The 55517-nt window shown below is 59.1% G+C and carries 56 protein-coding genes, 2 tRNA genes and 1 other RNA gene (2 of these 59 running past the window's edge); 26 read left to right on the forward strand and 33 right to left on the reverse strand.

The window, feature by feature from the left end:
• The 4 genes from GAL_RS05605 to GAL_RS05620 form a co-directional block, all read left to right on the forward strand.
• Window positions 1–332 carry the final stretch of an amino acid ABC transporter permease gene (locus tag GAL_RS05605; RefSeq protein ID WP_254659043.1) on the forward strand. 400 nt of this gene lie to the left of the window's left edge, so only the last 332 of its 732 coding nucleotides appear in the window; its start codon lies beyond the left edge, outside the window; it ends in the stop codon at window positions 330–332.
• A complete protein-coding gene (locus GAL_RS05610) occupies window positions 322–1209 on the forward strand; it encodes an amino acid ABC transporter permease (RefSeq protein WP_024096618.1) in 888 nt (295 codons plus the stop codon). The genes GAL_RS05605 and GAL_RS05610 overlap by 11 nt, the downstream gene beginning before the upstream one ends.
• A 12-nt stretch (window positions 1210–1221) precedes the next feature.
• Window positions 1222–1971, forward strand: a complete 750-nt coding sequence (locus GAL_RS05615) for an amino acid ABC transporter ATP-binding protein (protein ID WP_024096619.1) — start codon at window positions 1222–1224, stop codon at window positions 1969–1971.
• A 118-nt stretch (window positions 1972–2089) separates the two neighbouring features.
• Window positions 2090–3094 (forward strand): LysR family transcriptional regulator, encoded by a 1005-nt coding sequence (locus tag GAL_RS05620; RefSeq protein ID WP_024096620.1) that lies wholly within the window; start codon window positions 2090–2092, stop codon window positions 3092–3094.
• A gap of 4 nt (window positions 3095–3098) precedes the next feature.
• Here GAL_RS05620 and GAL_RS21905 read toward each other — a convergent pair whose 3' ends face one another.
• From GAL_RS21905 to GAL_RS05650, 6 genes are all read right to left on the reverse strand, one after another.
• Window positions 3099–3902: a type 1 glutamine amidotransferase gene (locus GAL_RS21905; RefSeq protein ID WP_024096621.1), complete on the reverse strand. Its 804-nt coding sequence runs from the start codon at window positions 3900–3902 to the stop codon at window positions 3099–3101.
• A gap of 56 nt (window positions 3903–3958) precedes the next feature.
• Window positions 3959–6049, reverse strand: coding sequence for a dipeptide ABC transporter ATP-binding protein (locus tag GAL_RS05630; RefSeq protein WP_024096622.1), 2091 nt, complete (start codon window positions 6047–6049; stop codon window positions 3959–3961).
• Between the two features lie 94 nt (window positions 6050–6143).
• On the reverse strand, window positions 6144–7349 hold the full coding sequence (locus GAL_RS05635) for an ABC transporter permease (RefSeq protein ID WP_024096623.1): 1206 nt from the start codon (window positions 7347–7349) through the stop codon (window positions 6144–6146).
• A 12-nt stretch (window positions 7350–7361) separates the two neighbouring features.
• Complete coding sequence (locus tag GAL_RS05640) at window positions 7362–8447, reverse strand: ABC transporter permease (protein WP_024096624.1); 1086 nt, start codon at window positions 8445–8447, stop codon at window positions 7362–7364.
• A 73-nt stretch (window positions 8448–8520) separates the two neighbouring features.
• A complete protein-coding gene (locus tag GAL_RS05645; RefSeq protein WP_024096625.1) occupies window positions 8521–10191 on the reverse strand; it encodes an ABC transporter substrate-binding protein in 1671 nt (556 codons plus the stop codon).
• Window positions 10192–10747: 556 nt separating this feature from the next.
• A complete protein-coding gene (locus GAL_RS05650) occupies window positions 10748–11692 on the reverse strand; it encodes a hydrogen peroxide-inducible genes activator (RefSeq protein ID WP_024096626.1) in 945 nt (314 codons plus the stop codon).
• A gap of 97 nt (window positions 11693–11789) precedes the next feature.
• On the opposite strand from GAL_RS05650, the gene GAL_RS05655 reads away from it, so the two are divergent.
• A complete protein-coding gene (locus tag GAL_RS05655) occupies window positions 11790–13250 on the forward strand; it encodes a catalase (protein WP_024096627.1) in 1461 nt (486 codons plus the stop codon).
• 232 nt (window positions 13251–13482) lie between these two features.
• Here the strand turns inward: GAL_RS05655 and GAL_RS05660 are convergent, their stop codons facing one another.
• Window positions 13483–14007, reverse strand: a complete 525-nt coding sequence (locus GAL_RS05660; protein ID WP_024096628.1) for a redoxin domain-containing protein — start codon at window positions 14005–14007, stop codon at window positions 13483–13485.
• Window positions 14008–14064: 57 nt separating this feature from the next.
• Complete coding sequence (locus tag GAL_RS05665) at window positions 14065–14814, reverse strand: hypothetical protein (protein ID WP_024096629.1); 750 nt, start codon at window positions 14812–14814, stop codon at window positions 14065–14067.
• A gap of 104 nt (window positions 14815–14918) precedes the next feature.
• On the opposite strand from GAL_RS05665, the gene GAL_RS05670 reads away from it, so the two are divergent.
• The 4 genes from GAL_RS05670 (at window position 14919) to GAL_RS05685 (ending at window position 17579) form a co-directional block, all read left to right on the forward strand.
• The gene (locus GAL_RS05670) at window positions 14919–15461 is read left to right on the forward strand and encodes a MarR family winged helix-turn-helix transcriptional regulator (protein WP_024096630.1); all 543 of its coding nucleotides are present in this window, start codon (window positions 14919–14921) and stop codon (window positions 15459–15461) included.
• On the forward strand, window positions 15462–16160 hold the full coding sequence (locus tag GAL_RS05675) for an MOSC domain-containing protein (protein ID WP_024096631.1): 699 nt from the start codon (window positions 15462–15464) through the stop codon (window positions 16158–16160). It abuts the gene before it with no gap.
• A gap of 406 nt (window positions 16161–16566) precedes the next feature.
• Window positions 16567–16863 carry a transposase gene (locus tag GAL_RS05680; RefSeq protein WP_024096632.1) on the forward strand — a complete coding sequence of 99 codons (297 nt, stop codon included), beginning with the start codon at window positions 16567–16569 and terminating at the stop codon, window positions 16861–16863.
• Entirely contained in the window at window positions 16860–17579 is a 720-nt protein-coding gene (locus GAL_RS05685; protein WP_024096633.1) for an IS3 family transposase, read from the forward strand. The genes GAL_RS05680 and GAL_RS05685 overlap by 4 nt, the downstream gene beginning before the upstream one ends.
• A gap of 141 nt (window positions 17580–17720) precedes the next feature.
• Here GAL_RS05685 and GAL_RS05690 read toward each other — a convergent pair whose 3' ends face one another.
• Window positions 17721–17933, reverse strand: coding sequence for a helix-turn-helix domain-containing protein (locus GAL_RS05690; protein WP_040103945.1), 213 nt, complete (start codon window positions 17931–17933; stop codon window positions 17721–17723).
• A 158-nt stretch (window positions 17934–18091) separates the two neighbouring features.
• Between GAL_RS05690 and GAL_RS05695 the strand changes: the two genes are divergently transcribed.
• Complete coding sequence (locus GAL_RS05695) at window positions 18092–18733, forward strand: hypothetical protein (protein ID WP_024096634.1); 642 nt, start codon at window positions 18092–18094, stop codon at window positions 18731–18733.
• 2 nt (window positions 18734–18735) lie between these two features.
• Here GAL_RS05695 and GAL_RS05700 read toward each other — a convergent pair whose 3' ends face one another.
• A complete protein-coding gene (locus GAL_RS05700; protein WP_040103946.1) occupies window positions 18736–19050 on the reverse strand; it encodes an Arc family DNA-binding protein in 315 nt (104 codons plus the stop codon).
• A gap of 84 nt (window positions 19051–19134) precedes the next feature.
• On the opposite strand from GAL_RS05700, the gene GAL_RS22155 reads away from it, so the two are divergent.
• Genes GAL_RS22155 through GAL_RS05710 form a run of 3 tightly spaced genes read left to right on the forward strand, consistent with a single transcriptional unit; the run spans window position 19135 to window position 20573 of the window.
• Window positions 19135–19329 (forward strand): Arc family DNA-binding protein, encoded by a 195-nt coding sequence (locus tag GAL_RS22155; RefSeq protein WP_024096636.1) that lies wholly within the window; start codon window positions 19135–19137, stop codon window positions 19327–19329.
• Window positions 19330–19353: 24 nt separating this feature from the next.
• A complete protein-coding gene (locus GAL_RS05705) occupies window positions 19354–19545 on the forward strand; it encodes a hypothetical protein (protein WP_024096637.1) in 192 nt (63 codons plus the stop codon).
• Complete coding sequence (locus GAL_RS05710) at window positions 19542–20573, forward strand: site-specific integrase (RefSeq protein WP_024096638.1); 1032 nt, start codon at window positions 19542–19544, stop codon at window positions 20571–20573. Before GAL_RS05705 ends, GAL_RS05710 begins: the two co-directional genes overlap by 4 nt.
• Window positions 20574–20641: 68 nt before the next feature.
• On the opposite strand, the gene GAL_RS05715 is transcribed toward GAL_RS05710, so the two are convergent.
• The 5 genes from GAL_RS05715 to GAL_RS05735 all read right to left on the reverse strand — a co-directional run bounded on the left by GAL_RS05715 (window position 20642) and on the right by GAL_RS05735 (window position 26152).
• Window positions 20642–20715 (reverse strand) — tRNA-Cys (locus tag GAL_RS05715).
• 257 nt (window positions 20716–20972) lie between these two features.
• Window positions 20973–21722 carry a sirohydrochlorin chelatase gene (locus GAL_RS05720; RefSeq protein WP_024096639.1) on the reverse strand — a complete coding sequence of 250 codons (750 nt, stop codon included), beginning with the start codon at window positions 21720–21722 and terminating at the stop codon, window positions 20973–20975.
• Window positions 21723–21897: 175 nt separating this feature from the next.
• Complete coding sequence (locus GAL_RS05725) at window positions 21898–24168, reverse strand: hybrid sensor histidine kinase/response regulator (protein ID WP_024096640.1); 2271 nt, start codon at window positions 24166–24168, stop codon at window positions 21898–21900.
• Complete coding sequence (locus GAL_RS05730) at window positions 24165–25418, reverse strand: FIST N-terminal domain-containing protein (RefSeq protein WP_040103947.1); 1254 nt, start codon at window positions 25416–25418, stop codon at window positions 24165–24167. Before GAL_RS05730 ends, GAL_RS05725 begins: the two co-directional genes overlap by 4 nt.
• A gap of 17 nt (window positions 25419–25435) precedes the next feature.
• Window positions 25436–26152 (reverse strand): LuxR C-terminal-related transcriptional regulator, encoded by a 717-nt coding sequence (locus GAL_RS05735; protein ID WP_024096642.1) that lies wholly within the window; start codon window positions 26150–26152, stop codon window positions 25436–25438.
• 370 nt (window positions 26153–26522) lie between these two features.
• On the opposite strand from GAL_RS05735, the gene GAL_RS05740 reads away from it, so the two are divergent.
• From GAL_RS05740 to GAL_RS05760, 5 genes are all read left to right on the forward strand, one after another.
• Window positions 26523–27071 (forward strand): CoxG family protein, encoded by a 549-nt coding sequence (locus tag GAL_RS05740; protein ID WP_024096643.1) that lies wholly within the window; start codon window positions 26523–26525, stop codon window positions 27069–27071.
• Window positions 27072–27192: 121 nt separating this feature from the next.
• Window positions 27193–27266, forward strand: a tRNA-Gly gene (locus GAL_RS05745).
• A gap of 199 nt (window positions 27267–27465) precedes the next feature.
• Window positions 27466–29265 carry an ABC transporter transmembrane domain-containing protein gene (locus GAL_RS05750; RefSeq protein WP_024096644.1) on the forward strand — a complete coding sequence of 600 codons (1800 nt, stop codon included), beginning with the start codon at window positions 27466–27468 and terminating at the stop codon, window positions 29263–29265.
• Between the two features lie 181 nt (window positions 29266–29446).
• A complete protein-coding gene (locus GAL_RS05755; RefSeq protein ID WP_024096645.1) occupies window positions 29447–31342 on the forward strand; it encodes an acyl-CoA synthetase in 1896 nt (631 codons plus the stop codon).
• A gap of 139 nt (window positions 31343–31481) precedes the next feature.
• A complete protein-coding gene (locus tag GAL_RS05760; RefSeq protein WP_024096646.1) occupies window positions 31482–32408 on the forward strand; it encodes an alpha/beta hydrolase in 927 nt (308 codons plus the stop codon).
• A 2-nt stretch (window positions 32409–32410) separates the two neighbouring features.
• Here GAL_RS05760 and GAL_RS05765 read toward each other — a convergent pair whose 3' ends face one another.
• The 15 genes from GAL_RS05765 to GAL_RS05835 form a co-directional block, all read right to left on the reverse strand.
• The gene (locus GAL_RS05765; RefSeq protein ID WP_024096647.1) at window positions 32411–32974 is read right to left on the reverse strand and encodes a DUF4453 domain-containing protein; all 564 of its coding nucleotides are present in this window, start codon (window positions 32972–32974) and stop codon (window positions 32411–32413) included.
• Between the two features lie 56 nt (window positions 32975–33030).
• Complete coding sequence (locus tag GAL_RS05770; protein WP_024096648.1) at window positions 33031–33867, reverse strand: alkaline phosphatase family protein; 837 nt, start codon at window positions 33865–33867, stop codon at window positions 33031–33033.
• A 125-nt stretch (window positions 33868–33992) separates the two neighbouring features.
• Window positions 33993–35630 carry an ABC transporter ATP-binding protein gene (locus GAL_RS05775; protein WP_024096649.1) on the reverse strand — a complete coding sequence of 546 codons (1638 nt, stop codon included), beginning with the start codon at window positions 35628–35630 and terminating at the stop codon, window positions 33993–33995.
• On the reverse strand, window positions 35627–36442 hold the full coding sequence (locus GAL_RS05780) for an ABC transporter permease (RefSeq protein WP_024096650.1): 816 nt from the start codon (window positions 36440–36442) through the stop codon (window positions 35627–35629). The genes GAL_RS05775 and GAL_RS05780 overlap by 4 nt, the downstream gene beginning before the upstream one ends.
• Window positions 36439–37395, reverse strand: a complete 957-nt coding sequence (locus GAL_RS05785) for an ABC transporter permease (RefSeq protein WP_024096651.1) — start codon at window positions 37393–37395, stop codon at window positions 36439–36441. Before GAL_RS05785 ends, GAL_RS05780 begins: the two co-directional genes overlap by 4 nt.
• 14 nt (window positions 37396–37409) lie before the next feature.
• A complete protein-coding gene (locus GAL_RS05790; protein ID WP_024096652.1) occupies window positions 37410–38996 on the reverse strand; it encodes an ABC transporter substrate-binding protein in 1587 nt (528 codons plus the stop codon).
• A 456-nt stretch (window positions 38997–39452) separates the two neighbouring features.
• Window positions 39453–39899, reverse strand: coding sequence for a D-aminoacyl-tRNA deacylase (gene dtd, locus GAL_RS05795; protein ID WP_024096654.1), 447 nt, complete (start codon window positions 39897–39899; stop codon window positions 39453–39455).
• Window positions 39900–39927: 28 nt separating this feature from the next.
• On the reverse strand, window positions 39928–40599 hold the full coding sequence (locus GAL_RS05800) for a nitroreductase (protein ID WP_024096655.1): 672 nt from the start codon (window positions 40597–40599) through the stop codon (window positions 39928–39930).
• 55 nt (window positions 40600–40654) lie between these two features.
• A complete protein-coding gene (locus tag GAL_RS05805) occupies window positions 40655–41806 on the reverse strand; it encodes a TFIIB-type zinc finger domain-containing protein (protein ID WP_024096656.1) in 1152 nt (383 codons plus the stop codon).
• Window positions 41807–41815: 9 nt separating this feature from the next.
• Entirely contained in the window at window positions 41816–42016 is a 201-nt protein-coding gene (locus tag GAL_RS05810; protein ID WP_024096657.1) for a hypothetical protein, read from the reverse strand.
• Window positions 42017–42110: 94 nt separating this feature from the next.
• On the reverse strand, window positions 42111–43298 hold the full coding sequence (locus GAL_RS05815; protein ID WP_024096658.1) for an SPFH domain-containing protein: 1188 nt from the start codon (window positions 43296–43298) through the stop codon (window positions 42111–42113).
• A 98-nt stretch (window positions 43299–43396) separates the two neighbouring features.
• On the reverse strand, window positions 43397–44281 hold the full coding sequence (locus tag GAL_RS05820) for a DUF2927 domain-containing protein (protein WP_040103961.1): 885 nt from the start codon (window positions 44279–44281) through the stop codon (window positions 43397–43399).
• An 86-nt stretch (window positions 44282–44367) separates the two neighbouring features.
• Window positions 44368–45564: a toxic anion resistance protein gene (locus tag GAL_RS05825; protein ID WP_024096660.1), complete on the reverse strand. Its 1197-nt coding sequence runs from the start codon at window positions 45562–45564 to the stop codon at window positions 44368–44370.
• 22 nt (window positions 45565–45586) lie between these two features.
• Window positions 45587–46504 carry a 5-bromo-4-chloroindolyl phosphate hydrolysis family protein gene (locus GAL_RS05830; RefSeq protein WP_024096661.1) on the reverse strand — a complete coding sequence of 306 codons (918 nt, stop codon included), beginning with the start codon at window positions 46502–46504 and terminating at the stop codon, window positions 45587–45589.
• Window positions 46505–46694: 190 nt separating this feature from the next.
• On the reverse strand, window positions 46695–47957 hold the full coding sequence (locus GAL_RS05835) for a pseudouridine synthase (RefSeq protein ID WP_040103962.1): 1263 nt from the start codon (window positions 47955–47957) through the stop codon (window positions 46695–46697).
• A 62-nt stretch (window positions 47958–48019) separates the two neighbouring features.
• Between GAL_RS05835 and GAL_RS05840 the strand changes: the two genes are divergently transcribed.
• Entirely contained in the window at window positions 48020–48481 is a 462-nt protein-coding gene (locus GAL_RS05840) for a nucleoside deaminase (protein ID WP_024096663.1), read from the forward strand.
• A 60-nt stretch (window positions 48482–48541) separates the two neighbouring features.
• Window positions 48542–49165, forward strand: a complete 624-nt coding sequence (locus GAL_RS05845) for a DNA-3-methyladenine glycosylase I (protein WP_024096664.1) — start codon at window positions 48542–48544, stop codon at window positions 49163–49165.
• Between the two features lie 136 nt (window positions 49166–49301).
• On the opposite strand, the gene GAL_RS05850 is transcribed toward GAL_RS05845, so the two are convergent.
• A complete protein-coding gene (locus GAL_RS05850) occupies window positions 49302–49994 on the reverse strand; it encodes a metal-dependent hydrolase (protein WP_024096665.1) in 693 nt (230 codons plus the stop codon).
• A gap of 195 nt (window positions 49995–50189) precedes the next feature.
• Between GAL_RS05850 and gatC the strand changes: the two genes are divergently transcribed.
• From gatC to rpmG, 6 genes are all read left to right on the forward strand, one after another.
• Window positions 50190–50477, forward strand: coding sequence for an Asp-tRNA(Asn)/Glu-tRNA(Gln) amidotransferase subunit GatC (gene gatC, locus GAL_RS05855; protein ID WP_008561736.1), 288 nt, complete (start codon window positions 50190–50192; stop codon window positions 50475–50477).
• Window positions 50478–50480: 3 nt separating this feature from the next.
• Entirely contained in the window at window positions 50481–51968 is a 1488-nt protein-coding gene (gatA, locus tag GAL_RS05860; protein WP_024096666.1) for an Asp-tRNA(Asn)/Glu-tRNA(Gln) amidotransferase subunit GatA, read from the forward strand.
• Window positions 51969–52007: 39 nt separating this feature from the next.
• Window positions 52008–52781, forward strand: coding sequence for a hypothetical protein (locus GAL_RS05865; RefSeq protein WP_024096667.1), 774 nt, complete (start codon window positions 52008–52010; stop codon window positions 52779–52781).
• A 34-nt stretch (window positions 52782–52815) separates the two neighbouring features.
• Window positions 52816–53511, forward strand: coding sequence for an N-acetylmuramoyl-L-alanine amidase (locus GAL_RS05870; RefSeq protein ID WP_040103948.1), 696 nt, complete (start codon window positions 52816–52818; stop codon window positions 53509–53511).
• Window positions 53512–53667: 156 nt separating this feature from the next.
• Window positions 53668–54088: RNase P RNA component class A (rnpB, locus tag GAL_RS21985), an RNA gene on the forward strand.
• Between the two features lie 107 nt (window positions 54089–54195).
• Window positions 54196–54363, forward strand: a complete 168-nt coding sequence (rpmG, locus tag GAL_RS05875; protein WP_007814563.1) for a 50S ribosomal protein L33 — start codon at window positions 54196–54198, stop codon at window positions 54361–54363.
• 404 nt (window positions 54364–54767) lie between these two features.
• On the opposite strand, the gene GAL_RS05880 is transcribed toward rpmG, so the two are convergent.
• Complete coding sequence (locus GAL_RS05880) at window positions 54768–55241, reverse strand: GNAT family N-acetyltransferase (protein WP_024096669.1); 474 nt, start codon at window positions 55239–55241, stop codon at window positions 54768–54770.
• Between the two features lie 122 nt (window positions 55242–55363).
• Window positions 55364–55517, reverse strand: partial view of a Bax inhibitor-1/YccA family protein gene (locus tag GAL_RS05885; protein ID WP_024096670.1) — the end only. 623 nt of this gene lie beyond the right edge of the window; the window shows 154 of its 777 coding nt (coding positions 624–777); its start codon lies beyond the right edge, outside the window; its stop codon occupies window positions 55364–55366.

The following is a 55517-nucleotide window of genomic DNA, read 5'->3' on the forward strand; positions in this document are numbered from 1 at the left end:
CTGTGCCGTATTCAACCCGCGAAGCTGCGGAAGCGCTGGGGATGAGCCGGACACAAACCTTCACCAATGTGGTCTTCCCCCTGGCATTACGGGTTTCGATTCCTGCACTGAACAACAACCTTGTGAACTTAGTGAAGACCACCACCCAGGCTTTTGCCATCGCCGTGCCGGAGCTGCTGTATGAAAGCGTTTCTGTCTGGAACGATTTTCCATCAGCGCAGAACCCGACAATGCTGCTTCTTTTCGTTGTCTATCTGGGCCTCGTCGGGGTTCTGGTCTTCGGCATGAACTCCTGGGAACGCAAAATGAGGATACCGGGCTATGGCCACTAACAACCTTCCGGGCATCAGTAGCCCAGCCCGCACCGACCTGCCGGTCCTGAAACCCTATGTCCTTTCCGGTGGAACCTATGACGAGATGTTTCTGGTCCGTTGGCTGGCTGGCATCCCACCGCAGCTCATCCTGCTGATGTTGCTGGCCTGGCCGACTTTGGCCCTTGCCCAGACGCCCAGTTATGGCATGGGAGATGCCTTTGCGGCTCTTTGGCGTTGGATACCGTTTCTAACCTTTCAGGGCTTTGTTTTCAATGTCGTGATTTCGGTCTTTTCAATGCTGATCGGCACCTTCGCCGGAGCGGCTCTGGGGCTTGGGCAGATTTCTCAGAACAATTGGCTGCGACGCCTGAGCTGGGGGGTTACCCAGTTGTTCCGCAATGCGCCCTGGCTGGTAATCCTGTTTATCGTGTTGCTCGCCTTTCCATTTGAGATTGAGATCTTCGGCCTGGTGATCCCCATCCCAGCCTGGATGAAGGCCGTCATCGGATTGTCCCTTCCGATCATGGCGAATATCTCCGAAATTGTGCGCGGAGCTGTGATGTCTGTACCTTCGGCGCAATGGGAAGCAGCCGAAGCGCTGTCCTTCTCCAGGACGCAGACACTGTGGCAGATCATTCTGCCGCAATGCTTCAAACGCATGATCCCGCCGTGGATGAACTGGTATGCCATCCTGACAATGGCGACCCCGTTGTGCTCGCTGCTGGGTGTCGGTGAAATCATTACCTTTTCGCGCCAGGCAATGGAGGCGGAAAACAACCGGCCTGAGCTTCTGGTGCCATTCTTCGGGTATGCGTTGGTTCTGTTCTTTGCCTATTGCTACCCGATCGCCCGCATCACAATCGCGCTGGAAAAGCGCTTTGCAGTCAAACTCTGAAAGGTCCGGACGATGAATACTTGGACATCTGATCAACCGATTGTTTCCATCCGGGACGTGCACAAGTCCTTCGGGCAAATTGAAGTTCTGAAAGGCGTTAGCCTGGACATCATGAAGGGCGAGGTCATTTGCATCATCGGCCCGTCAGGATCAGGTAAATCGACTCTGATACGCTGCATCAATGCGCTCAACGACATTCAGGGCGGCTCGATTACGGTCGAAGGCCAAGAGGTGCATGATGCACAGCTTGACCGGCTGCAGTTGCGCAAAAAGGTCGGCATGGTTTTCCAGCAATACAACCTTTTCCCGCACAAGACCGCGCTGGAAAACGTGATGATGGCACCAGTAAAAGTGCTGAAGGAAGAAAAGATTGAAGTTGAGGAACGCGCACGTGCATTGCTGAAAAAGGTTCGGCTGGAAGGCAAAGAACACAGTTATCCCGGCGAGCTGTCGGGGGGCCAGCAGCAGCGGGTTGCCATTGCGCGCAGTCTGGCGATGCGTCCGGATGTCATGCTGTTTGATGAGGTGACCGCAGCCCTTGACCCGGAAACTGTGAAGGAGGTTTTGGTTACCATTAAGGATCTGGCGGCGGATGGGATGACCTGCATCCTTGTAACGCATGAAATGGGGTTTGCTCGCGAAGTGGCGGACCACATCTATTTCACCGACAAGGGGGTGATTGTCGAACATGGTTCGCCTGACACGTTCTTTGACAACGCCCAGGATCCGCGTACAAAAGAGTTTCTGAGCCAGATTCTATAACTGCTGCAGGGCACAGAATGGCCGGGCTGGTCTGCTCTGTTCTGAGGTCCTTTGAGGAGCATGTTTCAGAAACCGTTGCGGGTGCTTCAGCAAGGATGATCATTCACGGGATAGACAGATGAGCCGCAGCAAGCCCTCGGATCAGCTTCCGGATTTTTCGCTCCTGCGGAATTTCTGTGTCATTGCCGGTTCGGCCAGTCTCACCGAGGCGGCCGCAAAATGCGACTTATCTCAACCTGCGCTTTCCCAGCAGTTGCAGCGGCTCGAAGCAGCTCTGGGTGTTTTGCTGATAGAGCGGAACACCCGGCCTATCCGTCTGACGCGGGCAGGAAAGAGACTTGCAGAAGGGCTGCCCAGCCAATTGCAGGATCTGGTGAGACTGGTCGAACACGTACGCTCGACACCGAATGTCAGCCGCAAGAAGCTGAGGATTGCTATGCCGGACAGCATGTCCTGCACAATGGGGGCTGAATTCCTGTCAGTAGCGACATCTCTTGCAGATTCGGTGGAGTTGAGCGCGGGGATCTCTCCGTGGGCGGATGACGCGCTATTGGGGCGCAGCTTCGATCTTATGGTCGACAGCCTGCCCTATGACACACTTGGCTATGTGAACCCGGCCAAAATCTTCATAGATCCTTATGTCCTGGTCTACCCCGCCTCGCTGCCCCGCAAGCGACCGGAAGACTTTGTCGTCACCGATCCTCAGATCGCCTATGCGCCTACCACAAAGTTCGGAGTGCGCGCGGCCAGGATTGCACGGCAATTGGGAGCGGATACCGAGCCTGCCTTCAGCTTTGATTCAAGCCAGAGCCTGCTGCGCTTTGTTCAGGTCGGTTATGGCTGGGCCGTAACTTCTGTCCTGTGTCTTTATCAGACACCTGCAGCTTTACGTGATCTCTCGATTTTCCTTGCGCCGCCTGAAGCATGCCGCACGCTAATGCTTCTCAGCCGCACTGAAGAAATGCAGGAGCTGTCCCAAGACGTGAACCAACGGCTGGTCAAGGTGTTCAAAGAGCTGGTGGACGGCCCCTGGCAAAAAATGTCGCCAGAGGCCGCGAGTTACTTGAGACTAGCGAACCCGGATATCTTTTCTGACCCGGATACGCCGCTGTCAAACGGCTAAGTGGTCAAGCCGTTAGCGCTGCCTGGCCTGCAACATACTGAACCCAATTTGTCAGTTCCCGGGTCCGGGTGTTGATTTCGAAGTCATCGACCGAACAGCCCAGCCGATTTGCGGTTTCCGGATCGCTTTCAACCGTCAGCAAATCCTTGACAGCAACACCGGTGTTGAAAAACAGACTGCCGTTCTCACGGATCGCATTGGCCACGATCGAGGGTGATATTTCAGGATGGTATTGAAGGCCCCAGAAATCTGCGCCGCTTTGGCGCACAGCCATAGCTTGGACAGCGCTATGCGCGTTGAAGGCCAGACAATCGCCGCCATCGGGCATGCGGGTGACTTCGTCACGGTGAGCACAAGCGACACTGAAACCTGACCGGCGGCCCTTCATCATCGGATGTATTGCGCCCTTTCTTGTAAGCTCTACATTCAGCGCAAGCCCGGTTTCCTTGCCCTTTCGGCAAGCGGCAATTTCTCCCCCCAGACAGATGGTGCCGATCTGCAAGCCGTAGCAGACACCCAGAACCGGGCGTCCGGTTTCGAAAGCAAGATCGCAAGCCGCCCGGATGGGGCGGGCCAAGTCGTCATTCGCTGGCCATTCGTCGCCGGCCCCAGTCATAACAATGCCATCCACACCTGCAAAATCTGCGCGTGTCATCTCGGTCTTGTAGGGCTCGGCGACACGGATTTTAATACTTGGTGTGACTGCTGAGAACACTCGGGCAAAGTTTTGCGGCGCGGCCCGTCCTTGCTGACGTCGGCTGCTGGCAAGATTGGGGGAACTAGATTCTACAATCAGAATTTCGGTCATGTTCTTCCTTGGTCAATTGAATCGATTTTCTGCTGAGTGCTTCTTGCGCGATTTGGTTACTCCGCGGCGATCTTGATCACTGGTTTCATGCGCCCCAGCACTTCGTCGCTGAGGTGGCATTTGATCTGATGGCCGCCATCCAAAGTGCGTACGGGCGGTACATCCTTTTCACACAGGCCCCCCGGCACTTCGGACTTCCAACGGCAACGGGTCTGGAATGGGCAGCCCGGAGGCGGGTTCATTGCGGAAGGGATATCGCCATCCAGCACGATGTGCTCTTTCTCGATAGAGGTGTCGGCGATTGGTACCGCTGACAAGAGCGCTTCGGTGTAGGGGTGATAAGGGGGCGAGAACACCTGGTCGGTATCGCCCAGCTCCACCACATGGCCGAGATACATCACCATCACCCGGTCGGAGAGATAGCGTACAATCGACAGGTCATGAGAGATGAACAGCAGCGTGGTTTTCTCGTTCCGCTGGATTTCCATCAGCAGATCCGTCACGGCCGCCTGCACTGACACGTCCAGCGCTGACACGGGCTCATCCGCCACCACGATACGGGCGCCGCCGGCAAAGGCACGGGCGATGCCCACACGCTGCTTCTGGCCACCCGACAGCTGCCGGGGCATCCGGTCGGCAAAGGCGCGGGGCAGCTTCACCAGGTCCAGAAGCTCCAGCATTCTTTTGCGGCGCGCGGCCTCGGAATTGCCGATGCCGAAGATTTCCAGCGCCCGCATGATCTGGCGGCCCACGGTCATTGACGGGTTCAGCGTGTCAAAGGGGTTCTGGAACACCATCTGCACGTCTGAAACGGTTCTGGTGTCGCGTTCCTCAATCGGGGTCTGCTCGATGTTCTGATTATCCAGCAGGATCTGACCCTCGGTCGCGGTTTCCAGGCCCATCAGCACCTTGGCAAAGGTGGATTTGCCGCAGCCGGATTCGCCGACAATGGCCAGAGTTTCGGATTCGCGAGTCTCGAAACTGAGGGTCTCGTTGGCCTTCACGACCTTCTTCTCGCCGCCGCCAAACAGCGCATTGGCCGCGACCTCATAGTATTTCTTGAGGTCTTCCATCTTCAGGATCACTTTGCCGGGCGCTGTCTTTTCCTTCTGCTCGCCAACGGCAATGGGCGCGTTCCAGTCGATTTCCTGGAACTTCAGGCAACGGGTTTCGTGGCGGTCATTGCCATGCACCGGCGACATCGGGATAACCTGATCGACATCGCAGCGGCCTTCTTCGAAATAGTCGCAGCGCGGGCCAAAGTTGCAGCCGTTGGGCCGTTCATGGGGCAGGGGGAAGTTGCCGGGAATGGCCACCAGCGGGCGCGAGTTTTTGTCGGCGCCCGGCAGCGGGATTGAGCGGAACAGCGCCTGGGTATAGGGATGCTGCATTTCATCAAACACATCCGCGATCGAGCCGCGCTCAACCGCTTCGCCAGAATACATCACACACAGGCGGTCACAGGTTTCCAGCACCAGGCCGAGGTTGTGTGAGATGAACAGCATCGAGGTTCCGTATTTCTTACCCAGATCTTTCACCAGCTCAACCACAGCGGCCTCAACCGTTACGTCCAGCGCGGTGGTGGGTTCATCCAGGATCAGCAGCGACGGTTTCGACATCAGCGCCATCGCAATCACGATCCGCTGCTGCTGGCCGCCCGACAGCTGGTGCGGGAAGGAGTTCAGCATCCGCTCCGGGTCGGGCAGGCGCACGTCGGTCACCACTTCCATCGCCCGGTTGTAGGCTTCCTTCTCGCTGACGCCCTCGTGGATCATCGGCACTTCCATCAGCTGCTTGCCGATTTTCATCGCCGGATTGAGCGAGGCCATCGGCTCCTGATAGATCATCGCGATCTCATTGCCGCGGATGTCGCGCAGCTCTTCGGCGCTCATCTCGGCCAGGTCGCGGCCCTTGAACTTGATGGTGCCGCCGACAACGCGGCCGTTCTTGCCCAGGTCCTGCATGACGCCAAGCGCCACGGTGGATTTGCCGCAGCCGGACTCGCCGACCAGCCCGACAGCCTCACCCGGTTGCACGGCTACGGAAAAGTCCATCACCGCAGGAATTTCGCGCAGGCGGGTGAAGAAGGAGATGGACAGCTTGTCAATCTCGAGGATCGGGCCGTCGTAGTCTGCCAGTTTGTTCATTTTCGTGTCTCCCTGTTGGAGCGGGAGGGGAAGAGATCCCCTTCATCTGGCTCCAATTGTCCGGAGGACCGGGCGGCCCGGTCCTCCAGCCGGATCAGTCTTTCAGGCTTTCTTCGCGCAGGGTGTCCCCCAGCAGATTGAGGCCTAGTACGAGGCTCATGAGGGCCAAGGCAGGTGCCAAAGCGGGATGAGCATACAGCGCCAGGAACTTCCGGCCTTCGTTGATGGTGGTGCCCCAGTCCGGACTTTCCGGGGTCAGGCCGAGGCCGAAGAAGCCCAAGGCGCCTAAAAGGATCGCGGTGTAGCCGATGCGCAGGCAGAAATCGACGATCAGCGGCCCGCGGGCGTTTGGCAGGATTTCCCACAGCATGATGTACCAGGGACGCTCACCGCGGGTCTGGGCAGCTGCAACAAAATCACGTGTCTTAATATCCAGAACCTGGCCGCGCACGATGCGGAACTTGGCTGGCGCGCCAACCACCGCGATGATCGCAAAAATGTTCTTGAGACCTGGTTCGATCAGGAAAATTCCTGTCGGGTCATAGTCAAAGGCGGTTCCGAGATAGGCCCATGTTCCGATACCCAAGGTAGTCCCGATCAGCACATTGCGTAGCATCGGACGCACATAGAAGCGGGATTGCCAGAACAGGCAGAAGAAGATCATCGGGAAGAGGAAGATGACTGCCGCAAGAATGTTGGGTACCGATGCCTGCCAAGAATGCCCGGCGGCAAAGCTGATGGCCGGGCCGCCTGCGCGGATTTCCGGAGTCACCAGAAGGTAGAACAGCAGGATGACTGGAAAGGCGATGATTAGGTTCGCTGCGAAGGTCAAAACAGTGTCCATTCGGCCACCGTAGTATCCAGCAGGCAGGCCCAGAGTGATCCCCACCATGAAGGCAAAAACTGTCGCAACAGGAGAGACGGTCAGAACGATCCGACTACCGGAAACCAGCCGCGAGAAGACGTCGCGGGCCAGATTGTCGCCGCCCAGAAGATACCAGGAATAAGTGTCTTCGTCCGCACCGGGAATGGCACTGCCCGGCAAGGCATTCTTCATGCCGGAGAACTGGCCGTAAGGATCATGGGTGATGATCTGATTTGCAAAGATTGCAGTCAGAACCCAGAACAGCACCAGGGAGAAACCCGCGACTCCAATAGGGCTGTCAAAGATCTGGCCATAAAGGCCGGTTTTGCGGCGTGTGGCAATGGATCCGGTCAGGATGACTGCCATGCAGGCCCAGACGGGTAGAAAACGCAGGCCCAGCTGCAAGAGAAGTTCGGGAGTTGTTAGATCAGTCATGGTCCCGGATCCTTAGTTGACGCGGATGCGCGGGTTGAGGAAGACATAGCCGATGTCGGAGATGAGCTGGGTCAGCAGCACCACGATTACCGCAACTACAGAAATGCCCATCAGCAGTTCGATGTCATTGTTGCCCGCGGCCTGAACCAGCGCCCAGCCGAAGCCCTTGTAATTGAAGATCGTCTCCACAATCACAACACCGGTCAGCAGCCAGGGAATTTGCAGCATGATAACAGTAAAAGGGGTAATCATTGCATTCCTGAGCGCGTGTTTCAGCACAATTGAACGGAAGCTCACGCCTTTGAGGCGGGCGGTGCGGATGTACTGCGCGGTCATCACCTCGGTCATCGAGGCGCGGGTCATCCGGGCGATGTAGCCCATGCCGTAGAATGTCAGCGCCAGGACAGGCAGAGTGAAGTTGGCAAAGGTAATGCCCTTCATCGCCGTGGCAGCAGAGGCTTTGAACAGGGTTGGGCCCTCAATCAGCCCCCAGTCTGTCAGCAGCGGTGAAATCCCGGCATTCTTCGATGCGAAAAAGGATATCAGTACAACCGCAGACACATACTCCGGGGTGGAGGTGGTAACAATTGAGAACGTGGAGAGCAGCCGGTCAGCCCAGAAGCCTTCGCGCATGCCGGCCAGAACCCCGATCAGCAGAGACAGCGGCACCATGACACAGAGCACCGCAAGCATCAGATAACCGGTGGTGCCTAGCCGTTTGGCGATGACGGTGCTGACCTCTTCCTTGAATACTGTGGAGAAGCCGAACTCCCCCTGAAACACGCCGCAGTACTGCGGAGCCGCTTCCGCAGGACGCACTGGCCTCGAACAGCGGGTGTGCATATCTCCGTCCGCATCGGTCAGCCGTGCGGATGGGACGACTCCAAGCCATTCGCCGTATTTGGAAAAGATGTCCTGTGTATAACCGCGGTCTGCCAGCCAGGAGAGGACTTCGGCGTCGCTCATACGGGCATTGGCCTCAGTCTTGGCCAGCTTTTCAAGATTGGGCATTAGATTGGTCAGGAAGAAGACCACAAAGGTCAGGCAAGCCGCCGTCAAAAGCATGACGCCGAACCGCCGTAGAATGAAGTGTCGCATGGTAACTCCGAGTGTTCAGGCAGGCCACGGGGGGAGCACAGGTCCGCAGCCTGCCGTGCCTAAACGCTAGGGTTTAGGCCCAGCCCCACTTGTACAGCTGAGGCAGGAAGGAAATATGCGGCTCGGCGTTCAGGACGCCTTCACGCGACTGACGGAACAGGGAGCGCCAGTAGGGCTGGATGATCACGGCCTCATCCACCATGATCTGTTCCATCTTTGCCGTGATCTCACTGCGTTTTGCCGGATCTGCTACTGCGACTGCTTGATCGAGGAGCGCATCGAACTCAGCATTTTCAAAACCGGATTCATTCCATTTCTGACCGCTGCGGTAGCAGATGCCGTAGAGCTGCACCCCCAGCGGGCGGTGGTTCCAGTCAGTGATGCTGAACGGGTATTTCGTCCAGTCGTTCCAGAAGGTGGAACCTGGCATGATGGTGCGCTTCACCTTGATCCCGGCGTCACGGAGCTGAATGGCAACGACATCGGCAGTGTCTCTGCGGAAGCCGCCATCAATCGAGATCAGTTCATGCTCAAATTCAGCCATGCCAGCCTCGTCCATCAAGGCTTTGGCGCCCGCCGGATCATGCACCGGGTCGCCAATGTCGGCGTATTCCGGATGCACCGGGGCAACATGGTGGTTCTGCGCAACCTTTCCGTTGTTGTTGAACCCAAGTTCCAGCACAACGTTATTGTCAACTGCCTTCTGCAGCGCTTTGCGGACCCGGACGTCAGCATAAGGTTTCTGCCCGTTCACCTCGGCCTGCTGGTTGGCGCGGATGACAACCGTTGAACCTGTCGCGATTTCAGATGTTTGCCAACCCAAGGCTTCGATCAGCTCCAGATACTCACCCGACGTGTTGTAAGTTACGTCAATTTCATCCGCCTCAACGGCGGACAGAACCGCCGAGGCATCGGTGCCGTAGTCGAGGAATTCAATCCGGTCGAGCCAGGCGCCGGTGCCCTCGCCCCACCAGGTATGATCCGTGTTGCGCTCCACAGCTGCGCGGACGCCAACCTGAAACTCGACCGGTTTATAAGGGCCGGTCCCAACCGGGTTGGTCAGCATTGTTTCCGGCGTATAGCTTTCATGCACCACCAAGGCGGGGTAATCTGCCAGGCCGGGAATGATCGTGATGTCAGAAGAACGGCATGTCAGTTTGACGGTTTCATCGTCTACAACAATGATTGCTCCGTCTGCCGCTTTCTTGGTATCCGGGTCGACCAGAGAGTTCATGCGCGACGCCATTGAGTTACCCTCAACCTCAGCATCGCACCAGCGCTCGATGTTGCGGGCGACGTCTTGCGCGGTGAACGGATCGCCGTTGTTCCACGTCACGCCTTTGCGGGCCTTCAGCGTGTATTCGGTGGCATCGCTGTTCACTTCCCAGCTTTCCAGCAGCCGGGGCTTGAAAGTTCCGTCGTTGTTGTATTCGACCAGATATTCCAGCCAATTGGAGGCGACCATCGACATCGCAGCGAAATCCATCGTGCGGGTGTCCTTCAACGCGTGCACCCCGACCTCAAGCCGCAAGGTTCCGCCGCGTTTGGGCGTGGCTGCCTGAGCCGGCGCAGCCATGCCAAGCATGCCATAGGCGGTTGCTGCGGTTGCGCCGAACACGCTGGCCAGTACCAGAAACTCCCTCCGGTCCATGGCACCGCCTCGACGTGCATGGCCAGCGGCTTTCAGAACATGTTCTGGCAGTGACATGCCGGTTCGTTCACCAGTTTGATTGTTGGAGCTCATGTCTTCCTCCCGTTGAGCATTCGCTGAAGAAAGGGGAGAGCCCCCAGCTGCCATTTCCTCCAGACCCGGCCTCCCAGCACATGGAAATTTGGCAATTCTTCAGAACTGCCTAACTGTGGCGGCACTCGATCTTCCAAGCCAGCACAGGCAGCTTCATTGTTGCCGCTGATGATTGACATTGAGAATTTGAATGCTGGGAAGTTGAGGTAGAGGCGTCATCCAGAGCCGTACACAGCTGAAGTACGAGGATTTCCGCTCCACTACACTGGGTAGAGAAGAACTGTACCCTGCTGCAAATATTAAGTTTTGGTAGCGCAGCGCAGCGAGATTTTCGTACATGCCTACACCGGACTTTAACTGGATGCCGCGCTTTTCTAGTGCCGCATTCTGAACCAGCTCAAAACTGCCGTTGGTCACAGCCTCTCATCGAAGCAACGCAGTCAGTTTATACCGTCGTTGATGCACCAAGCCTAAACTTCGAGTGCCTGAAATGAAGTAATTTTCAATTGGCTTGGGTAGCAGGGCATTCTGACTGCCCGGCAGCAAATGGCCAAAGTCAATTTCTTCCAGCAGACAGTTTTGCCATGGCCGGAGTGTCCATCTGCGACCTTATGAAATTGGCGAACTGTTTCAGGTGTTCCCCGCGGGGGTCGCTGTTGCGCCAAACCAACCTGATGTGACGTCCGAAATTCCCGTCCTCAATGGGGTGAAGAGTTGCAAGCCCGCCGAAACGGTCTGGGCCGCTGACGGACAATGCCGGGAAAAGAGCAGCCCCCTCGCCCAGGGCAACCATCTGACGCAGCATTTCAAGACTGCTGGCAACACGGTGTCCGGGCCTGTCTATCCGGTCGCAAAGCGCCACTGTCTGATCCCGTAGGCAATGTTCTTCGGATAGCAGGACCAGCTTGGACGCCAGAACGCCGGACCAGCGCACAGGCTGGCCCGGCTTCTTCTTCAGCTCCTTGGGGCAGGCAAGAATGAAGTGCTCGAAGAACAGTGTGAAAGCATCGAGCATTTGCTGCCTGGGCTCGGTAGCAGCCAAGGCCGTGTCCAGTTCGCGCTTCATGAGCATTTCTTCCAGTATATGGGTCGGCTCTTCGAACAGCGAAATCTGCACCTTGGGGTAGGCCGATTTTAGAGACTTCAAAATCAGGGGCAGAAGATACGGCCCCAGTGTCGGGATCACACCGATCCTGAGCTCTCCTTCCAGACTGTTGTTCAGGCCAAGGGACAGCTCCAAAAGCTCTCTTGCCTCGGCCAGAACGACCTCAGCCTTGCGAACAACGATCTGCCCGTTCGGTGTCAGCGACACATGCTTGCCTTGCCGTTCGAAAATCGAAAACCCCAAACGGGCTTCCAGTTTCTGCACCTGCTGGCTGATTGCGGGCTGGGACACCCCGCAGATCGAGGCCGCGCGGCCGAAATGCCCCTCTTCGGCAATGCTTTGAATGTACTCAAGATCCCGGAGAGAAAGACCGGCAACGGATGTGCGTCTAGCCATGGATCACCTCTGCTTATCGGCTGGATAATTTATATAAGTTGGAGTAGTTTGGCGGTTTCCGGTTGAGTGCTCCCGTACGCAAGTTCGGGAGAATGACATGACCAGCAAACCCAAACTGACCACCGCGTTTGGTGCACCTGTGCCTGACAATCAGAACATCCAGACAGCCGGTGCGCGCGGCCCGGCGCTGCTTCAGGATGTCTGGTTTCTGGAGAAGATGGCGCATTTTGACCGCGAAGTGATCCCGGAGCGCCGCATGCATGCCAAGGGCTCCGGCGCCTATGGTACTTTCACCGTTACCCATGACATCACCAAGTACACCCGGGCTAGGCTGTTTTCCGAAGTTGGCAAGAAGACGGACCTGTTCCTGCGGTTTTCGACTGTTGCCGGGGAGCGCGGGGCAGCAGACGCAGAACGGGACATCCGCGGCTTTGCCGTCAAATTCTACACCGAAGAAGGCAACTGGGATCTGGTTGGCAACAACACCCCGGTGTTCTTCCTGCGCGACCCGCTGAAGTTTCCCGACCTCAATCACGCCGTCAAACGCGATCCGCGCACCAATATGCGCAGCGCGGACAACAACTGGGACTTCTGGACCAGCCTGCCCGAAGCCTTGCATCAGGTCACAATCGTCATGTCTGACCGCGGCATCCCCGCCAGCTACCGGCATATGGACGGGTTCGGCAGCCACACCTACAGCTTCATCAATACGGAAAATGAGCGCTTCTGGGTCAAGTTCCACTTTAAGACCCAGCAAGGCATCAAGAATCTGACAGACGAAGAAGCTGCACAGATGATTGCCGGCGACCGGGAAAGCCATCAGCGCGATCTTTATGATGCGATTGAGAACGGGGACTTTCCGAAATGGACACTTTATGTCCAGATCATGCCTGAGAAGGAAGCAGGCGGGTATCACCTCAATCCGTTCGATCTGACCAAGGTGTGGCCGCATGGCGACTACCCTTTGATCGAGGTCGGCGAGCTTGAGCTGAACCGCAATCCGGAGAACTATTTTGCCGAAGTAGAACAGGCCGCCTTTGCGCCGTCCACTGTTGTTCCCGGGATCAGCTTTTCGCCGGATAAAATGCTGCAGGGGCGGCTGTTTTCCTACGGCGACACCCAGCGCTACCGGCTGGGGGTCAACCATTCTTCCATTCCGGTGAACGCACCCCGCTGCCCGTTCCATTCCTACCACCGCGACGGGGCGATGCGGGTTGACGGCAATGCTGGATCGCGGATCGGTTACGAGCCGAACACGCTTGGCGAGTGGAGTGAACAGCCTGACTATTCGGAACCGCCTCTGTCGGTCGAGGGCGCGGCGGATCACTGGAACCACCGGGTGGACGAGGACTATTTCTCGCAGCCAGGAGACCTGTTCCGGCTGATGTCGCCGGACCAGCAGCAAGTGCTGTTTGAAAACACAGCCCGTGCCCTTGGCGGAGCCCGGGAAGATATTCAGCGCCGCCACATCGCGAACTGCCTGCGCGCCGACCCAGCCTACGGGGCCGGAGTTGCCAAGGCCCTTGGGCTGAACGTCAGCGATACGGCTCAGGTGTAAGGATGCAAGGCGGTCTTCCGGCCCTCCAAACCTGAAACAGTACCGCCTTGCAAACCTGGCCTGGCCGGACGCAACTGCATCCGGCCAGCCATTTTGGATCTCCCGGGGCCTTTCGGCAGACGGCCGCACAAAAGCAGTCAGCCTGCTGACGGCACCGGTCATGTCTTTGCGCAACGGCTGGCCCGGCTCCAAAGAAACCTTCGCCTTGGCCTGCAGCCAGGCTGCAGGCATTTCACACGGTGCAGCCATCGCCGCCGCACCGGCCAGAGAAACCGGGCTGCCGGCCTGCGGCAGCAGCAGCAGCTTTGCCGGCAAGCAGGCTGCCAATCTCCGCACCCACCTGCAGCTTCGAGACCTGGCCAAAATGATGTGCCGCAATCCGGCCCGACTGATCCAGCAGAACCAAGCTGGGCGTCCCATGCATCCCGTATGCAGCCATAGTTTCCGGCAGCGGCCCTGCCCCCTGTTTGTCGACTGCCACAGGAAACGTAATACGGTATTCATGCAAAAAGGCCTTCAGCGATACCGGGCTCATGGCCTCGTGGTGTTCAAAGACAGTGTGCAGCCCGATCACTGCCACCTGATCGCCGGGGAAATGCCGATGCACCTCCTGCGCCAGGGGAATGCCATGGACGACACAGCCGGGGCACAGCATCTGGAAGGCCTCAATCAGGACAACTTTTCCGTGGAAATCCGGCAGCTTGAGGTTCCCGTCAGTATTGAACCATTCAGATACCTGCAGTTCAGGCGCTTGCATCTTGCTCCCTCCTGTTGAGCTGCCGGCCGCCTGCTTGAAACGGCCGGCAGAGTCCGCTTACTGAAGTTTGCCCGGCAGGCTCAGATCGCCTGAGGCAATGTCGAATACATCGGTGACGCACAGCAGCGGCGCATGAATGCTTTCGTTCACGCGCAGCGCGGAGGTGACGCCGTCATAGGCAACCCCCTCCAGATCTACGCCGCTGGCAAATCCGGCATTCACCGTGATCTCAGGCCCGTCGAACAGCGGCGTGAACCCGGGGCTGTCCAGGAATATCGGGAATCCGGGCCAGGTCGCAGGCAGTTTTGGCGTCGCGCCTTCGGGGATGTCGCGCACCGCGAGGGCGCCCGGGCCGCAGGCCTCTGCCGGAGTCAGAACAACCCAATGGCTGTGCCATTCGATGCCGTCATTTGCCGGGTCGCCGTCGCCGTTTTCATCAAAAAGCGGGGTGTCGTCAAAATCCGGGTGGCTGGTTGCAGCCATTGCCAGAATGCCGGTGCCGCCTTCAAAGCCAACGGCAGACGGGTCAAGAGATGTGGGCCAAACATAGGACCAGACATCTGACCCGCCCACGGCTCCGGTTGCGGCCGGTACCGATGCCCCGGCGGTGCCGCTGGTGGTCATGTGGAAGGTAACTGTGTTGCCGTTGCGGTGCGCATGCGCCGCAAGGATGTCGAAATCTGCCACCTTGCCGGCATCAGCCGGAGAGATGACAGCCCCTTCCTGATGCAGGGCATGGTTGCCATCCGCTGCTGCAGACGACGCTCCCAGCGCAACGGCGGCAAAGAAAATCAAGGGTCGTTTCATGTCGTATCTCCAGTCTTTTGATGTCGACTCGCTATTAGATATCGACTCGCTACTATATCAAAAAACACATTGCAACTTTAATTTCGACTCGCTACTTGTTGCGCATGAAACCCGACCATGGCATCCGCATCCTCATCAACCGCCTTGCCAGACTAGATTCCGCCGCCGGCTGGACCGGCGACCTGAACCCGACACAAAGGGCGGCGCTGGAATATCTGTCTGAGGCCAATCAGTTTTCCCGTTCGCCCTCGCATGTTGCCGAGTATCTGGGAACAACGCGCGGAACGATGTCGCAGACGCTGAAGGCGCTGGTGCGCAAGGGATACGCCGCCGAGCGCCGGCAAAAGTCCGACCAGCGGTCAATTTCCTTTGAGCTGACTGAGGCGGGCGTGGCCGCGGTGACAGAACCCAATCCAATTGCAGATGCCATAGGCAGCCTGCCCCCCGGCGTTCAAACCGCGCTCAGGGACGGCTTGGTTCAAAGCCTGAGGCAGGCTTTGGCGGCTAACGACGGCCAGTCATTCGGGAAATGCAAGACCTGCGCCTATCACGAGGCGGACTCGGAAAACGGATTCTGCGGCTTGCTGAAGCTCGCGCTGGAACCCGGCGAAAATGACAAAATCTGCATCGAACACAAAGAGGCCTGAATGACCCTTCCTGAACTTTCGGCAGAAATCGGCGACATCTACCTGGGCAGCGTTCAGGACCGCTGGGACGGGAAGCCTCCCTCCGCCATTCAAAAAGACCTGGTGCCCGGTTCGCAGGCCATTACGCTGACAGGTTTTTCAGATGATGCGCAGGCGGACTTGACCGTGCATGGCGGCGAAGAAAAAGCTATTCACCACTACGCGCTGGATCACTATGCGGTCTGGCAGGACGAAGGGCACATGGCCGTCGGCACGGTCCCCGCAGCCTTTGGCGAAAACATCTCAACAACCGGATTGACCGAGGAAAACCTCTGCATCGGCGATATCCTGAAGCTGGGCTCAGCAACTGTTCAGATCAGCCAGGGCCGCCAGCCCTGCTGGAAGCTGGGCCTGCACACTGGACAAGAAAAGTTGCCCTACCTGTTTCAGAAAACGGGCCGCACCGGATGGTACTACCGTGTGCTGGAAACCGGCACGGCTGAAGCAGGCGACCGGGTAACGCTGATAGAACGGCGCAACCCGGACTGGAGCGTCCTGCGTGTGACCCGCGCCCGGCTGACGCGCAGGGTTTCCCGGAACGACGCTGAAACTCTGGCAGGCCTGGCTGATCTCGCCCCCGGCTGGCGGCAGGCATTTGCACGCATGGCTGAAGGCGAAACAAGTGAGGACACAAGCGCAAGGCTTGCTGGTCAGTATTGAAACCGGCGCCATCGCTAAACTTGTTTATGGATGTTGCGCGACAAGTACCGCTTTCCCAACTGTGAATGGCTGTTTCCTCAATTCGGAAAAGTTGTTCTCACAGCTGCAGCGAAAGAGCAGTTTGATTTTATGCCTCAAATTGCCCTTCAATGACCGCTCTGACGACATCGCTTGCACGGCAGCTATGATGGTGCCGCACTTGCGAGCGGATGCTGCGTCAGCAACATGCCAAAACGCAAATGTCGGGTTTGTCCCGCGTCCCTTCCGTTCGATGATGGTTTGTGGCCGCACCTGCGGCGAAGGTCTGCTCCTTCCATTGCTCGTGCAGCATGGGATCGCCGCCTGAACTTCGTTCCTGTTCCCGGACACCGGGGTAAAGTACCCCTGTCCAGGAAGGGAGCATGGAATGGGACAATCGCGACGAACGTTCACAGATGAATTCAAAGCCGCAGCTGTTGGTCGGCTTTATAAGCCTGGTGCCACACAAACCGGCGTGGCCAGGGAGCTGGGTGTGACGAGTTCTCAGCTGAAAACCTGGCGCTTGGAGATCGAAGCGGCAGGATCGATGGCGGCATTGCGCAGGCAACAGGCGGATGCGGCGGAACTGGATCGTCTGCGCAAGGAAAACAAACGCTTGAAGCTGGAAAATGAGATCCTCGAGAAAGCTTCCGCTTTTTTTGCCTCAAGGGCAGCGAAGACATGAACGCGAAACGTGCTTTCGTCGCTGCCCACAAGACTGTTTACCCGATCGTTCAGCTCTGTCGCCTTGTTGGTGTTGCGCGCAGCTGGTTTTACGGCTTTGTCCAGTCACAACTTGCTCGAGATCAGCGGCACAAGCTACGTACCGACCGGGACGCCGAGTTGCTTCCAAAGATTAAAGAGGCGTTTTCTCAAAGCAAAAAACGGTATGGGTCAAAGCGGGTCCACCAGGATCTGAAAGCCGATGGCGAGGACGTTTCGGAGCGGCGCGTGGCCAGAATAATGCGGGAAAACAATGTCACGCCTCGCCCGTGCAAGCGCCGAAAGCCGTGCACCACAGACAGCAATCACAGCCTCAAACCCTCGCCAAACCTACTGGAACAACGGTTCGCTTGCACCGGTCAGAACCGGGTTTGGCTCACTGACATTACCTACGTCGATACGAAAGAAGGATGGCTCTACGTTGCTGCCATCAAGGACATGGCCACGCGCGAAATCGTGGGCTGGGCAATGGACGATCATCTGCGATCCGAACTGTGCTGTGATGCCCTGAACATGGCTCTGGGGCGCCGCGGACCGGTGCCTGGTCTCATTCATCATTCAGATCGCGGCGTGCAATACGCAGGCAGCGAATACCGCAAACTGCTCTTTCCGGGCGTTAGCTGCGTTTTGCACCAAGGTCCGGTTCAGCGGGGTGATCTGAGCGGTGTGGTGTTTTAGGATGGCCGCCATCGTATAACGCTGCCTGCGTCTCGCCGTTATCCCACTGATACAGCAGACCGATTTCTTCGCCAGTCTTGACACACGTAATGCGACCGATGGCTTCGGCCGTCGTGCGAACACTCTCAAGTTCGGGCAAAACTAGCCCCTCTCGTTAAACAGTTCCTTGGGAGCGATGTCGAGAGCATGGGCAATCCGCTCCAGAACATCGATCGATGCTGAGAATTTCGCGAGTTCGATCTCGCTGATGTAGCTACGATCCAGGTCGGCAGCTAATGCTAATTGTTCTTGGCTCAACCCTCTGGAATTTCTTAGATTCCGGATATTTAACCCTACTTGTTCCCGTAATTTCATGGCCTGTATTCGGCCAGATCACAAGAACCGCTCTACGGAGTATATTCCACAAAACGCGCGCGAATATCATAAACCCTATGCTCGCATATGGTGTGAATGTTGAGGTTGGAGCTAGTGTATCAATAATACAGTAATGTAATCAAAAGGTATTTATTGATATGCGGTGCAAACTTATCAGGAATTGGACTGCCGGAGTTGCTTTGGCTTTGCTTTCAACCGTGGCTCCACAAGCGGCAAAAGCCTATCAGGTTGACTGCGCCATTCTGCTTTGCCTGGCTGGTGGGTGGCCCGCGTCAGCAGAATGTGCCCATGCCCGCGCCGTGTTTATCCGTCGGATCACGCCCTGGCCGATTGAGCCGCCGTTGCAAATCTGGCGCTGCCCGATGGGTGTTTCTGAGCGCGCGCCGTTGCAAAGTATGGCCCCTAAAGTCTGGGAGGCCAGCAACCAAAATGGTCAAATGCTCGGCCACATTATTCTGGCACAGGTGGTCGAAGACGGTGCCGATATCGACATCAGTGGTCTGGAATTCGATTTTGTGCGCTCGATCCGTGTTTGGGATGTTCGGCACTACAGCCATCGCGAACGTGGCCGCGACGATGATTGTTCTGAGAGTTATAACATGCGCCTCGGGACCTACGGCACACAAGGCGAATTTGGCTGGCAACGCACGACACCAGCGGCCGCCCCGCAATGGGTTCTGCCGTCACGGCGCTGTTCGTCGTCAAGCTGGCGTCGCGGGGTCGGTGTCGAATGGGAAGATCACGAAGGCAACCATGGATATGAGTGGGGGGCCTACTAAGGCTATTCGCCGATGTCCTTCATACGTTCCGCGATATCGCCCGCAATGCGCTCATACAGGGCGGCTTGCTTATCTCTGGGAGTTCCGGGCTTCGGGTTCCTTCTGCGGATGCGTTTGGCGAGCCAAAACAACAGTCGCGCGGCGGGGTCGTCCAGTTTTTCCGGCACTGGGGCCGGATAGTTTTCTTCGAGTAGGGCAACGACCTCAGCATTCATACTGCGATGGTTGGCCTCGGCTGCGAGGCGTATTCGATCGCGCAGGCCGTCTGGCAGCCGCACGATGAATTTATCCTGATTTTGAGAGCTTTGTTCTGGCATGGTGGCACTGTGCCATAAAAAGCGATTGACGCAATAGTGGCTAAATGCCACTAGTTGATTATGGTTTCAACCTGGAGGCGTTTCATGAACAGTCGTAAACCAATGCAGCTTCGGCTTCCGCAAGAGCTCAAGGAGTGGATCAAAGCGGAGTCCGATCGCAATGGAAACTCCCAAAATTCAGAAGTGATCCGCGCCATTCGCGCGGCGAAAGACAGACGTTCTACGCGCGGAGCAATCGGAAATATCAATATGGATCAGGGTGATAATGCGCGTTGTTAACGAGGTGAGAGAGGTGTCGATAAGATGACCAAAGCTAGTGCACAGACAAAGGCGAAGCAGGCAGCCTCGGCCTTCATCCGTGAGGCGCGGGAGGCAGGCTGGCAGCGCGCGAAGTTCGAGATTAAGCCTGACGGCAGCGTCATCGTCGATGCCAACATGGTCGCGCCAGAGGCAGCCGACGACTTTCTCAATAGTGACTTGAGAATGGGCGAATGACCCGAAAGAGCCTGCCAAAATACGTCTATAATGACAGGGGCTACCTACGGTTCATCCGGCGTTCGCGCGGTATCTCTGTCATGATGCACGAGGAAGCGGGCACGCCGGAATTTTGGGATCACTACAATCGCCTGCTGAAGGGAAAACCAGCGCCAGCGCCGGTGAAACGCAATTTTGAGGCGTTGATTCTTAGCTACTACGAGAGCGACGCCTACAAGAAGCTGAAGCCTCGGACGAGATCCGATTATCGGCGGTATATCAGCCACATTCGTGAGATCTGGGCCGACAAAGACCCGGCCAGGATCGAAACCCATCACATCTATGAATTGCACCGCGCAAATGCGGATCATTGGCGGCAAGCCAACTATCTCGTTCAGGTCATGGTCGTATTGATGAACCACGCACGATTGATTGGCTTCATCAAGAAGGAGCACGGCAATCCGGCGAAAGGCATTCCGCTATTCAAGCAGCAGAGCGACGGCTGGGAGCCGTGGCCAGATGATGTTCGGGCCGAGTTCGAAGCGCTGGCTTCAAAGAGGGCGCGGCTGGTTTACGAGCTTTGCGTTGGTACAGGCCAACGAATTGGCGATGTCGTGAAGATGAAATGGGAGCACTTTTCCGATGAAGGTTTCGATTTTACGCAAGGCAAAACCGACAAGCCGCTTTGGATCCCGCTCACCGACCGACTGAAAGCCCATCTCGACGGGCTCGCACGAACGGACGGCACTGTTGTGGCTGACGTCAAGGGACGACCAGTGAGCTACCGGATCGTTGCGGAAGAAATGCGCACTATCAAAAAGAAGATGAAGCACGAGAAGGCGAGCTACTACAAAACGCACGGGCTCAGAAAAAATGCGACGATCGAGCTGTATCTGGCTGGATGTGATGACGAGATGGTCAAAGCCGTCACCGGTCACTCAGGCGTTGAAATGCTCAAAAAGTACGGCGGCCCGATCCGGCAAAGAGAGCTCGCGAAGCGCGCTCAAGAGGCAAGAAATCAAATGGAACGAAGCAAGACCGAAACGTGAAAGTTTCAACGGTTGTTTCAAAAATGGCAGTGAAGGAGAAGACGGATGACGCAAGTCATTGATTTTATTGGAGGCGAGTACCGGAATCGAACCGGTGTACACGGATTTGCAATCCGCTGCGTCACCACTCCGCCAACTCGCCTTACCGGTGGTGTGAGGTGTGATTAATCACATGCGGGGGGGCGGTGCAAGGGCCGCTGTGCGGAACCGGGCGGAAAAAATGAAAAATTCTGTTGTGGGGCCGCGTTGTACGTAAGGGCGCGCGTTTTCCTGTGTCGGGGAGAGCAAGACAGATTCCTGTCCCGGTGGCATGTGTTCGAAGGACAATCCATCTTCGACTAGCCACGGCGAAAACGCGTAGCTGCAGGCAATGTGCAGGCGAGCCCCGCTGCCATCAGATCAGGTTGGGGTGACACCGGGGCCGGAAAGGGCTTTGTTGAGCGCGTTTGCAATCAGCTGTGGCACCTGCGGGAGTGCTCCGAGAACCGGCAGGGTATCGCCGCCAAAGCCTGCATCGGCCAGAGCATTGGGGATATCGTCGCGCACATGTTCGCCCGCTTGCGCAAAAAACGGCAGGCAGAGGCTGGGCTGCGCTGGAGCGGTGTCCTCAAACACACGGGCGGTCTCTGCGATACGCGGATCTTCCTCAACGTAGCCGGTGGCCAGCGTCGTGCCGGGAAGTCGGTTACGCATTGCCGTTGCAAACGCCTCTGCGGCCTCCGCCGCCTTGGGGCCGCGGGCTGATCCATGTGCCGCGAGCAGAATGCGGGTTGAGGAAAGCGACCAGCCGCGCGCAGCGCAGGCAAGGGTGAGCGCGTCACAGGCCAGGTCGGGCAGGTTTGGGTCCAACCCAAAAGGGGGAAGATGATGAACGTCGTGCCCTTGCAGTCGTCTTGGCAGCACAGAACTGGTAAACCAGCCATTTGCCATGAAAAACGGGTAGATCAGCGCGCCCTGCGGTGTCACCTGCTCTAGTCGGTCAGACATGGCCAGGGTCGCGGAACGAATATCCCACTCCGGTAGCAGCGATGCGACTGCATTTGCAAGCTCGGCCAGTGCACGTTCCTGCGGGGCAGGGTCAGACGGCTGTCCGTGCGCAGTGATGATCGCGGTGGGCCGAAGCGTCGGCATAGCTTGGGGAGAGGTCATCGGCGTCGTCTTCCGGCTGTGTGATGATCTTGCTGAAGGGATTGTTGTCGTAGATAGATCGATACCCATGGATTTACTACGTTTGACCAACGTCGACAGATCACTTTTGCGGTGGCCAAGCGTGTCCCGGTGTGGCTCTAGTTGCGCTTCAGGCAGAGGCACGTAGTTTGAGGTGTTAGAGCTTCGGGGACCGCAGAGCGTTGAGAAAGCTGCGCAGTTGCTCCGTTGGGATGGGTTTTGCAAACAACTGGGCATTCAGTCGCTGGGCCAGCGCGGCGGTGTCCGGAGTGGGGCTGGAGGAAATGAGGCAAGCGGGCAGTGGTCCGAGGTCGCGACGCAAACCCTCAATGACTCTGGCGCCGCTTTGGTTCGCCCCCAATTGCAGGTCTATCAGCAAAACATCCGGTGTGAGCTCAATTTCGGTCAGCAAAATCCGGGCCTCCCCCTCGCTGGCGCAAGTCAGCACGTCGATCCCCCATTGCTCCATGGTAAGGCTTAGCGCCTGGCGAAGGTCGGTATCTGAAACGATCAGTAGCGCGATCAGTTGGGGCAGCTGCGTAGGGACCGGGCGAGGGGCAGCTGCCTTGAGGGGAGGGACCTTCCCGATCTGCGGCCTGGAGACATCGCGTGGCAGTTCAATGGCGAAGACTGTTCCACGTCCCAGCTCAGACCTGAGCGTCAGCGGATGACCGAGCAGCGCGCAGGCCCGCTCTACGATGGCAAGCCCCAGCCCCATACCGTCAGCAGCACTCGCTGTGGCGTTAAGGCGCTGGAACTCCGCAAAAATCCGGCCGCGATCTTCGTCGGGAATACCGGGGCCTGTGTCCCAGACCTCGACCCTGACGGTGGCCCGGCGCGGACGTATGCCAATCAGCACACCACCTTGATCGGTGTAGCGCAGCGCGTTGGAGATCAGGTTTTGCAGGATACGCCTCAGATAGGTCACATCACTTAGCACGCGCGCACGACTGGGCCTAAGTCGCAGGCTTAGCCCTTTGGCATCGGCAGTCGGGCGCATCTCATCCTGCAGCTGGCCCAACAGGTCGTCCAGATCGACGGAGGACTTGTGGACCTCTGCGCGACCGGAATCCAGCCTTGAGATATCGAGGAGAGCGGAGACCAGCGTTTCCACACTGTCCAAGGCATTGGCCGCCTTATGCAGCGTGTCCTTAGGCAGTTCGTCAGGCAGTTCGCTATCCAGAGCTGCGACGAAGAGTTTTGCAGCAGACAAGGGTTGCAGCAGATCATGGGATGCAGCAGCGACAAAGCGGGATTTGGACGCATTGGCCCGTTCAGCGGCTTGCAGCGCGTCTTCCAGCTCCAGCGTGCGTTCCAGAACGCGTTGCTCCAATGTGTCGCGCGCCTCGCTCATGGCGCGGGCCGTCTGCCGTTCGGCCGTGACATCGGTGAAGCTGATCACAAAGCCCCCATCGGGCATATCCTGCATAAATACGGTCAAAACCCGCGTCGTGCCCTGCTGAATATCGAAGGAGAGCGGAGCTCGCGCGCTCTGATCAGTGGTGGTCTGTGCGGAAGCTGAACCAACCGTCAATCCTGTGCGCGGGCGGGCCCAGTTCGCGACCTGATCAGCGATCTCCGCCTGCGCAAAGGTGAAGGTGTCGCGCAGCTGCTCAAAAATACTCTCAAACCGGCTACCGATGCGGAACCTCCCGATTGGGATCGATAGTAGATTCCCCATAAGCCGGTTCCATCCGACCAGCCGGGCCTGCTGATCGAAGATGCAGACCCCCTGGTTCAGATGTTCCAATGTGGCGCGAATGAGACGCGCCTGGTCGTCCAGAATGCGTTCACGTTCCTGGTGCTGGAGCCGCATGATGTCTGTGACGTCAGTCTGCAGGATGACCGTGCCACCATCCGGCGTTCGGTGCTCACTCACCTGCACCCAGCGATTGCCGGTCATGCGCACGTTGAACATGACGCTGCGGTCCTGATGACGGGCCAGTCGGCGGGCAGCCCAACTGGCGGCTGACGTGCCCGCCGGGAGCGACAGGGCCGTGCTCGAACTGATCAGTTGCACATAGCTTTCAAACCTCAGCCCCGGTCGCAGATCAGCGCAGATATCAGGCATGTGCATGCCAAAGCGACTGTTGCACATCACCAGCACATCCTCCGCATTGAAAAGTGCGAAGCCTTCTTGAACGGTTTCAATGGCATTGGCGAGATTGGCGCGCGCGGCTTCGGTCTCGCGGTTGGCCTCGGCGAGCTTGGCGTTCGAGAGATTGAGCAGATCCAGCGTGCGCTCCAGATCGCGGGTGCGGCTGCGGATTTCCTCTTCCAGCAAAACAGCGCGTTCAAACTGCGCATACGCAAGGCCGGAGGCATCTGTATCTTGCTCCACACGGCGCATCAGGGTCGCGGTGATCTTCAGCAGTTTTTCATTCTGCCGTTCCAGAGAATCATGCGGATCAATCAGGCCTTCGGTCATGATCTGGCCGCAGTCTCGTCTGTTGCGGGCGGGTAGATGGCGACTCCGGTCAGTGTCTGGTTCACGTGGATGGAGTTCACCTGCTCCCCGTAGGTGCAAAATCCCACGGCGCGGTGTTTGGCGAAGAGTGCGGATATCTGTGGCGTCAGTTGTTTCTGCTGGGCTTCCATCCGTCGCAGTACGCAATCGCAGGCCAGGATAACATCGGGTGTCCGGGTGTCTCCCAACGCAGAAAGCGCGCGGTCGAGATGATTCACCATGTCGAGAGGCTCTGCCAATGTCAGCACGACCCCTTCGTCGATGGCTGAGAAAAACACAAGATCACCAGTGTCTGCGACCTGTTGGATTGCGCGGACATGATGCTGGCCACCAATGCGCACCACCACGGGATGAGCCGCAAAGGTGAAGGTGGTGAGCTGTTCTGGATCCTTGCCCAGCAGGCGCGCATATTCCCGCGCCGCCGGTTCGGCGTTGATTTCATAGACCAGTCTACGAGCAGGATCAGCCCCGGTCACCACCATGCGCTGGGCCGTCGGTACAAGATGATCCGTGTTGAAGACCTTGATCGGGCAGTTGCTGCGGATCTGTAGCAAGACCGCCGCGTTCTGCCGGGCCTCTCCACCGCAAAGAACGTATGTTACGCCGAAATCGGTGCTATCGCCGGCGGATCCGCCAAACAGTGGCACCGGGCCAAGCCCTGGCGCTAGATCGGTGGTTAGCGCGTCTTCCTTTACCGACAGTCCATCCACCAGTAGAAAGGCAAATTCGGACCCCCACTGCGGTGTCTCCCGCGCCATATCGTTGCGATTGCGAATGATCTGGTCAATCTGGCTCTGGGGATCATAGGCGTTCAGATCGTCAATAGGCAGAACTCGTGCGCAGAAATGGCTGCGGGGAAGGCCGATGGCGACAATCTCTCCATCTGTGTAACCAGCCTCGCCGATTTCACCTGCAGTGGTGCAGCCAACCACCTGTGCGGGGGCCAGATCACGTGTCGCCGCAGCGCCGAGCGCATGGATATCGGCCTGCGGAGAGATAAAGAGAATGATCAGCTCAAGATCATCGAGCGGTGCCAGCATTTGTGCCAACCTCGCCAGGGCATCGGGCGCGTCGGCCGCAGCAAAACCGGTGCGGGTGATACGACTGGACTGGTGTAGTGCGGCAGCCATTGCAGGCAGCGCGCGCCCGGTCTCAGCCGACGCGACTGTGGGGGGATTGGCATCGGCGCGGGGTGGGGCTGGGCGTTTCATGTTGGATGGTAGGCGGTTCAGCCGAGATCTTGCAAGACGTTTGCAAAGCTGGTTTCCTTCGCGATCAAAACCGCTTGGGTACGGCTTTGCACGCCGAGTTTGCGCATGATTGCGGTGACATGGGCTTTGACCGTGGTTTCAGCAATCGACAGATCATAGGCTATTTGTTTGTTCAGTTTGCCGGCACAGATCAGCTGCAGGATGCGCGCCTGCTGATTGGTCAGCGTCGCCAGTCGCCCGGTCGCGTCCTGAGTTTCACTGTCGCGGGGCAGCAGCACGTAACCGGGCGGAACAAACGGCGTGCCCTTTGCGATTGCATCAAACGCGCTGATGTAAATCTCGCGCTGGCCGTGCTTGGGAACGAAACCTGCGGCTCCGGCATGAATGGCGGCACTAATTACCCGATTGTCCGCCATGGACGAGACGACAAGTATCGGCGCGCTGGTGGCGTTGCGCAACCGGATAAGCCCGTCCATGCCATGAACATCCGGCAGGTTCAGATCCAGGACCACTGCGTCCGGGGGAGGTGTATCGGCAATCTCAGAAATGGCCTGTTCCAGTGTCGGCGCGGTTACGATCGTGCGAATGCCGACCGTCGCGCGTAAAGTCATCGCCAGAGCATCGCAGAACAAGGGATGATCCTCGACGATCAGTGCGGTGACAAAACGCGCCGATTCCGACGGTTCGGGATGACCGCTTTGGGTCGGAATTCTTGTGGGGGACGACTGTGTCATCAGACTCCTAAGATCTACCGGGCGGTTGCTTCGTATCATTAGGCCGGGCACTTGCAGCGGATTGGAAGCCGCCCCGACGAGAATCATGCTAGCAGCACAGGTACAGACCTACCAATAGGCGAAAGGTCGAAGGCTCTTGCCGTCGCCTATGAGTGAGCATCACCTATTTGTAAGCGAGAAAATTGCCAGTATCAGACTGACGGTGCGTGCTGTTCCCAAAGATGAGAGCGGCCCGGTCCACCTCTGGCTTGCAACCAATGTCGCATATCGGGGCGCTTTCGGTTTAGGCTATGCACACGTCAGGCAGACCATCCGCTGCCTGCTGAGAAACTGATCGCCAGTAGATCGCCAGAGTAAGGAAAAAGCGCCCATGAAACTTGCCGATACCCGCACCATAGCTGCCCCGCGCGCCGAGGTTTGGCAGGGGCTGCTGGATGCTGAAACCCTGAAGAACGCGGTGCCCGGCTGTCAGGAAATGGACGGCTCCGCCGAGGATGGCTTCACTGCGGTTGTTGTGCAAAAAGTTGGCCCGGTCAAGGCGACGTTTCGCGGGACCGTGACGCTCTCTGATCTCGACGCGCCAAACAGCCTGACCCTGCGTGGCGAAGGCAAGGGCGGGGCGGCCGGATTTGCCAAAGGGGATGCCCATGTGACTTTGAGCGATGGCGAAAATGGGCAAACTCTGCTGAGCTATGAGGTAGAGGCCAAGGTTGGTGGCAAGCTGGCGCAGCTGGGCAGCCGGATCATTGATGGCTTTGCTAAGAAAATGGCTGATCAGTTCTTTGAGCGGTTTCAAGCGGCAGTTGAAGCCGACGAGGTGGCTGGGGTCGAGGTTGAAGCAAATGACGCGGGCGCGGAAACGCCTGCCGATGACGCCGCGCCGCGTAAGGGGTGGATTGGACGCATGCTGGGCAGCTGATCCAGTCGCAGATCAGATCTGCGGCGAACGGCCATTCTAGACAAAACTCCGAAATGTGAGATTTTCACGTCAGACCCGCTTGACGCTCAGAAAGCACCGATTTATAGACGAAATTCCCTGAGCGGGTATGGTGAAATGGTATCATAAGAGCCTTCCAAGCTTAAGGTGCGGGTTCGATTCCCGCTACCCGCTCCAGGTCTCCTCGCATCAACCGGTATATCGTTAAGTCAGCGCTGTATTTTGCGATATGACGCAGTGGCTTGAGGTTCGACATGCGGCGCTATGGCCGAGGATGATGGCTTCTGTGCGCTTGACCTCAGAGGTTTGCGCAGTCATGAACCTTGGCGATGCGCAGGCCAGAGATCCTGCCACACGGAACGTCGAAGGAGCTGACATGGCGGGAAATCAAGCGGTCCCGACTGCGGATGTAGAGCGCGAGAAATCACGCAAAGTTGGTGTTCTCTCCGCACTGTGGCCATTCATGCGCCCCTATCGTGTGCTGATGGCCATGGCGACGCTGGCGCTGGTGTTGACAGCGGGCCTGTCGCTGACGCTGCCGCTGGCGGTGCGTCGGGTTGTCGACAATTTCCGGATCTCCGAAGCCGCGCTTCTCAATCAGTATTTTGCCGCCGCCCTTGTGATCGCTGCGCTGTTGGCGGCAGGCACCGGGTTGCGTTACGCGCTGGTTACACGGCTGGGCGAGCGGGTGGTTGCCGATATCCGCAAGGCGGTGTTCGTCCGCGTCATTGGCATGAGCCCGGCGTTCTTCGAACAGATCATGACGGGCGAGGTGCTGAGCCGGATCACGACGGATACCACATTGATCCAGTCTGTTCTTGGCTCCTCGGTGTCGATTGCCCTGCGCAATATGCTGATCTTTGCAGGCGGTCTGGTGCTGATGCTTTTGACCTCTGCCAAGCTGACCAGCCTCGTGCTGCTGATTGTTCCGGCGGTGATTGTGCCGATTTTGGTGTTGGGGCGGCGCCTGCGCAAGATCAGCCGAGAGAACCAGGATTGGATCGCGGCTTCATCCGGCAACGCAGGGGAGGCGCTGGGCGCAGTCCAGACGGTTCAGGCCTACACCCATGAAGTGGCAAGCCGGAGCGAATTCAGCCGCCTGACCGAAACCGCTTTTGATGTGTCGATGCGGCGGATCCAGACGCGTGCCTTTCTGACCGTTATCGTGATCTTCCTTGTGTTCTCCGGAGTGGTTGGCGTGTTGTGGATGGGCGCCAATGACGTGCGCGCAGGCGTGATGACCGAAGGCACGCTGGTCCAGTTTGTGATTTATGCGGTGCTGGTTGCAGGCTCGGTTGCGGCTCTGTCGGAAATCTGGAGCGAATTGCAGCGGGCAGCCGGCGCAACCGAGCGTTTGGTAGAGCTATTAACCGCTGTGGATCAGGTCCAGGACCCCAAGTCGCCCCAAGCGCTTGCAGCACCAGTGCGCGGGGAAATCCGGTTTGACAACGTATCCTTCCGCTATCCGGCGCGTCCACAGATCCCGGCGTTGGTGGATGTTTCCCTGACTGTGCAGCCGGGGGAAACTGTTGCCTTCGTCGGGCCGTCTGGTGCGGGTAAGACAACGATCATTCAGATGATCCAGCGGTTTTATGATCCGACGTCTGGTGCGGTTTGCCTGGATGGTATGCCGTTGCGGGATCTGCAACGGGATGATTTCCGCAAACACATCGCCTTGGTGCCGCAGGATCCGGTCATTTTTGCGGCGTCCGCGCGTGACAACATTCGCTTTGGCCGCCCCGGGGCCAGCGACGCTGAGGTTGAGGCCGCTGCTCGAGCTGCGGCGGCGCATGAGTTTATCACCGCACTGCCCGAAGGCTACGACAGTCAGGTCGGCGAACGTGGTGTGATGCTCTCGGGTGGCCAGAAACAGCGTATCGCCATCGCTCGCGCTATCCTGCGGGATGCGCCGGTGCTGCTGCTGGACGAGGCGACATCCGCGCTTGACGCTGAAAGCGAACGTCTGGTCCAGGCCGCCGTGGATGAGTTGAGCCAGGGGCGGACCACTCTCATCGTGGCGCATCGTCTGGCGACGGTGAAAAAGGCGGATCGTATCGTGGTCATGGAAGAGGGGCGCATCATTGCAACTGGCACCCATGATCAGCTGGTCGCAGAGGATGGTCTCTACGCCCGTCTGGCGCGGTTGCAGTTCACCGATGGAATGGCGGCAGAATAGGCAATACAGGCCTCAACCGCCCAAAAAATCAGTTTCAAGGTTGAAAACTGTCAAATGTCGCTGCGTCAAAGTGCAGGCTTCCTTGACGTGACCCTGTCGGCGCGCTTGCACGACGGGTCGTTTCAAATCATTTTGTGTTAACTGAAATTCCCCGGCACAAGGGGACTAGGGGAGGAAACCAATGGGATTTGCCACGGCCGCGGACTGCTTGGCACTAGTGAATGAGATGCCCTTCGGGCAACGGAACATGCCGACGACGCTTTACGGGCTGTTGTCCCGTACGGCCGGGAAGTATCCCGACAACAAAGCCGTCAGCTATCAGATCTTTTCCGGCCCAACAGACAAGGCTGAGACCCTCACGTGGCGACAGTTGAAGGACAAGGTCACCCAAGCGGCGAATATGTTCCGCTCGATGGGCATCGGCGAAAAAGATGTGGTGGCCTATATCCTGCCCAACTGCAACGAAACGGTTGTGACACTGCTGGGCGGCGCTGTTGCGGGCATTGCCAACCCTATCAATCCGCTGCTTGAGCCGGAGCAGATCGCCTCCATTTTGCGCGAGACCGGGGCGAAAGTTGTGGTCACGCTGAAACCCTTCCCCAAAACCGACGTTGCTCAGAAAGTTGCCGAGGCAGTGCGCCACGCGCCTAAGGTCAACACGGTTCTGGAAATTGACCTCAACCGCTATCTGACACCGCCGAAGTCCTGGATCGTGCCCATGATCCGCCCCAAGCTTGAGGGCAAGGACAAGCTGGCGCATGCAGACTACAAGAACTTCAACAAAGAGCTGCGCAAGCATCCCACCGAGCTGACCTTTGCGGATTCCGACAGCGACCGCGTGGCCTGCTACTTCCACACTGGCGGCACCACCGGCATGCCCAAGGTGGCACAGCACACCTATTCCGGCATGAACTACAACGGCTGGCTGGGCAGTAAGCTCCTGTTCACTGCCGAAGACAACATCATGTGTCCGTTGCCACTGTTTCATGTATTTGCCTGCCATGTGATCCTGATGGCGGCTGTTGCCTCAGGCGCGCATGTCGTGTTCCCGACGCCACAGGGGTATCGCGGCGACGGTGTCTTTGACAATTTCTGGAAGTTGATCGAGCGCTGGAAGATTTCTTTCATCATCACTGTGCCCACGGCGATCTCGGCAAAGATGCAGCGCCCGGTGGATGCGGATGTCTCCACCGTGAAAACGGCCTTCTCCGGTTCGGCCCCCTTGCCGGTAGAGTTGTTCAAACGGTTTGAACAGGCAACCGGCGTCAAGATCGTAGAAGGGTATGGCCTGACCGAGGCAACCTGTCTGGTGTCCTGCAATCCCGTTGAGGGCGAGAAGAAAATCGGCTCGATCGGTATTCCGCTGCCCTATACGGATGTGAAAATTGTCAAAGGAACGGAGAGCGGCACGGTTGAGTTGGGTGTGGATGAGATCGGCGAGATCTGCATCTCCAGCCCCGGTGTCTATGCCGGTCACACCTATACCGAGGTCGAGAAAAACGACGGTCTGTTCTACAAGGATCAATACCTGCGCACTGGCGACCTTGGGAAGCTGGACAGCGACGGGTACCTCTGGATCACCGGTCGTGCCAAGGATCTGATTATTCGCGGCGGTCACAATATCGACCCGGCCGAGATTGAAGAGGCGCTTCTGGGGCATGAGGCTGTGGCCTTTGCCGGTGCTATCGGCCAGCCGGATGCCCATGCCGGCGAGGTGCCTTGTGCCTTTGTCGAATTGGTCGATGGAGCCAGTGTCACCGCAGAGGAGCTGTTGGCCTATTGCAAGATCCACGTACATGAGCGAGCCGCAATCCCAAAACACGTCACAGTGATGGACGAGCTGCCGAAAACTGCCGTGGGCAAGGTCTTCAAACCGGATCTGCGTAAGAATGCCATCACCCGGATTTACAACGACGCGCTGCTGAAGGCTGGTCTGCCCGCCCGCGTCGAACATGTGGTTGATGACAAAGGGCGCGGTCTGGTCGCACAGGTCGAAGAAAACGGTGCCAAGGCGTCGGATATCTCCGACGTGCTGGGGGTGTTTACCCGCCCTTGGGAACCCATGTCCAAGGCGTGATCGAGCGCCTTCGGCTCTGGCCCTTGCAAGAGATGGAGAAAGCGTTCCACCGGGACGCTTTTTTCGTTTGTGGGGCATGGTTTTTGATCGCCGCGCTGCTAGGCTCATCCGGCGTACTACGACACAGGGAACGGGCGAGATGAATTACGAACGGCTGATCGATGAGGAAACCTGGGCCTTTATCCGCAAGACGGGCGAATGTTACCCGGATGATGCGGTGGATCTGTCAATTGCTGAACAGCGCAAGGTCTATGATGCCATGGCGGCTGAGTTTCGCGCCGCGCGCCCTGATAGTGTCAGCTGCGAGGATCGTCTGGTTGGGGCTGTTCCCGTGCGGATCTACACCGCCGGAGATCCCGGCTGTACGGTGATGTACTGTCATGGCGGCGGGTTCGTGGTTGGCGGATTGGACAGCCATGATGATGTCTGCGCTGAACTCTGCGCGCAAACAGGTTACCGCGTGGTCGCGGTAGACTACCGCCTGTCTCCTGAACATCTGCACCCGGCGGCCTTTGATGATGCCTGGGCGGTCTGTCAGTGGATCTCTGCCAGCTTCGACGGCGATCTGGTCTTGGCCGGGGATAGCGCGGGTGCCAATCTCTGCGCTGCGGTGGCGCATCATGCCCGTGGACGGCTCACGGGGATGGTCGGTCAGGTGTTGATCTACGGGGCCTTTGGCGGAGACATAAACGAGGGGTCTTATCTGGAACATGCGCAGGCTCCGATGCTGACGCGGGATGACATTCTGTTCTATGGACAGCTGCGGCGCCCAGAGGGAAGTGAGGCCGGCACTGACCCGACATTGGAACCGCTTGCTGACAGTGACTTTTCAGACCTGCCTGCCACCGTGCTGGTGACGGCCGATTGCGATCCGGTGCGCGATGACTCCCGCCACTACCGCGACAAGATTTTAGCAGCCGGGGGCAAGGCGCATTGGATCAATGAACCCGGACTTGTCCATGGCTATCTGCGCGCTCGCCATAGCGTTGGCCGCGCCCGCGACAGTTTTGAGAGGATTTCAGTTGCAGTGGAAGCGCTGGGGCAGGGGCTCTGGCCTTACGAGTGACCCTAGCCTGCAAAGTCACGGCATTGTTCAGGTGCGGCACTGCGATCATACCATCCACCGCTTTTGACGCGCCAGTCGCTCGTGTGGGTGGTTACATAAGACCAGTTGCCCACTGGAAAATGGGAATACCCGATGACATCGCCGGGCTGGATCACTCCAATCCGCGCCGTTCCTGCACTGTGACCTGAGTAAAGCGGCACCGGACCACCGAGCCAGCCAAGGCAGGCGCTTTCAAATTCATCGCGGATCGGCAGATCGACAAGGAGGCGGCGCAGATGGGTGTCATTAAGCGCCAGTTGACGGCGCTTGGTATTGACCTTGCAGCCGTGAAGCTGCTCTAGCCCCCGGATTTCCTGCACCTGTCGATTGCTGTGTGGATCAAGCGCGACCGATTTGCCCAGACAGTCGCTATTGTCAAAGACGCTTTGACCCAGTGTCGAGCCAAAGCAATAACCGGCCCGGTCCATGATCAGATTCCGCGTGAACCACAGGTCATCGCAGCCATCCTGTGCCAGTGCGGGCAGTGGCAGAAGCAGCAGTATCAGGGCAAGGCAACGTTTGGTCATGGCAGGCTCCTGTAGGGCGACTATATCGATCACCCCACGAAGCCTGCCACGGATCCTCAGCTGAGGAAAGATTTTGCCTTCATCGTGTCGGCAATTGGCGCACCAAGACGGCTGAGAATGGTGGGGGCCAGTTGCAGCTGATCAATCACCACATCCTCTGCGGGGCCTGTCGCATCTCCAAAGTAATAGAGCGCGGTTTCCTGTTGCAGGGGGCTGCGCCCGCCGTGGTGGCCGCGCTCATCCTGGCCATGATCAGCGGTGACAATGATCTCATAACCCATTTCGCGCCATTTGATAATGAACGGGGCCAGCATTTCGTCCATCACGAAACAGGCGTGATCCATCTCCTGACAGTCGTGAAAGAACCGGTGTCCCATGCAATCCAGCGTGCAGGTGTGCAGCATGCCGTAGTTGAGGCCAAAGCGCAGGCAAAGATTGGTCAGCGTGCCAAAGAGGTCCACGTCGGAGGGTGTCATTTGGTTGACCAGCCCGTAGCCCGTCATCGAATGAAACCGCCCATGGTTGATAGTGCTGCTTTCAGGTTCATCATATTCCACGTCGCGCACGGGATCATAGGGATGGCGATTGAAGAAGGAGGACCAGAAGCTATGAGCGACGGCCCCGGTCACGCCACCACCGTCGCGCACCTGGCTAAAAACATCCTTGTGCTTCAGACGGAAGACATTGCCATTTCCGGTACAGCCGTGCTCAGCCGGGACCACGCCGGTGTGAATCGACGCGTAGCAGCTGGCGGAAATCGACGGCAGCACCGCCCGGTGTTTCCAGACCCGTGCCTCGCCGCTGTCGACCCAGCCTTCCAGATTGCCAAACAGCCGACGGAAATTACGCCAAGGAACGCCGTCCAAGATGATGAGGAGAAGTTTGTTGTCCATTGCAGAACCCAAGGTCTTGTAGAAGTGACTGAAAAAGGCGGTCGTGAGGATTTTTCCTGCGACCGCCTTTGAGAGCGTTCCGCCGCAGTCGCCTGCGACGGGTGGTGATATATGGTGCCTGCCTGCTAGTTGCCGGCACTTTCCATCTTGCGGTTGGCGATGACCTCTTCCAGCCAGCCCAGACGCATTTCTGGCACCGAGCTGAGCAACAGATCGGTGTAATCGTCAAAGGGCGGCGACAGCACTTCGGTCTTGCCGCCATAGCGTTGCACGCGTCCCTGATACATCACCGCGATATTGTCCGAAATCGCTCGCACCGTGGCGAGGTCATGGGTGATGAAGAGGAAGGCGACATTCTCGATCTTTTGCAGTTCCAGCAACAGTTTGAGGATGCCGTCCGCGACCAGCGGATCCAGCGCCGAGGTAACCTCATCGCAGATGATCATCTTTGGCTTGGCAGCCAAGGCGCGGGCAATACAGACACGCTGTTTCTGCCCACCCGACAGCTCTGCCGGGTAGCGATCCATGAAGCTTTCGCCCAACTCGATCTCATCCAGCAGCTCAATGATCCGCTTGCGCTTCTCCGCGCCTTTCATGCCGAAGTAGAATTCCAGCGGGCGCCCGATGATGGTACCCACGGTCTGGCGTGGGTTCATGGCTACATCTGCCATCTGGTAAATCATCTGCAACTCGCGAAGATCCTCACGGGTGCGTCCCGCCAGATCGGAGGACAGGGTACGCCCTGCGAACTCGATCTCACCCTCGCGCGGCGGCAAGAGGCCAGTAATCACCCGTGCCAGTGTCGACTTGCCCGAACCGGATTCCCCAACCACCGCCAATGTCTGACCGGGGTGCAGATCAACGTTCACATTGTGCAGAACGTCGAATTTGGTGCCTTTGTAGCGCGCGGTGATATTGCGCACGCTCAGCACTGGTTCCGGGGTGGGGGCCTTTTCCTCATGGGTGATGGAGCGGACCGAGACCAGAGCCTGGGTATACTCTTCCTGCGGTGCGTTGATGATCTGATCAACGGGGCCGTATTCCACCATATTGCCGTGGCGCAGCACCATAATGTCGTCGCTCACCTGCGCCACAACCGCGAGGTCATGGGTGATGTAGAGCGCGGCCACACCGGTGTCGCGGATGGCTTCCTTGATCGCCATCAGGACCTCAATCTGGGTGGTCACATCCAGCGCCGTTGTCGGCTCATCAAACACCACAAGATCCGGCTCCGGGCAGAGCGCAAGCGCAGTCATGCAGCGTTGCAGCTGCCCACCTGAGACCTGATGCGGGTAACGCTCTCCGATATTGTCAGGATCCGGCAGACCCAGCTTGGCAAAGAGGACCCGCGCGCGCGCCTCGGCGTCCTTCTTGGAGAATTTGCCCTGTTCAACGGCCGCTTCGATCACCTGTTCCATGATCTTTTTGGCGGGGTTGAACGAGGCGGCAGCGGATTGCGACACATAGGTGACCTCACCGCCGCGCAGGCGCCGGATATCGCGCAGTTTTGACTGCAGAATATCACGACCATTCACCCAGACTTCGCCACCGGTGATTTTAACCCCACCCCGGCCATAGGCCATGGAGGCCAGACCGATGGTGGATTTACCCGCGCCGGATTCCCCGATCAGCCCAAGCACCTTGCCCGGTTGCAGATCAAAGCTGACACCATGCACGATTTCGATGTCATGGGGCTTTTCCCCTGGCGGGTAGACGGTTGCGCCGATCTTCAGATTGCGCACTTTCATAAGAGGTTCGCTCATCCGCGGCCTCCTTTCAGCGAGGTTGTGCGGTTCAGAACCCAGTCCGCGACAAGGTTGACGGAGATCGCAAGGGTGGCGATGGCAATGGCGGGCAGTAAAGCCGCCGGGATGCCGTAGACGATGCCTTCCTTATTCTCTTTCACGATGCCGCCCCAGTCGGCTTCTGGCGGTTGCACGCCAAGGCCGAGGAAGGAGAGGGTGGAGACAAACAGTACCATGAAGATGAACCGTAGGCCCATTTCAGCCACCAGCGGTGACAGAGCGTTTGGCAGGATCTCACGGAAGATGATCCAGGCGGTTTTCTCCCCCCGCAGGCGGGCTGCTTCGACGTAGTCCATCACCTCGATATCCACCGCGACGGCACGGGCCAGACGATAGACGCGGGTTGAGTCGAGCAGGCCCATGACCACAATCAGCACCGGTACCGTGACCGGCATCACCGACAGTACGACAAGGGCGAAGATCAGCGTTGGGATCGACATGATGAGATCCACCAGCCGCGACATCACCTGATCCACCCAGCCGCCAGCAACCGCGGCAAAGAAGCCGAGGATCGAGCCGGTGGTGAAGGACAGGATCGTGGCTGCCGTGGCGATGAAGATGGTTGTGCGACCACCGTAGATCATCCGGCTCAACAGATCACGGCCGATGTTGTCAGTGCCCAGAAGATGCTCCGCGGAACGGGGCTCCCAGACGTCACCGACGATTTCGGCCATACCGTAAGGTGCCAGCAGTGGGGCGAAGATCGCCATGAGAAAGTAGAGGGCCGTGAAGAACAGCCCGATCATTGCAGAGATAGGGATATTCTTCATTTCGGATGCCTCAGACGCGGGTTGGACAGGATAGCGACAATGTCAGCGATCATGTTCAGAACGATATAAACCGCAGCGAAGATCAGACCGCAGGCCTGCACCACAGGCACGTCACGCTTGGACACATGGTCGACCAGATACTGCCCCATGCCGGGGTAGACAAAGACCACTTCGATCACCACGACGCCCACCACCAGATAGGCGAGGTTTAGCATCACCACATTGACGATCGGCGCAATGGCGTTGGGAAACGCATGGCGGGCAATCACGTGGAAGGTGCTGAGACCTTTCAGCTCTGCGGTTTCGATATAGGCCGACTGCATCACATTGAGGATCGCCGCACGGGTCATCCGCATCATATGTGCCAAAACCACCAGCGTCAGCACCGCAACAGGCAGGGCAATGGCGTTGAGTTTTTCCAGCAAGTTCATGGAATCATTGATCATCGCAACGGAGCTGAACCAGCCCATCTGCACCGCAACGAAATAGATCAGTAGATAGCCAATCAGAAATTCCGGGATCGAGATCGAGGCCAGGGTCACGGCCGAGATCAGTTTGTCAGGCCAGCGGTCGCGGTAGCGCACGGCGAGCAAGCCAAGGAAAATTGCCAACGGAACCGAAATTACAGCAGCCCAGAACGCCAGGAACAGCGTATTGCCAAGGCGGCGGCCGATGCTGGTTGCGATGTCCTGACCATTGGTCAGCGCGGTGCCCAGATCCCCCTGCAGGGCGCCGAACAGCCAGTCGAAATAGCGCAGTACGGCAGGTTCATTCAGGCCCAGTTCTTCCCGCAGATTGGCGAGCGCCTCAGGGGTGGCCGACTGGCCCAGAATGGACTGCGCCACATCGCCGGGCAGGATCAAAGTACCCATAAAAATGAGCACGGATGCGGCAATCAAGAGAATTAATCCCAGCGCTAGGCGCTGGGATACAAGTTTAACAACGGGGTGCATAGCATAGACCTCTATTAGGCCAACCAGCACTTATGCGACCATTTGCCGGCCATGGTATCGCCGGTGGAATCCACCACCCAACCCTGAACCTTGCTGCTGGTCGCCTCGATGAAGTCGTTGAACATCGGGCAGATCAGACCACCTTCGTCCCGCACCATCATACCCATCTGGCTGTAAAGCGCTTTGCGCTTGGCTTCGTCCAGCTCACCACGCGCGGCAAACAACAGCTTGTCGAAATCTTCGCGCTTGAAGCGGGTGTCGTTCCAGTCTGCGGTCGAGAGATACGCGGTTGAATACATCTGGTCCTGCACCGGACGGCCACCCCAGTAGGAGGCGCAGAAGGGCTGTGCATTCCAGACTTCCGACCAGTAACCATCACCGGGCTCGCGCTTCAGCTCCAGCGGAATGCCGGCTGCGTTCGCGGACTGCTGGAACAGCTGTGCTGCATCCAGGGCGCCGGGGAAGGCAACATCCGACACCCGCAGGGTGATCGGGCTGCCGTCATGGCCGGACTTCTTGTAGTGCTCAGCCGCCTTCGCCGGATCAAACGGGCGCTGCGGAATGCTGTCGTCAAACAACGGGTAGGCTGCGTTGACAGGCATGTCGTTGCCAACAGAGCCGTAGCCGCGCAGCACTTTATCGACCATTTCGTCACGGTTGATGGCGTATTTCAGCGCCAGACGCAGTTCGTTGTTGTCGAACGGCGCTGTGTCGCAATGCATGATGAACACATAGTGACCCGGACCCGCGGCATTGCGCACAGTCAGGTTCGGCGCGCGGTCCAGCAGACCCGCAACCTTTGGCTCAACACGGTTGGCGATGTGGACCTGACCGGACTGGAGCGCTGCCATACGAGCGGTGGCGTCGTTGATCACGACGATCTCGACCTCATCTACATGGCCACGGGTGTCGTCCCAGTAGTTGGGGTTTTTCTTCCACATGTGGCGCACGCCGGGCTCATCTGCTTCCAGCATATAGGCGCCGGAGCCGATGCCTGCCGCCGGGTTGTCAAAGCCGCCATCGGGCTGGATCATCAGGTGATAGTCGGCCATCAGATAGGGTAGGTCGGCGTTTGGCGTGGTCAGCTCCACGATGAAGTTATCACCATCGGCCTTCATGCTCTCGATACCGCGCATGATGCCCAGGGCCCCGGACTGGCTGTCATCGTTGGAGTGGCGTTCCATCGTACGCATCACATCTTCAGCGGTCACAGACTTGCCGTTGTGGAACTCAACACCCTTACGGATTTTGAAGGTCCATGTCTTGGCGTCGGCGCTGGCTTCAACGCTTTCGGCGACGCGATTTTCGATGCCACCCTCGGGGGTCACATTTACCAGCGTTTCGCCGAATTGATAGAGGTTGTGATAAGGCACTTGGCTGGCAGCCACGGCCGGATCCAGCGAGTCGGTGCTGCCACCCCCGATGGAGCCCAGCTTCAGCGTGCCTCCCTTGACCGGGCCTGCTGCCTCAGCTGCGCGGGCAAACATGCTGCCTGCAACAGCGGCGCTGATCCCCAGTGCAGCGGTTTTGCCCATGAATTCACGCCGGGTCATTTTGCCGGAGGTGACGCTTTGCGTCATGAAATCAAGTTGGTCTTTCATTGCGGACTCCCTGTCGTATTTAGACGCTGAACACGTCATTTCTTGAATTGTCATTCAAGGTTTGCGCATTTGATGCGACCTCGCAACCCTTATTAGCGTCCTTTTTGGCGCTAGAGGAGGCGGCGAAGTCTTCAAGAGACGGTGATCCCGTCGCCTTTTGCGACTGCTATGTCGTATTTGGCAGGAAGTGAATGCTTGGCGGGACAATATGTGGAAAAAAGCCTCCCGGACCAGAGATCAAATATTATCCCGCTCACACCGAGGTATTCGCCAATGGCTGGCGAAAATCAGCGCATTTTCTGCTTGAAGAGGTCTGTAGTTGGGAGCGCCGGGCTGCCGTGCGTGACTGGCACCCGCTCCGTCTTTTACGGTTTTGCTGCGATGTTCACCGCCAGGGCAGGGCGGATTGCATAGAGCCGGACCGGACGAAACGCGACATCCACAGCCTGCGCAAACTCACCAGTCGGCACTGTCCATCCAAATGGTCACCGGGCCGGAGTTGACCAAAGCGACCTGCATATCCGCCCCAAAGCATCCGCGCGCAACAGGCACTTCCAGCGCCGCCAGTTGGTCGGCAAATCTGGTATACAGCGCGCCCCCCAGGTCCGGGGCGGCAGCATTGGAAAAACCGGGGCGGTTGCCCCGGCGGGTGTCGGCGGCAAGGGTGAACTGGCTGACGACCAAGGCGCTGCCGCCGATGTCTTTCACGGAGCGGTTCATCTTTCCTGCTTCATCGCTAAAGATCCGTAGCTTGCTGATCTTGGCCGCCATCTGATCGGCTTGTGCTTCACTGTCGCCTTCCATGGCGCAGATCAGGATCATTAGGCCGGGACCGATATCGCCGATGACCTCATCGTCAACACAGACGGAGGCCTCAGAAACGCGTTGGATCAGAGCACGCATAATCTCTCCTATTCACGGGGCAAAGGCGTTAGTCGCGCCAGCTGGTAAAATCGCCCAACTCGGCGCGTTCCGTTCGGAACTGATTAGCAGGATGGTCTGGATTGCTGTAGCCGAAGGACAGGGCACAAAGGACGTTGCGATCCTCCGGTATGTCGCAGAACTGATGCAGCATCGGGGCATATGTAGCTACCGCTGCCTGCGCAATGGTTGCCACACCTGCGGCTGTCGCAGCAAGTGTGAAGCCGGTGATGAAGCCACCGCAATCGAGCGCGCCGTAGGGGCCAAGCTCCTTGGGGCTGGTCAGAATGGCACAATGGGGGGCGTCAAACAGGGTGAAATTGCGCATCATCTGCTGGTGTGAGGCTGCGCGATCGCCGCGTTCGACGCCCACCGCCTCATATAAGGCCCAGCCGCAGGCCTGGCGGCGGGTTTTGTATTCGCCGCTATAGCGTTCGGGAAAGGGCAGATCCGGCGCAACGGAATCTTTTATCACTGCTTCCATCAGCGCAGATCGCAGCGCATCGGTGGCGGTACCGCTGAACAGCGTCACCTGCCAGGGCTGAGCATTGCACCAGGACGGGACTTTCTGTGCGCAGCGCAGAATATCCTCGATCACCGCGCGCGGCACCGGATCCGGGCGAAACGCACGGCAGCTGTGGCGCTGACTGAACAGGGCATCAAGGGCTGGCAGAGTGGTCATGGCGGGTCCTTGATTTCTGACATCAGTAGGTCGAAACGAGTGCGAGGCTTGGCTGTCAACGTGATCCGAAGTACGCCACAACACCCCCAACGATCAGCGCCACGATAACGGCGGCCGCAATCTTCCACGCGGAATAAGGGCGTTCTCCTTGCACCCGGCCCGATTGTCCGTTGACCACAAACCGATAGGTTTTGCCCCGGTACTTATAGGCCGCGAGCCAGACGGGCAGCAGCACGTGTTTGAACGTGATGTCGGAGAAATTGCTGTCGATATAGTCAATGCGTTGCCGGTCGCCGCCGATATCAAACCGCACATCGCGTTCGATCACCCGGCGCATCCGCGCATTGGCTTCTCTGTAACCGTCGGCCAGCTCCACCGCATAGGCCTCCGCCCGGAACCCGGCCAGATACTGCGGCTGATAGGGTTCCAGCGCCGACAGATCCCAGGGTTCCAGCGCGTCGGTGTTCTTTTTCGGCAGGCTCTTGGAAGCCAGCACCAGAACATCGTCAAAGAACCGCTGTACCCGCCCCGAGACAGGCCGCCAGCGCACCTTAGGCACCTGCCGGGACTGGCGTTTGCCATCGACCACGACAGTTTCGGTGACATAGTAGACCGTGCCGCGCTGGCCGCGATACTGGGAGCGGGTTTCAGCATCAAAGGTCCAGTAAGGCACATAGATCCCGTCCATCCGCCGTCCCTTGCGGGCATATTGTTGCAGGCCGTTTGGCGCAAACCAGAGCTGACCCAACCAGTCCGCCATCGCCTTATGGGCGCTGCGCTCGTCAAAAGCGAAGGGCAGCACACCCTTCGGCTTGATATGGCGATGGGTGCCGGTATCCGTGACCATGGGCGTGGCGCAGAAGGGACATTCGCCGGCGTGGTCATTCGGGTCCAGCTCCACCTGTGCGGCGCAATTGGGGCATCGCAGCACACGGGTTTCTTCCATGTCGGCCTCGGCCAGACCTGATGATAGCGCGGTATCGAAATCCAACTCGCGCAGACTGCCACCGCGCCATGGGCCAGATCGGATCGCCTCCTGATGACCGCAGTGGTCGCAGGTCAGCGTGCCGTTTTGCGGGTCATAGCGATAATCTGCGCCGCATTGTTCACAAGGGAACCGGTGCTCCGCCAGCGGAGCGTGGATATCGGAGGGCGCAGCGGTCTCGTTTGAGAACGGACCGGAAGGAGGCAGGGGGGGCTGGGTCACGAGGGAACCTCAAAGATACTTGTGCAGCAGTTTCGGTACCATGATGCGCAGGGCGCAGTCCTTCAACAGGAAAGGGTGCAAAAGATGAAAGAGCCCATGCAGCGCGATCAGGATGAGCAGCGCGTGAAAGGCAATCCCGTGCAGCCCCGTCACAAAAAGAGAGACAATACGAACTGGTTCGACCAGTGAAACCGTTTGACCGCGCTCCATGGTGTCATTGTTACCGTATTCTTCATTGTGCGTGAGCTGCGCTAGTCGAGAGAAAGGGCGCCGATGATGACAGCGCCCTTTGGTTTGTTTGATGTTAGCCTGTCGGGGGCGGCGGAGGCGGCGGTGGAGGTAGGATGGTGAAGAGCTGCGCCAGTTCCAGCACCTCACCAGCGGCTTTCCAACCATCCTGACCGGGCGTCCACACAAGACTGTCGCGGCGCAGCGCGCCCTCCTGTGCCATCCGGCCAAGCCGGGCCTTGGAGAAAGGGCCGCTGGTCTGGCCATTTTCTGCAATATGCCAGACATGCTCCACCGGCGGCGGCGGCGGAGCAACCGGCGCGGCTTGCACTGGGGCCTGCGTGGCAGCGGGTGCGGGCCGTGCGCCCCAGGGACCGGTGGGCTGACCCGCTGCATGACTGGCGGTACCGGGTTGCGCCATCTGCGCCATCTGTTGGGCCATCGCCATGCCCATCCCCATGCCCATACCAGCCCCCATACCGCTGTTGGGCGTTTGGGCGGCGGCGGTCATCGCCTCGGCGGCAGAGAATTGCGTGTAGCGGCCAAGATCACCGACGATCCCCATCTGGGTGCGCTTGTCCAGTGCCTGTTCGACGGCGGCGGGCAGCGAGATGTTCTCGATATATAGCTCCGGGATCGCGATGCCGTACTCAGCGACCGTGGCGGAAATCTCCGCCGCGACCAGCTTGCCCAGATCAGCCGTATTGGCCGCCATATCCAGTACCGGGATGCCGGAACCCGCCAGAACCCGGCTCACCTGCTGTACGATGATATTGCGGATCTGGAAGGAGATCTCGTCCATCGTGAATTCGCCATCGGTGCCGACGATCTCGGTCAGGAACCGGGCCGGGTCCACCACCCGGATGCTGTAGGTGCCAAAGGCGCGCAGGCGGAGGGGGCCGAACTCCGGGTCCCGCGCCATGATTGGGTTTTTGGTGCCCCATTTCAGATCGTTGAACCGGGTGGTGTCAACGAAGTAGATCTCCGATTTGAACGGCGACTGAAACCCGTGATCCCAATGCTGTAGCGTCGTCATGATCGGCATGTTGTTGGTCTCAAGCATGTAGAGACCAGGTGTGAAGACATCTGCCAGCTGGCCCTCATGCACAAAGACCGCTGCCTGACCTTCGCGGACCGTCAGCTTGGCGCCATATTTGATCGCGTGACCTTCACGCTCAAAACGCCAGACCAGCGTGTCATTGGTGTCGTCGGTCCAGTGGATGACGTCGATGAACTCTCCCTTGAGAAAGTCGAAAATACCCATGGTTTCATCCTCCTTCGGCGATGCGGCTGGCATCATGGCAGGCGTGCAGGGCAGCACGATGTTGGGCGCGCCGAGGCGCGGGCGGGAGACAGCCGCGCTTAGCGCGGTTCCCCCATGATATCATAGGCAATCGCCTGCACGATGGGCCGGGCTTCATCGGCGGACATGCCAGGGTGCAGGCGGGGGTCGTAAAGGATCTGCAGAAGTTTTTCGTCCTGACTGGTCAGCAACGCAAATTCATCATCATCGTTGAAGATCGAGGGACGCGCCTGCGGGCTGTCATTGCGCAGGCCAAGGCCCTGAGCGATTTCCTCGTGGATACAGCTTTGGCGGGCAAGGTCAGGGTGTTCGGCCCGGATGAGTGCCACGCCGCGCATATAAGAGGAGGGATCCGCCTGCAGCCCCCCGGCGCGCACCAGACAGTAGTAGCTTTGCGGCGGGTTGGCAAAGACCTGAAGATCGGCGTCGCTGATCGACGGCAGGATGTCTCGCACCCGCCTCGCCACATAGGCACTGTCATCCGCGCCAGCGAAGATCACATTGAAATTGGCTCGGGCACGGCTGGTCGTTGTGCTGATGGGATGACCGGTGATCCGGGCCAGACGGGCGGCGTAGGCCTCCAGCGTTGCGCGGTCTTTCTGCTGTTGCTCTGCGCTTACGGAGGGGCCGAAGTCGGCGCGCAGGCGCACCGGACCCTGCCAACGCCCCAACGCCCCGGAGGTGCGCAGGTTATTGCTGCCATATTCGTCGTAAAAGGCAATCTGTTCAAAATTCCGGCGCAGGTCATCCGCATCATAAGGCGTCTCCGGTCCGCCACCGTCTGTGCGCAACAGCCCACGGGTCAGCAGATCCTGCTGTAGTGTGCCGTAGTAGCGGGCTAGACGCTGGCTTTCGGCAGAAGGGGGCTTTGGCTCCGGCGCGAGATCTGCGGGCCGCGTCGGCGGTACCAGAGAGGTGCGCTGAGCCAAGGGATCGCACCCCATCAGCAGCGCCGCCCCAGCGAGCGTAGCGAGCACCGCTGGGATCATACGCCGCCGGGGCGGCCGCGGCCTTATGGGGTGGGCCTTTTTCATGCGGTGCCGGGGACCGCCGTGGCAGCTGTGTCGCCAACACCGTCGCGGCGCGCTTTGGCAGCGGCCAATGTGTCGCGCAGCTCGGCTTCCATCTTCTTTAGATCTTCCTCTGCGGCAGCGCGCTTGGCCTTGCCGTCGTCGGCGATCTGCAGGCTTTCCTGGATGGTTCCGATCAGATCGGCATTGGCCTGTTTGACCGCTTCGATGTCGAAAACGCCGCGCTCCATTTCCTGACGGATCACCTTGTTGGTTTCGCGCAGGTTGGCGGCGTTGGAGGTCAACAGCTCGTTGGTCAGGTCATTGGCGTCGCGCACGGCGGCTGCCGCCTCTGCCGAGCGCTGGATGGTCACGGCCTGTGCCAACTGTGTCTCCCAAAGCGGCACCGTGTTCACCAGCGTCGAGTTGATCTTGGTCACCAGCGATTTGTCGTTTTCCTGCACCAGCCGGATTGAGGGTAGTGACTGCATGGTGACTTGACGGGTTAGTTTCAGATCATGCACCCGACGCTCCAGATCGTCGCGGGCGGCGCGCATGTCGCGCAGCTCCTGTGCGCGCATCACCTGATCGCTCTCCGCCGCAGCCGCAACAGCGGATTCCAGCGCTGGGATTTCCTTGCTGTCCAGCTCCGCTAGCTTGGCCTCACCGGCAGCAATATAAAGCGCCAGCTCATCATAGAAGCTCAGCGTCTTGGCATAGAGCAGATCCAGCGATTTGATATCCTTCAGCAGCTGATGCTCATGACCGAGAAGATTATCGGTAATTCGGTCGATCTGGCCCTGAACATCCTCAAACCGGGCGGTGAACTTGGCAAAAGGCGCCGCGCGCCCCAGCAGGCGTTCCCAGAAACTGCGCTTGCGGCGCACATCCAGCTCCGACACTGAAAACCCGCGAATGGTGGTCACGATGTTGCGCAAGCTATCACCGGCCGGACCAACGTCCTTGTTGCGCACATCCGTCAGCATCGCCTGGCTGATTTGCTGCAATTCTGCCTGCGCGGCAGAGCCAAAGTGGATGATTGAGTTGCTGTCCGACATATCTATCTGCGCCATACGTGACTGGATATCGGCGCTGGTGGCCTCATCGGCCTGCTCCAGCGACTGGATCTCAGCCACCGGTTCCGGCAGCTCAATCGCGGTGATCTCGGAAACGATTTGCGTTTCCTTGGCGGCTTTCTTCTGGGTCGTCTCGGACATGTGCAAATTCCTTATGGCTGTGTCAGCGGGTGTCCAGATGAACGCCCTCGCGCTGCAAACGATCGCGCAGCACGTCGATTTCAACGGTCAGATCGGTGCGATCTTCCAGCAGCATCTTGCGGGTGCGAGCGGCGAAGTTCTCCTCAAGATCGCGCAGCAAAGTCAGATAGTCCTCACGCGATTTCGTGTCGCCACTGCGGGTATAGATATCGGCAAACTTGATCGTCGCGTCGCGCGCGCCCATCAAATAGACGGTGAGGTAGCGCCGCGCCCCGGTCAGATCGCGGGGGTCTTCCTCGACCGTACGAAAGAGATCACGCGCCACTTCCTGAAAGGCCTCAACGCGCTGTTCGACCTTGCGATCGCGGGCGCGCAGGGCAGCATCGGTCATCGCCGCGAGATAGGTTTCGGCCTCGTCTACAACTCGGGCGACGCGGTCACGCTGGAAATCATCAATGCCTTCAGCGCCTTTATCCCGCAGCGGGTCCAGGCCAAAGGCCGCCAGATGCAGGCCAGCTGCCGCTGCGGCATAGATCAGCGCGCTGAATGCGCCGGGATCCTGTCGCCAGGCCGCAAATAGGGCGCCGATGCCGCAAAGTAGGGCGGCCAGAATTTTGCGTGGCAGGGCGGGGCGGCGGGCAACTTTGCGATCATCATAGGCGGCTTTAGCCCGCAGACCATCGCGCAGCAGATAGGCCGAACCGGCCCAGGTTGCTGCGGCAAGCAGGCCAAACGCCAGACCGGCTGCGTCCGAAAATACAGACATCAGCGCCACCAATCCCGCAGGCAGGGCCATCAGATTGGCGCGCATGCCGACGGGATCGACCTTGGCGCTGCGGTAGCTGTTGGCGCTGGAGGTGTTGTGACCGGAGGCGGGGGCTTTATCGGCCCCTTTGTCGCGGCCATCGGGACTGTACTTGCCGCCAAAACGCTGTGCCATGGAGTCAGCCTCCGACCAGCCAGCCGGTTGCCAGACCAATCATCAGGATCAGCAAGGCCACAAAGGCGAGTTTCTGCACGTCTGTTCCCCCAAGATGAGCGCTGCAAGCAATTGGAAACTTAGGATATGCAGCGCCATCTTGCTAGGGGGAACTCTGAAAAGGCGGGCGCAGTTTCTCAGGGCAGGGCACTCAGCGGCGTGTTGGTTTGCCGCCACCGCGCGGTGCGGGACCTTTGCCAGAGCTTCGGCCGGGACCGCGCCCTGCGTCTCGGCTGGCGCCGCCATCTGCGGGTTTGCTGCCGGGTTTGCCGACAGGCTTGCCGCCGAATTTGCCCGCAGGCTTACCACCGGGCCTGTCTGCGGTGCGGTCAGTTGCCCGGCCTGCGGGTTTGCCTTTGCCAGCAAATTTGCCGTCTGGTTTTCCAGTGGAGCGGCCACCGGACCGCTCGCTGCCTTTGCCGTCCGGGCGATCTGATGCGCCGAAGGACCGCCTTGATGGTTTCCCGCCTGGCCTGCCGCCAGATTTGAAATCTGGTTTCGCGCCGTGCGCTGTCCCAGGTTTGCCCGCGCCGGGGCGTCCACGCGCCGGGCGGGTCGGGCGTTTGGGCTTCTCGTCTGCCTCGGTTTCCGGCGTCTCCAGCCCCAGCTGGTCCCGCACTACACGTGGGCGCAGTTCTTCGACCTCGCCGGGTTTGAGGCTGCCCAACTGGAACGGGCCATAAGACAGGCGCAGCAGGCGGTTCACGGTAAATCCGATGTCTTCGATGGCACGGCGGATTTCGCGGTTCTTGCCCTCACGCAGGCCAATGGTCAGCCATGCGTTGGCCCCCTGCTGGCGATCCAGCGCGACGGTCATCGGCTGGAACCGCTCTCCCTCAACCACCAACCCCTGACGCAGCGGTTCGAAATCGGTATCTTTCGGACGGCCGTTGATCCGTACGCGGTAGCGGCGCAGCCAGCCGGTGGAGGGCAGCTCCAGTTGCCGTTTGATGCCGCCGTCATTGGTCAGCAGCAACAGCCCCTCAGAGTTGAGGTCAAGCCGCCCGACGGTCATCACGCGGGGCATGTCTTCGGGCAGCTCGTCAAAGATGGTCGCGCGATCCAGCTCGTCACTGGTGGTGGTCACCAGACCTGCGGGCTTGTGATAGAGCCAAAGCCGGGGTGGTTCCGGATCCTGCATCGGGGTCCCATCCACGGCGATCCGATCTTTCCCCAACACCACATTCAACGCCGGGCTGTCGATGATCTTGCCGTTTACCGCAACGCGTCCTTCGGCGATCATTCGCTCGGCCTCGCGCCGCGAGGCGACGCCGGCCCGTGACAGGACCTTGGCAATGCGGTCGCCCTCGGGGCTGTCACCGCTCACAGCCGTGTTGGTCGGTTTCTTGCTGGCGCGGGCGGGTTTCGCCGCACCGGGGCGCTGGCCCCTGGGGGAAGATGGTGTTTTGCTCATACTGAGGCCATAGATCATTCCGCGCAGTTGCGAAAGCTCCCATTCTGGGGCAGGGAGGGGCTATGCCGTTTCGTTCTCACATGGATGTTGCCCTTGCCGAGGCCCAAGCCGCCGCCGCGCGCGGAGAGGTGCCGGTGGGGGCCGTTCTGATCTCTCCAGAGGGGCAGGTGGTAGCCCGTGCAGGCAATCGAACCCGAGAGTGGAGCGACCCGACCGCCCATGCCGAGGTGCTGGTGATCCGCGAGGCCTGCGCTGCCGCCGGGTCGGAGCGCCTCAATGGTTATGATCTCTATGTGACGCTGGAACCCTGCGCGATGTGCGCCGCTGCAATTGCGGCAGCCCGCATTCGCCGTGTCTATTATGGGGCCTCTGATCCAAAATCCGGCGGTGTCGCCCACGGGGCCTGTGTGTTCTCGCATCCGCAGGCCCATCACGCGCCTGAGGTCTATGAGGGCATCAGCGCAGAACCGGCTGAAACCCTCCTGAAGGCCTTCTTTGCTGCGCGCCGTTCGGCGGATGGTTGACCCGACAGCTGTGCTGCCCATAGCCTAATAGTCCGGTCGCGCCGCAGGAGGGCGAAAGATATGAGCAAGGATTTTCTAGCCCCTGACGGGCAGTTGCGTTGTGGCTGGGCTGGATCCGTTCCAGAGTTTCTGCCCTATCATGATCACGAATGGGGCTATCCGGTTGCGGATGATCAGCGTCTGTTTGAGAAGATTTGTCTTGAGAGTTTTCAGTCAGGTCTGAGCTGGCGCACCATTCTGGCCAAACGCGAGAATTTCCGGGCCGCCTTTGCGGGGTTCGACTGGACCCGTGTCGCCCGGTTTGGACCTCAGGACGTGGAGCGCCTGTTGCAGGATGCAGGTATCATTCGCCACAGAGGCAAGATCGAAGCGGTGATCAACAATGCCCGCCGCGCTGAGGAAATGGTGGAGGCCGAAGGATCGCTGGCGGCGTTTTTCTGGACCTTTGAACCCGGCCCGGATGAGCAGGTGCCGCCACAGACGGCCTCCATCACGCCGCAGTCGACTGCGCTGTCAAAAGAGCTGAAGAAACGCGGTTGGAAATTTGTCGGTCCCACCACCTGTTTTGCCTTCATGCAGGCGATGGGATTGGTGAATGATCACGCAACAGACTGTATCTGTAGGAAAAAGGCCGCCCAGATGCGTGCCGCTTTCACCTCTCCTGCAGTGTCTCAGGCCGGGTGACACGAGTCATCAGCGGGTCTTTCTTTATGAGGGCGTGTAGGTATGTAGCGGCCATCGCCGCCGTCCCTCAGGACGGCGCCCTGCCCAACGGGAGCGGATCTGCACCGCAGATCGCGGTCCGGGCGGGAGGCCCCGCTTAAATCTCGATCGCCTCGAGAACCTGCGGTTCGATGACCGCGACATCAGGCAGCGCTTCGGCCAGTTTTTCGGCGCTCTGCTCCAGGATCGGGAAAGTGCGATAGTGACAAGGGATCAGTGTCTTGAATCTGAAATACCGCTTTGCCGCATATGCCGTCTGAGCCATATCCATCGTGAAATGTCCGCCGGCGCTGAGGATGCCTACCTCGGGTTTGTAGTAGTCCGCCATCCAGTCCATATCGGCCATCAGCCCGGTATCGCCGGAAATATAGAGTGTTTTCCCCTCGCTCATCAGCATATAACCAACTTCGCTGCCGGCGGTGCGCAACCCATCCTGCGTTGCGAAGGTCGAGCTGTGCGAGGCCGGGACCATGGCCAGATCGGGGCCATCCAGATTGACAGTGCCGCCCTTGTTGAAGCCGATGGTGGTCACATCTTCGGTCTCGCCCCAGATGCCCATCAGGTCATATTGACCCACGATTGGCACATTCAACCGCCGCGCCAGCGCCAGCACATCAATGACATGGTCAAAATGGGCATGGGTCAGAATGATATGGGTGGCACCTGCGATGGCGGCGTCATGCTGATCGTCGCGCAGCATCGGATTGCCGGTCAGCCAGGGATCAATCAGCAGAACCTGTTCTTCGGTCTCAATGCGAAAACTGCCATGGCCCAGCCAGATGATCTTCATGTTCTCTCCTCCCTCATTGCAGTTGCGATAGGACCCGGTTGGGGCGATGTCCTGTCCCAAGCCTATCGTGACGGAGGCAAAAATCCACAGACTCAGACGCCTCTTCGCCGAATTCCAGTGGCATTCACGCGCCCGCAGGCTTGCGGCGGCGGCAGTGCGGCGGTAAATGCGTGCTAACACGAGATGAGGGTTTCCATGTCGATTGACCAAAGCACCGCCGCCAAGGTGGCCAAACTGGCCCGTATCAAGGTCGAAGAGGACGCGCTGCCCGCACTGGCAGATGAGTTCAACACCATCCTCGGCTTTATCGAGCAGCTGAACGAGGTGGACGTCGAAGGCGTCGAGCCGATGACCTCCGTAACTCCCCAGCGGCTGAAGCGCCGGGTGGATGAGGTCACGGATGGCAATCAGCAGGACAAGATCCTCGCCAATGCTCCCGATGCCCGCGAAGGCTTTTTCGCAGTGCCCAAGGTGGTTGAATAAGACATGACCGAACTGAACAAACTGACCCTGTCCGACGCTCGTGACGCATTGCGCAAGGGCGACACCACCTCTGTCGAGCTGACCGAGGCTTGCCTGAAAGCCATTGATGCGGCGGATGCGCTGAATGCCTTCGTGCATAAGACGCCCGAAATTGCGCTGGAACGCGCCAAGGCGGCGGATGCACGGATCAAGGCAGGTGACGCGCCTGCCATGTGTGGCCTACCGGTTGGCATCAAGGATCTGTTCTGCACCAAAGGTGTCGACAGTCAGGCGGCCTCCGGCATTCTGGAGGGGTTCAAGCCCGAGTATGAATCCACCGTCTCCCAGCAGCTTCAGGACTCCGGTGCAGTGATGCTGGGCAAGCTGAACATGGATGAATTTGCCATGGGCTCGTCCAACGAGACTTCGGTCTATGGCAATGCCGTCAGCCCCTGGCGGCGCGAGGGGGATGAGGCCCAGTTGACACCGGGCGGCTCCTCCGGTGGGTCCGCCTCCGCAGTGGCGGCTGATCTATGCCTCGCGGCAACCGGCACCGATACAGGCGGCTCGATTCGCCAGCCTGCGGCCTTCACCGGTATCACCGGCATCAAACCCACCTATGGCCGTTGCTCGCGCTGGGGTGTGGTGGCTTTTGCTTCATCGCTGGATCAGGCCGGTCCGATGACCAAATCTGTGCGCGACGCAGCGATGATGCTGGAAGCCATGTGTGGTCATGACCCCAAGGACAGCACCAGCGCCGATCTTGCCGTGCCGAACTTTGAGGCGATGCTGACCGGCGATATCAAAGGCAAGAAAATCGGCATCCCGCGTGAATATCGCATGGATGGCATGCCTGCGGAGATCGAAAAACTCTGGTCCGAAGGGGCCGAGATGCTGCGCGCTGCCGGTGCGGAAATCGTCGATATCTCCCTGCCGCACACCAAATACGCGCTGCCAGCCTATTATGTGATTGCCCCGGCAGAGGCGTCATCGAACCTCGCACGTTATGATGGTGTGCGCTACGGGCAGCGCGCTGCGCTGGAGGCTGGTGACGGCATCACCGAGATGTACGAAAAAACCCGCGCTGCGGGCTTCGGCCATGAGGTGCAGCGCCGTGTGATGGTTGGTACCTATGTGCTTTCCGCAGGGTTCTATGACGCCTATTACAACCGCGCCCGTAAGGTCCGGACCCTGATCAAGAAGGACTTCGAGGATGTTTTTGCGCAGGGTATCGACGCGATCCTGACACCGGCCACGCCCTCTGCGGCCTTTGGTTTGGGCGAAATGACCGACGCGGATCCGGTGCAGATGTATCTGAACGACGTCTTCACCGTGACCGTGAACCTCGCCGGTCTGCCGGGGATTTCTGTGCCTGCTGGTGTGGACGCGAAGGGGCTGCCGCTAGGGCTGCAACTGATTGGCCGTCCTTGGGAAGAGGGCGATCTGCTGAATACAGCCTATGCGCTGGAAGAGGCGGCCGGATTTGTGGCCAAGCCCGGGCATTGGTGGTAAACCCTGTTCTGATCTGAGCAGAACCAACAGGTGGTGATCATGCGTGCATTCCGGTCCATCCTTGCGACCAGCAGTCTTGTCCTGCTGGCCGCGTGCCAACCCCCGGTGCCCAACAGCGGGCCAGAGGCCGGGTTTGGCTCCAGCCCTTTTGACGGGGCGCCTGCGACCGGCACCACGATCAACGGCGACCCTCTGGTGCCACCGGCACGGGTCGCCAGCGAGCCTCTGCCGCGTACTGTGCAGCCCGCGCCCCGCGTGGCGGCACGCACCAGTGGTGCGGGAACACTCGCATCCTCCGGCGGTAGCAGCGATGACATCGCGCGGGAGACCGCAGCGGCACTAGAGGCCGCACGCAGCAACTCCGGTACCGCCCCGATTGAGGCCAGCCCCTCCAACCCGGCACCGGCGCTTGTGGGCAATCCGCGGATCTCCGATGAGAATGACTTCGACGCGGTGTCCTCGCGTCAGAGCATAGAAAGCGACGCAGAGCGGCTGGCCCGTCAGCGCGCGCAATATCAGGTGGTGAGCCCGACTGCCGTGCCCACCCGCAGTGGCAGCCGTGATCCCAATATCGTTCGCTACGCGCTGAGCACCTCCAATCCGCGCGGGCAGCGCATCTATTCGCGCTCGGGCATCAATCTTGCGGCGCGCTCCTCGCGCAATTGCGCGGGCTTTGCGTCGCCAGAACTGGCCCAGATCGCCTTTCTCGCGGCGGGCGGGCCGAAGCGTGACCGTCAGGCACTTGATCCCGATGGCGATGGCTACGCTTGCGGTTGGGATCCAGCGCCTTATCGCCTCGCGGTGCAGAACTGACGCTGGGCGGCGTGGCGTGACCACGGTTCCGTGCATGCCTGAGGAGGGCGAGGCCGCCATCTGGCATCCGAGCCCCAACTTCAATGCGCGTCGAAATGCGCTGCGCCCAGAGCTGGTTGTCCTTCACTACACCGCATTGGAGAGCGCCGAAGCTGCGCTCGACCGGCTTTGCGATCCGCAATATGAGGTTTCGGCCCATTATCTGATCGGCGCTGATGGAATGCTGTGGCAGATGGTGCGCGAGGCGGATCGCGCCTGGCATGCGGGTGCAGGTGAATGGTGCGGGCAGGGCGATATCAATTCGCGCTCCATCGGGATCGAACTCGACAATCGCGGGGATCACCCCTTTTCTGCGTCGCAGATGGCGCGATTGGAAACGCTCCTGAGCGGGATTTTGCAACGTTGGGAGATCTCGCCGACAGGGGTGATCGGTCACTCCTGTATGGCACCCGGACGCAAATACGATCCCGGACCACGCTTTGACTGGGCGCGTCTGGCCCGGCAAGGGTTGGCGGCGCCTGTTCCGAAGGTCACGGCGGCTGTCCCACCCATTCCGCAGGAGCCATGCACGCGCGCGAACCGCTTTCGCGCTCTCGCGCAGGCGCGCGGCTTCACCGCAGATGTTGACGATGCCACCTTGCTGCAGGCAGTGCGTCTCAGGTTTCGGCCCTGGCAACGTGGACCGTTGAGTGAGGCGGATGTGCAACTGATCTGGCCTGACAACCCCTAAAGGTAATACTTGTGGCGCATGCCTTCTGGCGAAAACAGCCGGGATGACTTGTCTCCAATCCAGATCGGCCAGGTAAGGCAAGGTCCCATCTCCGTGCCCGTAGCCACCGCATAATCTGCTTGACGCGAGGCGCGGTTGTTCCTAGGCGGGCAGTGCGCAGAGGGCTGGATGGCCGCGGGAGGCCGCAAGGTGTCGCGAGGAAAGTCCGGACTCTACAAAACGACGGTGCCGGGTAACGCCCGGGCAGAGCGATCTGACGGAGAGCGCCACAGAAAACAGACCGCCCGCGTGCGCCTGCCTGTCAGGTGATCCCATGCGGGTAAGGGTGAAACGGTGGGGTAAGAGCCCACCGCGCCGCTGGCAACAGGGGCGGCATGGCAAGCCCCACCGGGAGCAATGCCAAATAGGACCCCCGCGCGGGCCGGTCGGCGCAAGCCGATACCGCCGCTAGGCATGTTTTGGCCAAGAGGGGTCGGGTTGGCAGCTGGAGGTGCGCAGCAATGTGCATCCTAGATGAATGGTCGTCGAAGGGGCCTTGGCCCCGGAACAAAATCCGGCTTATAGGCCCTCTGCGCAAAATATCCCGGCGAACCCTCTTGACTCGCAGGGTGGTGCAGGTAAAAGCGCACGCTCATATAGGAATTTACCGAGAGGCCCCTGCCTTTTCGGACGCAGGAGAATACCATGGCGAAGCCGACCACAATCAAGATCCGCCTGAACTCGACCGCGGGCACGGGCCACTTCTACGTGACCAAGAAAAACGCACGCACCATGACCGAGAAAATGGTTGTGCGTAAGTACGACCCGGTCGTGCGCAAGCACGTTGAATATAAAGAAGGCAAAATCAAATAAGCCTCTTGATGTCGCGCAGCCGCTGGCCGCGATGTCGCCCCGATATTCGGGACAGTAGATAAGAAGGGTCGCACTGTAGTGGTGCGGCCCTTTTTTCTTGGCGCAGAAGGTTTTGCGCGACGCGCCATAAATTTTATGAAAATCCGGTAAATGAAACCCCGGCCTGCGGGAGGCTTGGGCCTGAAAATGCCACATTTGCCCGCGACAAGTGATCCCGAGATGTGGGTGAGAGAGTGGCGCCGGGATGCCTTGCCGGAAGTGCGAGGCCTCAGGCGATCACAGCACCGCAGGTCGGCTCGGGGGAGCGACCAGAGCAGGAGGCAGCGGTGGGGCTGCCTCCTGTTTTTGTTTGGGGTGCAGCGCGCGTCGTTGGGGGGCTGTCAGAGCGACTGGAGATGCCTGTCTCAGCCGCGCCACTCGGCCATGATCATGACCGGTTCCATTCCCATACGCGCCATCAGTGCGGCGGAGGCGCTGTTGAACGGCGCATATGTGGTGGCAACAACCTGGATGCCTTGGAGCGCCACAGCGCGTTTCAGATCCGCGATCAGCGCTGATCCCACGCCCATGCGCCGCCAGCTTTCTGATACGGCAATGTGGTGCAGCATAGCGCGGGTCTCAGCCCGACGCACAGGCAGGGGAGGGCGCTGTTCAATCCCATAGATCATATAGCCCATAACGCTGCCCTGCGGGCTGACCGCAGCGCGGGCGGTCACGCTGCTATCGCTCAGCCACTCCGTGAGCCAGTTGGCCAGCGCATCCGCGCTCGGGTCGGCGGGGTAGCGATCAGGCTGATGGGCCACATGCAACGCATGCAGGTCCTGCAGTAGCGGGATCAGGCGGTGAGCGTCTTCGGGGGTAATATCGATCAGGTCCATGGGGGTCTCAAATACGGTGGTTGAAAAAGCCTGTCTGTCGATAACAGGTCAGGTGCAGGCAAAGAAAAAGGGCGGATCGTGATGATCCGCCCCGGTCGTGCTTAGATCTGGAAGGTGTCGCGTTATTCGCGGTTTCCAAGCAGTTGGAGCAGCATCATGAACATATTGATGAAGTCCAGATAGAGGCTCAGCGCGCCCATGATTGCAGATTTCGCGAGCCATTCCTGGTCGCCCATATGGGCGTGCTGGAGATACTCATTTTTGATGCGCTGGGTG

Source organism: Phaeobacter gallaeciensis DSM 26640, assembly GCF_000511385.1.
Taxonomy (GTDB): Bacteria; Pseudomonadota; Alphaproteobacteria; order Rhodobacterales; family Rhodobacteraceae; genus Phaeobacter; species Phaeobacter gallaeciensis.

What these genes read in the sequence shown, in the direction of transcription:
- GAL_RS05670 (WP_024096630.1), top strand. Translation starts at nt 14,919, where the DNA reads ATGAAACCCGACCATGGCATCCGCATCCTCATCAACCGCCTTGCCAGA.
- GAL_RS21905 (WP_024096621.1), bottom strand. Translation starts at nt 3,902, where the DNA reads ATGACCGAAATTCTGATTGTAGAATCTAGTTCCCCCAATCTTGCCAGC.
- GAL_RS05645 (WP_024096625.1), bottom strand. Translation starts at nt 10,191, where the DNA reads ATGAGCTCCAACAATCAAACTGGTGAACGAACCGGCATGTCACTGCCA.
- GAL_RS05785 (WP_024096651.1), bottom strand. Translation starts at nt 37,395, where the DNA reads ATGCACCCCGTTGTTAAACTTGTATCCCAGCGCCTAGCGCTGGGATTA.
- GAL_RS05610 (WP_024096618.1), top strand. Translation starts at nt 322, where the DNA reads ATGGCCACTAACAACCTTCCGGGCATCAGTAGCCCAGCCCGCACCGAC.
- gatC (WP_008561736.1), top strand. Translation starts at nt 50,190, where the DNA reads ATGTCGATTGACCAAAGCACCGCCGCCAAGGTGGCCAAACTGGCCCGT.
- GAL_RS05660 (WP_024096628.1), bottom strand. Translation starts at nt 14,007, where the DNA reads ATGCAAGCGCCTGAACTGCAGGTATCTGAATGGTTCAATACTGACGGG.
- GAL_RS05835 (WP_040103962.1), bottom strand. Translation starts at nt 47,957, where the DNA reads ATGAGCAAAACACCATCTTCCCCCAGGGGCCAGCGCCCCGGTGCGGCG.
- gatA (WP_024096666.1), top strand. Translation starts at nt 50,481, where the DNA reads ATGACCGAACTGAACAAACTGACCCTGTCCGACGCTCGTGACGCATTG.
- GAL_RS05695 (WP_024096634.1), top strand. Translation starts at nt 18,092, where the DNA reads ATGCGGTGCAAACTTATCAGGAATTGGACTGCCGGAGTTGCTTTGGCT.
- GAL_RS05820 (WP_040103961.1), bottom strand. Translation starts at nt 44,281, where the DNA reads ATGGGGTGCGATCCCTTGGCTCAGCGCACCTCTCTGGTACCGCCGACG.
- GAL_RS05760 (WP_024096646.1), top strand. Translation starts at nt 31,482, where the DNA reads ATGAATTACGAACGGCTGATCGATGAGGAAACCTGGGCCTTTATCCGC.
- GAL_RS05775 (WP_024096649.1), bottom strand. Translation starts at nt 35,630, where the DNA reads ATGAGCGAACCTCTTATGAAAGTGCGCAATCTGAAGATCGGCGCAACC.
- GAL_RS05765 (WP_024096647.1), bottom strand. Translation starts at nt 32,974, where the DNA reads ATGACCAAACGTTGCCTTGCCCTGATACTGCTGCTTCTGCCACTGCCC.
- GAL_RS05665 (WP_024096629.1), bottom strand. Translation starts at nt 14,814, where the DNA reads ATGAAACGACCCTTGATTTTCTTTGCCGCCGTTGCGCTGGGAGCGTCG.
- GAL_RS05650 (WP_024096626.1), bottom strand. Translation starts at nt 11,692, where the DNA reads ATGGCTAGACGCACATCCGTTGCCGGTCTTTCTCTCCGGGATCTTGAG.
- GAL_RS05810 (WP_024096657.1), bottom strand. Translation starts at nt 42,016, where the DNA reads ATGGAGCGCGGTCAAACGGTTTCACTGGTCGAACCAGTTCGTATTGTC.
- GAL_RS05640 (WP_024096624.1), bottom strand. Translation starts at nt 8,447, where the DNA reads ATGCGACACTTCATTCTACGGCGGTTCGGCGTCATGCTTTTGACGGCG.
- GAL_RS05830 (WP_024096661.1), bottom strand. Translation starts at nt 46,504, where the DNA reads ATGGCACAGCGTTTTGGCGGCAAGTACAGTCCCGATGGCCGCGACAAA.
- GAL_RS05725 (WP_024096640.1), bottom strand. Translation starts at nt 24,168, where the DNA reads ATGACCGAAGGCCTGATTGATCCGCATGATTCTCTGGAACGGCAGAAT.
- GAL_RS05700 (WP_040103946.1), bottom strand. Translation starts at nt 19,050, where the DNA reads ATGCCAGAACAAAGCTCTCAAAATCAGGATAAATTCATCGTGCGGCTG.
- GAL_RS05815 (WP_024096658.1), bottom strand. Translation starts at nt 43,298, where the DNA reads ATGGGTATTTTCGACTTTCTCAAGGGAGAGTTCATCGACGTCATCCAC.
- GAL_RS05655 (WP_024096627.1), top strand. Translation starts at nt 11,790, where the DNA reads ATGACCAGCAAACCCAAACTGACCACCGCGTTTGGTGCACCTGTGCCT.
- GAL_RS05705 (WP_024096637.1), top strand. Translation starts at nt 19,354, where the DNA reads ATGACCAAAGCTAGTGCACAGACAAAGGCGAAGCAGGCAGCCTCGGCC.
- GAL_RS05685 (WP_024096633.1), top strand. Translation starts at nt 16,860, where the DNA reads ATGAACGCGAAACGTGCTTTCGTCGCTGCCCACAAGACTGTTTACCCG.
- GAL_RS05710 (WP_024096638.1), top strand. Translation starts at nt 19,542, where the DNA reads ATGACCCGAAAGAGCCTGCCAAAATACGTCTATAATGACAGGGGCTAC.
- GAL_RS05620 (WP_024096620.1), top strand. Translation starts at nt 2,090, where the DNA reads ATGAGCCGCAGCAAGCCCTCGGATCAGCTTCCGGATTTTTCGCTCCTG.
- GAL_RS05720 (WP_024096639.1), bottom strand. Translation starts at nt 21,722, where the DNA reads ATGACCTCTCCCCAAGCTATGCCGACGCTTCGGCCCACCGCGATCATC.
- GAL_RS05780 (WP_024096650.1), bottom strand. Translation starts at nt 36,442, where the DNA reads ATGAAGAATATCCCTATCTCTGCAATGATCGGGCTGTTCTTCACGGCC.
- GAL_RS05850 (WP_024096665.1), bottom strand. Translation starts at nt 49,994, where the DNA reads ATGAAGATCATCTGGCTGGGCCATGGCAGTTTTCGCATTGAGACCGAA.
- GAL_RS22155 (WP_024096636.1), top strand. Translation starts at nt 19,135, where the DNA reads ATGAACAGTCGTAAACCAATGCAGCTTCGGCTTCCGCAAGAGCTCAAG.
- GAL_RS05690 (WP_040103945.1), bottom strand. Translation starts at nt 17,933, where the DNA reads ATGAAATTACGGGAACAAGTAGGGTTAAATATCCGGAATCTAAGAAAT.
- GAL_RS05770 (WP_024096648.1), bottom strand. Translation starts at nt 33,867, where the DNA reads ATGGACAACAAACTTCTCCTCATCATCTTGGACGGCGTTCCTTGGCGT.
- rpmG (WP_007814563.1), top strand. Translation starts at nt 54,196, where the DNA reads ATGGCGAAGCCGACCACAATCAAGATCCGCCTGAACTCGACCGCGGGC.
- GAL_RS05675 (WP_024096631.1), top strand. Translation starts at nt 15,462, where the DNA reads ATGACCCTTCCTGAACTTTCGGCAGAAATCGGCGACATCTACCTGGGC.
- GAL_RS05825 (WP_024096660.1), bottom strand. Translation starts at nt 45,564, where the DNA reads ATGTCCGAGACGACCCAGAAGAAAGCCGCCAAGGAAACGCAAATCGTT.
- GAL_RS05865 (WP_024096667.1), top strand. Translation starts at nt 52,008, where the DNA reads ATGCGTGCATTCCGGTCCATCCTTGCGACCAGCAGTCTTGTCCTGCTG.
- GAL_RS05735 (WP_024096642.1), bottom strand. Translation starts at nt 26,152, where the DNA reads ATGACACAGTCGTCCCCCACAAGAATTCCGACCCAAAGCGGTCATCCC.
- GAL_RS05730 (WP_040103947.1), bottom strand. Translation starts at nt 25,418, where the DNA reads ATGAAACGCCCAGCCCCACCCCGCGCCGATGCCAATCCCCCCACAGTC.
- GAL_RS05740 (WP_024096643.1), top strand. Translation starts at nt 26,523, where the DNA reads ATGAAACTTGCCGATACCCGCACCATAGCTGCCCCGCGCGCCGAGGTT.
- GAL_RS05680 (WP_024096632.1), top strand. Translation starts at nt 16,567, where the DNA reads ATGGGACAATCGCGACGAACGTTCACAGATGAATTCAAAGCCGCAGCT.
- GAL_RS05870 (WP_040103948.1), top strand. Translation starts at nt 52,816, where the DNA reads ATGCCTGAGGAGGGCGAGGCCGCCATCTGGCATCCGAGCCCCAACTTC.
- GAL_RS05635 (WP_024096623.1), bottom strand. Translation starts at nt 7,349, where the DNA reads ATGACTGATCTAACAACTCCCGAACTTCTCTTGCAGCTGGGCCTGCGT.
- GAL_RS05800 (WP_024096655.1), bottom strand. Translation starts at nt 40,599, where the DNA reads ATGACCACTCTGCCAGCCCTTGATGCCCTGTTCAGTCAGCGCCACAGC.
- GAL_RS05750 (WP_024096644.1), top strand. Translation starts at nt 27,466, where the DNA reads ATGGCGGGAAATCAAGCGGTCCCGACTGCGGATGTAGAGCGCGAGAAA.
- GAL_RS05615 (WP_024096619.1), top strand. Translation starts at nt 1,222, where the DNA reads ATGAATACTTGGACATCTGATCAACCGATTGTTTCCATCCGGGACGTG.
- GAL_RS05880 (WP_024096669.1), bottom strand. Translation starts at nt 55,241, where the DNA reads ATGGACCTGATCGATATTACCCCCGAAGACGCTCACCGCCTGATCCCG.
- GAL_RS05840 (WP_024096663.1), top strand. Translation starts at nt 48,020, where the DNA reads ATGCCGTTTCGTTCTCACATGGATGTTGCCCTTGCCGAGGCCCAAGCC.
- GAL_RS05790 (WP_024096652.1), bottom strand. Translation starts at nt 38,996, where the DNA reads ATGAAAGACCAACTTGATTTCATGACGCAAAGCGTCACCTCCGGCAAA.
- dtd (WP_024096654.1), bottom strand. Translation starts at nt 39,899, where the DNA reads ATGCGTGCTCTGATCCAACGCGTTTCTGAGGCCTCCGTCTGTGTTGAC.
- GAL_RS05755 (WP_024096645.1), top strand. Translation starts at nt 29,447, where the DNA reads ATGGGATTTGCCACGGCCGCGGACTGCTTGGCACTAGTGAATGAGATG.
- GAL_RS05630 (WP_024096622.1), bottom strand. Translation starts at nt 6,049, where the DNA reads ATGAACAAACTGGCAGACTACGACGGCCCGATCCTCGAGATTGACAAG.
- GAL_RS05845 (WP_024096664.1), top strand. Translation starts at nt 48,542, where the DNA reads ATGAGCAAGGATTTTCTAGCCCCTGACGGGCAGTTGCGTTGTGGCTGG.